At 69.5% G+C, this 56,020-nt stretch carries 53 protein-coding genes and 4 pseudogenes (2 of these 57 only partly in view); 26 read left to right on the top strand and 31 right to left on the bottom strand.

Translation table 11 applies throughout. From position 1 onward, the window contains the following. Window positions 1-339, top strand: partial view of an alpha/beta fold hydrolase gene (locus B4K29_RS03445; RefSeq protein WP_286966383.1) — the 3' end only. 2,781 nt of this gene lie to the left of the window's left edge; only the last 339 of its 3,120 coding nucleotides appear in the window; its start codon lies beyond the left edge, outside the window; it ends in the stop codon at window positions 337-339. Next, a complete protein-coding gene (locus B4K29_RS03450; protein WP_286966384.1) occupies window positions 336-1,253 on the top strand; it encodes an ABC transporter permease in 918 nt (305 codons plus the stop codon). The genes B4K29_RS03445 and B4K29_RS03450 overlap by 4 nt, the downstream gene beginning before the upstream one ends. Window positions 1,254-1,275: 22 nt before the next feature. Here the strand turns inward: B4K29_RS03450 and B4K29_RS03455 are convergent, their stop codons facing one another. The 5 genes and pseudogenes from B4K29_RS03455 to B4K29_RS03475 all read right to left on the bottom strand — a co-directional run bounded on the left by B4K29_RS03455 (window position 1,276) and on the right by B4K29_RS03475 (window position 4,653). Then, complete coding sequence (locus B4K29_RS03455) at window positions 1,276-1,821, bottom strand: hypothetical protein (RefSeq protein WP_286966385.1); 546 nt, start codon at window positions 1,819-1,821, stop codon at window positions 1,276-1,278. A 77-nt stretch (window positions 1,822-1,898) separates the two neighbouring features. Beyond that, a complete protein-coding gene (locus B4K29_RS03460) occupies window positions 1,899-2,324 on the bottom strand; it encodes a hypothetical protein (RefSeq protein ID WP_286966386.1) in 426 nt (141 codons plus the stop codon). Beyond that, window positions 2,321-3,745, bottom strand: a pseudogene (locus B4K29_RS03465) (MFS transporter). The gene B4K29_RS03460 and the pseudogene B4K29_RS03465 overlap by 4 nt, the downstream one beginning before the upstream one ends. A gap of 120 nt (window positions 3,746-3,865) precedes the next feature. Next, entirely contained in the window at window positions 3,866-4,204 is a 339-nt protein-coding gene (locus B4K29_RS03470) for an ArsR/SmtB family transcription factor (protein WP_019286243.1), read from the bottom strand. Further along, window positions 4,201-4,653 carry an SRPBCC domain-containing protein gene (locus tag B4K29_RS03475; RefSeq protein WP_239265415.1) on the bottom strand — a complete coding sequence of 151 codons (453 nt, stop codon included), beginning with the start codon at window positions 4,651-4,653 and terminating at the stop codon, window positions 4,201-4,203. The genes B4K29_RS03470 and B4K29_RS03475 overlap by 4 nt, the downstream gene beginning before the upstream one ends. Window positions 4,654-4,793: 140 nt before the next feature. On the opposite strand from B4K29_RS03475, the gene B4K29_RS03480 reads away from it, so the two are divergent. Then, window positions 4,794-5,465, top strand: coding sequence for an endonuclease (locus B4K29_RS03480; RefSeq protein WP_286966388.1), 672 nt, complete (start codon window positions 4,794-4,796; stop codon window positions 5,463-5,465). Between the two features lie 235 nt (window positions 5,466-5,700). On the opposite strand, the pseudogene B4K29_RS03485 reads toward B4K29_RS03480, so the two are convergent. Then, window positions 5,701-7,399, bottom strand: a pseudogene (locus B4K29_RS03485) (amidohydrolase). A 24-nt stretch (window positions 7,400-7,423) separates the two neighbouring features. Further along, the gene (locus B4K29_RS03490; protein ID WP_286966390.1) at window positions 7,424-7,996 is read right to left on the bottom strand and encodes a TetR/AcrR family transcriptional regulator; all 573 of its coding nucleotides are present in this window, start codon (window positions 7,994-7,996) and stop codon (window positions 7,424-7,426) included. A 203-nt stretch (window positions 7,997-8,199) separates the two neighbouring features. Between B4K29_RS03490 and B4K29_RS18400 the strand changes: the two are divergent. The 8 genes and pseudogenes from B4K29_RS18400 to B4K29_RS03530 form a co-directional block, all read left to right on the top strand. Further along, a pseudogene (locus B4K29_RS18400) lies at window positions 8,200-8,400 on the top strand (peptidase dimerization domain-containing protein); the annotation flags it as partial. A gap of 115 nt (window positions 8,401-8,515) precedes the next feature. Next, on the top strand, window positions 8,516-8,851 hold the full coding sequence (locus tag B4K29_RS03495) for a M20/M25/M40 family metallo-hydrolase (protein ID WP_286961137.1): 336 nt from the start codon (window positions 8,516-8,518) through the stop codon (window positions 8,849-8,851). A gap of 30 nt (window positions 8,852-8,881) precedes the next feature. Next, complete coding sequence (locus B4K29_RS03500) at window positions 8,882-10,210, top strand: MFS transporter (RefSeq protein ID WP_286966391.1); 1,329 nt, start codon at window positions 8,882-8,884, stop codon at window positions 10,208-10,210. A gap of 68 nt (window positions 10,211-10,278) precedes the next feature. Beyond that, window positions 10,279-11,481 (top strand): ornithine--oxo-acid transaminase, encoded by a 1,203-nt coding sequence (rocD, locus tag B4K29_RS03505; protein ID WP_239265407.1) that lies wholly within the window; start codon window positions 10,279-10,281, stop codon window positions 11,479-11,481. Between the two features lie 861 nt (window positions 11,482-12,342). Continuing rightward, complete coding sequence (locus B4K29_RS03510; RefSeq protein WP_286957751.1) at window positions 12,343-12,573, top strand: hypothetical protein; 231 nt, start codon at window positions 12,343-12,345, stop codon at window positions 12,571-12,573. Between the two features lie 26 nt (window positions 12,574-12,599). Beyond that, complete coding sequence (locus tag B4K29_RS03515) at window positions 12,600-12,782, top strand: hypothetical protein (RefSeq protein ID WP_286966392.1); 183 nt, start codon at window positions 12,600-12,602, stop codon at window positions 12,780-12,782. A gap of 140 nt (window positions 12,783-12,922) precedes the next feature. Then, window positions 12,923-13,543: pseudogene (locus B4K29_RS03525) on the top strand (MBL fold metallo-hydrolase). Window positions 13,544-13,570: 27 nt separating this feature from the next. After that, complete coding sequence (locus B4K29_RS03530) at window positions 13,571-14,062, top strand: beta-class carbonic anhydrase (RefSeq protein ID WP_286966396.1); 492 nt, start codon at window positions 13,571-13,573, stop codon at window positions 14,060-14,062. A 96-nt stretch (window positions 14,063-14,158) separates the two neighbouring features. On the opposite strand, the gene B4K29_RS03535 is transcribed toward B4K29_RS03530, so the two are convergent. Beyond that, complete coding sequence (locus tag B4K29_RS03535) at window positions 14,159-14,410, bottom strand: hypothetical protein (protein WP_029210290.1); 252 nt, start codon at window positions 14,408-14,410, stop codon at window positions 14,159-14,161. A gap of 89 nt (window positions 14,411-14,499) precedes the next feature. Beyond that, window positions 14,500-14,652 (bottom strand): hypothetical protein, encoded by a 153-nt coding sequence (locus B4K29_RS03540; RefSeq protein WP_019286257.1) that lies wholly within the window; start codon window positions 14,650-14,652, stop codon window positions 14,500-14,502. 141 nt (window positions 14,653-14,793) lie between these two features. On the opposite strand from B4K29_RS03540, the gene B4K29_RS03545 reads away from it, so the two are divergent. The 3 genes from B4K29_RS03545 to B4K29_RS03555 all read left to right on the top strand — a co-directional run bounded on the left by B4K29_RS03545 (window position 14,794) and on the right by B4K29_RS03555 (window position 19,661). Further along, the gene (locus B4K29_RS03545) at window positions 14,794-15,732 is read left to right on the top strand and encodes an NAD-dependent epimerase/dehydratase family protein (RefSeq protein WP_286966397.1); all 939 of its coding nucleotides are present in this window, start codon (window positions 14,794-14,796) and stop codon (window positions 15,730-15,732) included. Between the two features lie 1,199 nt (window positions 15,733-16,931). Continuing rightward, complete coding sequence (locus B4K29_RS03550; RefSeq protein WP_286966399.1) at window positions 16,932-18,143, top strand: LCP family protein; 1,212 nt, start codon at window positions 16,932-16,934, stop codon at window positions 18,141-18,143. Window positions 18,144-18,239: 96 nt separating this feature from the next. Then, window positions 18,240-19,661 (top strand): polysaccharide biosynthesis tyrosine autokinase, encoded by a 1,422-nt coding sequence (locus B4K29_RS03555; protein WP_286966400.1) that lies wholly within the window; start codon window positions 18,240-18,242, stop codon window positions 19,659-19,661. Here the strand turns inward: B4K29_RS03555 and B4K29_RS03560 are convergent. Continuing rightward, window positions 19,658-20,263: a hypothetical protein gene (locus tag B4K29_RS03560; RefSeq protein ID WP_239264004.1), complete on the bottom strand. Its 606-nt coding sequence runs from the start codon at window positions 20,261-20,263 to the stop codon at window positions 19,658-19,660. The two genes, B4K29_RS03555 and B4K29_RS03560, sit on opposite strands and share 4 nt — an antisense overlap. Window positions 20,264-20,443: 180 nt before the next feature. Here B4K29_RS03560 and B4K29_RS03565 point away from each other — a divergent pair, with 180 nt between their 5' ends. Beyond that, window positions 20,444-22,285 carry a polysaccharide biosynthesis protein gene (locus B4K29_RS03565; RefSeq protein WP_286966401.1) on the top strand — a complete coding sequence of 614 codons (1,842 nt, stop codon included), beginning with the start codon at window positions 20,444-20,446 and terminating at the stop codon, window positions 22,283-22,285. On the opposite strand, the gene B4K29_RS03570 is transcribed toward B4K29_RS03565, so the two are convergent. Both B4K29_RS03570 and B4K29_RS03575 read right to left on the bottom strand, forming a co-directional pair. Continuing rightward, complete coding sequence (locus tag B4K29_RS03570) at window positions 22,282-22,890, bottom strand: sugar transferase (protein WP_286966402.1); 609 nt, start codon at window positions 22,888-22,890, stop codon at window positions 22,282-22,284. The two genes, B4K29_RS03565 and B4K29_RS03570, sit on opposite strands and share 4 nt — an antisense overlap. Beyond that, a complete protein-coding gene (locus B4K29_RS03575; protein ID WP_286966403.1) occupies window positions 22,881-24,032 on the bottom strand; it encodes a DegT/DnrJ/EryC1/StrS family aminotransferase in 1,152 nt (383 codons plus the stop codon). The genes B4K29_RS03570 and B4K29_RS03575 overlap by 10 nt, the downstream gene beginning before the upstream one ends. Window positions 24,033-24,125: 93 nt before the next feature. Here B4K29_RS03575 and B4K29_RS03580 point away from each other — a divergent pair, with 93 nt between their 5' ends. From B4K29_RS03580 to B4K29_RS03605, 6 genes are read left to right on the top strand one after another with little or no spacing between them, the layout of a single operon-like run. Continuing rightward, window positions 24,126-25,358, top strand: a complete 1,233-nt coding sequence (locus B4K29_RS03580) for a glycosyltransferase family 4 protein (RefSeq protein WP_286966404.1) — start codon at window positions 24,126-24,128, stop codon at window positions 25,356-25,358. Then, window positions 25,358-26,389: a polysaccharide biosynthesis protein gene (locus tag B4K29_RS03585; protein WP_286966405.1), complete on the top strand. Its 1,032-nt coding sequence runs from the start codon at window positions 25,358-25,360 to the stop codon at window positions 26,387-26,389. Before B4K29_RS03580 ends, B4K29_RS03585 begins: the two co-directional genes overlap by 1 nt. Beyond that, window positions 26,386-27,483 carry an NAD-dependent epimerase/dehydratase family protein gene (locus B4K29_RS03590; protein WP_286966406.1) on the top strand — a complete coding sequence of 366 codons (1,098 nt, stop codon included), beginning with the start codon at window positions 26,386-26,388 and terminating at the stop codon, window positions 27,481-27,483. Before B4K29_RS03585 ends, B4K29_RS03590 begins: the two co-directional genes overlap by 4 nt. Further along, window positions 27,480-28,085 (top strand): GNAT family N-acetyltransferase, encoded by a 606-nt coding sequence (locus B4K29_RS03595; protein WP_286966407.1) that lies wholly within the window; start codon window positions 27,480-27,482, stop codon window positions 28,083-28,085. The genes B4K29_RS03590 and B4K29_RS03595 overlap by 4 nt, the downstream gene beginning before the upstream one ends. Then, window positions 28,082-29,221 (top strand): non-hydrolyzing UDP-N-acetylglucosamine 2-epimerase, encoded by a 1,140-nt coding sequence (wecB, locus tag B4K29_RS03600; protein ID WP_286966408.1) that lies wholly within the window; start codon window positions 28,082-28,084, stop codon window positions 29,219-29,221. Before B4K29_RS03595 ends, wecB begins: the two co-directional genes overlap by 4 nt. After that, complete coding sequence (locus tag B4K29_RS03605; RefSeq protein WP_286966409.1) at window positions 29,218-30,441, top strand: glycosyltransferase; 1,224 nt, start codon at window positions 29,218-29,220, stop codon at window positions 30,439-30,441. The genes wecB and B4K29_RS03605 overlap by 4 nt, the downstream gene beginning before the upstream one ends. 67 nt (window positions 30,442-30,508) lie before the next feature. Here B4K29_RS03605 and B4K29_RS03610 read toward each other — a convergent pair whose 3' ends face one another. From B4K29_RS03610 to B4K29_RS03630, 5 genes are all read right to left on the bottom strand, one after another. Further along, on the bottom strand, window positions 30,509-31,891 hold the full coding sequence (locus tag B4K29_RS03610; RefSeq protein WP_286966410.1) for a hypothetical protein: 1,383 nt from the start codon (window positions 31,889-31,891) through the stop codon (window positions 30,509-30,511). 52 nt (window positions 31,892-31,943) lie between these two features. Then, a complete protein-coding gene (locus tag B4K29_RS03615; RefSeq protein WP_286966411.1) occupies window positions 31,944-33,275 on the bottom strand; it encodes a hypothetical protein in 1,332 nt (443 codons plus the stop codon). Between the two features lie 82 nt (window positions 33,276-33,357). After that, window positions 33,358-34,527 (bottom strand): glycosyltransferase family 4 protein, encoded by a 1,170-nt coding sequence (locus B4K29_RS03620; RefSeq protein ID WP_286966412.1) that lies wholly within the window; start codon window positions 34,525-34,527, stop codon window positions 33,358-33,360. Beyond that, the gene (locus B4K29_RS03625; RefSeq protein ID WP_286966413.1) at window positions 34,524-34,985 is read right to left on the bottom strand and encodes a CatB-related O-acetyltransferase; all 462 of its coding nucleotides are present in this window, start codon (window positions 34,983-34,985) and stop codon (window positions 34,524-34,526) included. Before B4K29_RS03625 ends, B4K29_RS03620 begins: the two co-directional genes overlap by 4 nt. A gap of 220 nt (window positions 34,986-35,205) precedes the next feature. Beyond that, the gene (locus B4K29_RS03630) at window positions 35,206-36,465 is read right to left on the bottom strand and encodes a nucleotide sugar dehydrogenase (protein ID WP_286966414.1); all 1,260 of its coding nucleotides are present in this window, start codon (window positions 36,463-36,465) and stop codon (window positions 35,206-35,208) included. Window positions 36,466-36,670: 205 nt separating this feature from the next. Here B4K29_RS03630 and B4K29_RS03635 point away from each other — a divergent pair, with 205 nt between their 5' ends. Beyond that, the gene (locus B4K29_RS03635; protein WP_286966416.1) at window positions 36,671-37,570 is read left to right on the top strand and encodes an SGNH/GDSL hydrolase family protein; all 900 of its coding nucleotides are present in this window, start codon (window positions 36,671-36,673) and stop codon (window positions 37,568-37,570) included. Here the strand turns inward: B4K29_RS03635 and alr are convergent. The 10 genes from alr to B4K29_RS03685 all read right to left on the bottom strand — a co-directional run bounded on the left by alr (window position 37,555) and on the right by B4K29_RS03685 (window position 48,791). Continuing rightward, the gene (gene alr / locus B4K29_RS03640) at window positions 37,555-38,691 is read right to left on the bottom strand and encodes an alanine racemase (protein WP_286966417.1); all 1,137 of its coding nucleotides are present in this window, start codon (window positions 38,689-38,691) and stop codon (window positions 37,555-37,557) included. The genes B4K29_RS03635 and alr overlap by 16 nt on opposite strands. A gap of 7 nt (window positions 38,692-38,698) precedes the next feature. Then, window positions 38,699-39,820, bottom strand: a complete 1,122-nt coding sequence (locus B4K29_RS03645) for an alanine racemase (RefSeq protein ID WP_029210267.1) — start codon at window positions 39,818-39,820, stop codon at window positions 38,699-38,701. Continuing rightward, complete coding sequence (locus B4K29_RS03650) at window positions 39,817-41,223, bottom strand: glutamate mutase L (RefSeq protein ID WP_286966418.1); 1,407 nt, start codon at window positions 41,221-41,223, stop codon at window positions 39,817-39,819. Before B4K29_RS03650 ends, B4K29_RS03645 begins: the two co-directional genes overlap by 4 nt. A gap of 84 nt (window positions 41,224-41,307) precedes the next feature. Further along, window positions 41,308-43,554 carry a D-ornithine 4,5-aminomutase subunit OraE gene (oraE, locus tag B4K29_RS03655; RefSeq protein ID WP_286966419.1) on the bottom strand — a complete coding sequence of 749 codons (2,247 nt, stop codon included), beginning with the start codon at window positions 43,552-43,554 and terminating at the stop codon, window positions 41,308-41,310. Next, complete coding sequence (gene oraS / locus B4K29_RS03660; protein ID WP_029210264.1) at window positions 43,551-44,060, bottom strand: D-ornithine 4,5-aminomutase subunit OraS; 510 nt, start codon at window positions 44,058-44,060, stop codon at window positions 43,551-43,553. Before oraS ends, oraE begins: the two co-directional genes overlap by 4 nt. A gap of 2 nt (window positions 44,061-44,062) precedes the next feature. After that, window positions 44,063-45,508, bottom strand: a complete 1,446-nt coding sequence (gene ortB / locus B4K29_RS03665; protein WP_286966421.1) for a 2-amino-4-oxopentanoate thiolase subunit OrtB — start codon at window positions 45,506-45,508, stop codon at window positions 44,063-44,065. Continuing rightward, window positions 45,505-45,795, bottom strand: coding sequence for a 2-amino-4-oxopentanoate thiolase subunit OrtA (gene ortA, locus B4K29_RS03670; RefSeq protein WP_239263952.1), 291 nt, complete (start codon window positions 45,793-45,795; stop codon window positions 45,505-45,507). Before ortA ends, ortB begins: the two co-directional genes overlap by 4 nt. 27 nt (window positions 45,796-45,822) lie before the next feature. Continuing rightward, window positions 45,823-46,860, bottom strand: a complete 1,038-nt coding sequence (gene ord / locus B4K29_RS03675; protein ID WP_286966423.1) for a 2,4-diaminopentanoate dehydrogenase — start codon at window positions 46,858-46,860, stop codon at window positions 45,823-45,825. A gap of 589 nt (window positions 46,861-47,449) precedes the next feature. Continuing rightward, entirely contained in the window at window positions 47,450-47,719 is a 270-nt protein-coding gene (locus B4K29_RS03680; RefSeq protein WP_286966425.1) for a hypothetical protein, read from the bottom strand. A 64-nt stretch (window positions 47,720-47,783) separates the two neighbouring features. Further along, the gene (locus tag B4K29_RS03685; protein WP_239263946.1) at window positions 47,784-48,791 is read right to left on the bottom strand and encodes a 4-hydroxy-3-methylbut-2-enyl diphosphate reductase; all 1,008 of its coding nucleotides are present in this window, start codon (window positions 48,789-48,791) and stop codon (window positions 47,784-47,786) included. Window positions 48,792-48,886: 95 nt separating this feature from the next. Between B4K29_RS03685 and B4K29_RS03690 the strand changes: the two genes are divergently transcribed. From B4K29_RS03690 to xseA, 3 genes are all read left to right on the top strand, one after another. Next, on the top strand, window positions 48,887-49,351 hold the full coding sequence (locus B4K29_RS03690) for a type II toxin-antitoxin system Phd/YefM family antitoxin (protein WP_029210258.1): 465 nt from the start codon (window positions 48,887-48,889) through the stop codon (window positions 49,349-49,351). Further along, window positions 49,351-49,689 (top strand): hypothetical protein, encoded by a 339-nt coding sequence (locus B4K29_RS03695; RefSeq protein WP_037214641.1) that lies wholly within the window; start codon window positions 49,351-49,353, stop codon window positions 49,687-49,689. Before B4K29_RS03690 ends, B4K29_RS03695 begins: the two co-directional genes overlap by 1 nt. A gap of 82 nt (window positions 49,690-49,771) precedes the next feature. Continuing rightward, window positions 49,772-51,004, top strand: coding sequence for an exodeoxyribonuclease VII large subunit (gene xseA, locus B4K29_RS03700; protein WP_286957987.1), 1,233 nt, complete (start codon window positions 49,772-49,774; stop codon window positions 51,002-51,004). Window positions 51,005-51,104: 100 nt separating this feature from the next. On the opposite strand, the gene B4K29_RS03705 is transcribed toward xseA, so the two are convergent. Both B4K29_RS03705 and B4K29_RS03710 read right to left on the bottom strand, forming a co-directional pair. Continuing rightward, the gene (locus B4K29_RS03705) at window positions 51,105-51,374 is read right to left on the bottom strand and encodes an exodeoxyribonuclease VII small subunit (RefSeq protein ID WP_286966426.1); all 270 of its coding nucleotides are present in this window, start codon (window positions 51,372-51,374) and stop codon (window positions 51,105-51,107) included. A 97-nt stretch (window positions 51,375-51,471) separates the two neighbouring features. Continuing rightward, complete coding sequence (locus B4K29_RS03710; protein ID WP_286966427.1) at window positions 51,472-52,053, bottom strand: DUF4245 family protein; 582 nt, start codon at window positions 52,051-52,053, stop codon at window positions 51,472-51,474. Between the two features lie 112 nt (window positions 52,054-52,165). Between B4K29_RS03710 and B4K29_RS03715 the strand changes: the two genes are divergently transcribed. Then, window positions 52,166-53,086 carry a carbohydrate kinase family protein gene (locus tag B4K29_RS03715; protein ID WP_286966428.1) on the top strand — a complete coding sequence of 307 codons (921 nt, stop codon included), beginning with the start codon at window positions 52,166-52,168 and terminating at the stop codon, window positions 53,084-53,086. Between the two features lie 677 nt (window positions 53,087-53,763). On the opposite strand, the gene B4K29_RS03720 is transcribed toward B4K29_RS03715, so the two are convergent. Further along, window positions 53,764-55,068 (bottom strand): ABC transporter substrate-binding protein, encoded by a 1,305-nt coding sequence (locus tag B4K29_RS03720; RefSeq protein WP_286966429.1) that lies wholly within the window; start codon window positions 55,066-55,068, stop codon window positions 53,764-53,766. Window positions 55,069-55,297: 229 nt separating this feature from the next. Continuing rightward, on the bottom strand, window positions 55,298-56,020 hold the 3' portion of the coding sequence (locus tag B4K29_RS03725) for a carbohydrate ABC transporter permease (protein ID WP_029211861.1). It continues 126 nt past the right edge of the window; only the last 723 of its 849 coding nucleotides appear in the window; the start codon falls outside the window, past its right edge; its stop codon occupies window positions 55,298-55,300.

Raw genomic sequence — 56,020 nt, forward strand, 5'->3', positions numbered from 1 at the left:
CTCGGCCCGGACTGCGACCCCGCCGCGGTGGAGCACGCCCTGCGCACCGGGCCGCTCGGCCCGTCGCTGCACGAGCTGAGCCTCGACCGCCACGCGCGCACGCTCACCCTCGTCAGCGACGCGAGCCGGGGGGCCATCGTCTCTGCCGTCGTCCAGGCGGGCGGCGACGTCGACTCCGTCGTGCCGCGGCGCCGGCTCGAGGAGGTCTTCCTCGGCGTGATCGGTGGCGACGGTCCCGCCACCGGCGGCGGCGACGACGGTCCCGACCGCGCCGACGATCTCGATGATCCTGACGGAAGGACTCGGATGGACAGCCTGCGCCAGGTGCGTGCCCGATGACCCCCAGCACCGCGCGCACGCCGCGCACCGATCGCACCGACGGCACCGACGGCACCGACGGCACCGAGCGCGGGGGCGAGCAGCGGAGGTCCGACGGCGCCCGTCGCGCCAAGCCGCTGCGGTGGCGCGTCGAGCTGGGCCGGCAGATCGGGCGGCGCCGCACGGCGTGGGGGTTCGGCCTGCTGCTGGCGCTCCCGCTCATCCTGGTCGGCGCCTTCTCCCTCGGCGACGACGGCTCGGGCGGCGGCCGATTCGTCGACCTGGCGCGTGATGGCGGCGCAAACTTCGCGGTCTTCTGCCTGTTCGCGTCCAGCGACTTCCTGCTCGTCATCCTCGCGGCGCTGTTCGCCGGGGACGCCGTGCCGTCCGAGGCGTCCTGGTCCTCCCTGCGCTACCTGCTCGTCGCGCCGGTCAGTCGTGCGCGGCTGCTGACCAGCAAGCTCGTCGTCGCCCTGGGGTCGACCGTCCTGGCAGCGTTCCTGCTGCCCGCGTGGGCGCTGCTGGTCGGCGGGGTCGCCTACGGGTGGACGTCCTACTCGAGCCCCGTCGGCACGAGCCTGGAGTGGGCGCAGTTCCTGCCACGCCTCGCGCTGGCCGCCGCCGTCGTGGCGATCAACCTGGTCCAGGTCATCGGCATCGCCCTGCTCATCGGCACCCTCAACGACGCACCGCTCGGCGCCGTCGGCGGCGCGGTGCTCGTGACGATCGTCGCGTCGATCCTCGACACCATCGAGCAGCTCGGCGACCTGCGCCACGCCCTGCCGATGCACTACTCCCGCGCCTGGGTCCGCGCCCTGTCCCCCGACATCGGCTGGACCGACATCCAGCTCAGCGCGTTGTGGTCGCTGATCTACGGCGTGGTCACGATCGCGCTGGCCTACTGGTGGTTCCGGCGCAAGGACATCCTCAGCTGAGCGCCGTACGCCGCAGCCGGCGTCATGGCAGCACGCGGCGCCATACCTGGTGATCCCCGTCCTCGTCCTCCCAGGTGACCACGAGGGTGGGCGTCCCGGCCCGCCAGTCCCCGACCGCGACGAAGGTCGCGCTCTCGCCCTGGCCGAGCACGTCCAGCGCCTCCGGCGCCTCGAAGGTCGACGTCTCCTCGCCACGCAGGCGCACGTGGCGGGCGGTGTCACCGAGGTTGGTGAGCGTCGCTCGGCCTCCGGGGTCGCGGTCCAGCGTCCAGCGGGCACCACGCGGGCGAGGGGCGCCCCCGAGGACCGCTCGGCGCCTGGGCCCTGGCTGCGCGCCCCCGACCCCGAGGCGCTCCTGATGGTGCAGGTAGGTCTCGAAGAGGCGCGCCAGGCGTTCCTGCGCGAGGGCGGAGCGTTCGGCGGAGTCGGCCGACCGTTCGGCGCGCTCCTCCGCTCGAGCGGCGGCGAGGGACGCCGCCTTGGCCGAGCGGCGGCTCAGCAGCCACCCGAGCAGCGACCCGAGGAGGGCCAGGCTGCCGAAGAGGTCACCCCACGTGAACTCGCCCATCCCTCAACTGTAGTCACGACCCCCTCGCCCGCCACCGGGCCTGAGGACCTGGCGGCGGTGCACGCGTCGGCGACGCCTCACAGCGCCCAGGTCCCGAACCGTCCGTAGGCCACGAAGGCCGCCGCGGCGATCGCGACCACGACGGCGACGCCCCGGCGGTGGTCGCTGCCGAGGTCGCGGACGTCGGTGGCCCACAGGAGCAGCGCGATGACGCCGCAGGCGGACAGCGGCACGAGCAGGGTGGCGGTGCGCAGCAGGCCGGGGACCATCAGGCCGACGGCGGCGACCAGCTGGAGGGCACCGACGTTGCGGTAGGCACCGTGGGAGAGATACCGAGCGCCCAGGCTGCCCGAGGCAGCACCCGCGGCACCGCCCGACCTACCGCCCGACGCACGGGCGAGCGCTGCATAGGCGACGGGCGAGCTGCCGAGCCTTCGGTGACCGTCGACGACCAGACCGGTCGAGAGGAACGAGGTGATGATCCACAGGCTGATGTTGTTCATGACAGTCCTTCGGTCGAGACGTGCACGTAGGGGTCGGCGGGCTGGGCCGGGGCAGACGGGCCGTTCGTGGTGAGCGTGCGGGGTCGCAGCCCGTGCCAGACCAGGCCGGCGCCGAGCACGACGACGGCGGCGTCGATGACGAGCGCCAGCCGCAGGCCCGACTGCGAGGTCGCCTGGGTGGCGGCGAGGGAGCCGAGGATCGGGATGCCCACCGTGATCGCCACCTGCTGGGTCATGGAGGTGAGGCCGGTGGCCAGGCCCTGCTGGTCGTCGGGAAGCCCGGAGGTGCCGGCGACGGTGTAGGCGACGATCGCCGTCACGTGCCCGAAGAAGCCCACGAGGAGCGCGGGGACGATGACGAGGAGGGCCGTGCGGTCCGTTCCGACGAAGGCCAGGGGCAGGGTGGCGACCCCCTGCACGACTATCCCGGTGACGAGGACGCGACGGGTGCCGAACGCGCCGAGGAAGCGGCCGGCGAGGATGCCGGCGCTCACCGCGGCCAGTCCCGGTATGCCGAAGACCAGGCCCGTGATGACCGGGGACAGCCCGATCGACTGCTGGACGTAGATCGTCATGAGGAAGATCGCGGCCGTCTCCATGGAGAAGATGACCAGCCCGGCGCCGTTGCCCCACCGCACGGTGGGCCGGCGCAGGATCCGCAGCGGCACGAGCGGGGCGGTGGCGCGCAGCTCGACGACGACGAACGCCGCGAGCAGCAGGATGCCGGCCAGGCCCCAGCGCCAGTCCTGCTCGATGATCGCGTAGACGCCGGCGAGCAGCCCGCCGGTGACGGTCAGCGCGCCGGGCACGTCCAGCACCGGGCGGTGCGGCACCCGAGACGCGGCCACGAGACCGGGCGTGAGGACGAGGATGGCGAGCGCCACGGGCAGGTTGATGAGGAACGCCGCGCGCCAGCTGATCAGGCTCACCAGCGCACCCCCGACCAGGGCGCCGACGGTGAAGCCGCCGGAGAGGATGGCGCCGTTGAAGCCGAGCACGCGGTCGCGGGCCGAGCCCTCGTCGAACTCGGTGGTGAGCAGCGACAACGCTGCGGGGGTGGACATGGCGGCGGCGAGCCCCTAGAGCACGCGGGCCGTGAGCAGGACCTCCGGGGTGGTCGCGAGGCCACCGAGGGCGGAGGCGCAGATCAGCAGGACCATGCCGCCGAGGAACACCCGGCGTCGGCCGAGCAGGTCTGCGAGCCGGCCGAAGAGCAGGGTGAAGCCGGCGGCCGGGAGGGCGTAGGCGGCGGCGATCCAGGGCAGGTCGGCGTTGCTCAGACCGACGCCGGCGCCGATCTCGGGCAGGGCCACGTTGAGGATGGAGAAGTCGAGCGCGAGCAGGAATCCCGCGCCCAGCAGGACGAGCAGGACGAGCGACTGGCGGCGGGTGAAGGCGTGCGGGCGTGCTGGGGCAGACATGGGGCGTCCTAGGGCAGGAGTGGGTGGCCCACGCGAGTTGGGGGCGGGTCCGGCCCGAGGGTCGGCGAAGGCGCCGGACGACCCATGAGGGATCGCCGGGTGCGGAAGGGTGCAGAGGGCCTAGCGGGCCTCGGCCTGCTCCTTGAGCCTGGCCAGGCGCGTGTCCCAGTCGGAGGCGAGGGCCGCGAGCCGGCTGGCGGTGGCGTCGAGCGTCTCGGGGCGTACGGAGTAGCGCACCTCTCGGCCGACGCGCCGACCGGTCACCAGGCCGGCCTGGTCGAGGACGGTGAGGTGCTTGACCACGGCCTGGCGGGTCACGGAGACCTGCGCGGCGAGGGTGGTCGCGGTGGCCTCGCCGAGCGAGCCCACCAGGTCGAGCAGTCGGCGGCGGGTGGGGTCGGCCAGCGCGACGAGCACGCTGTCCGCCCCACCGTCGTCGAGCGGTGCCTGCTCGGTCACGCGGCGGCCTTCTCGACGCGCGAGCGGAAGCCGTCCAGGACCTCGATCCAGCCGTCGGCATTCTGCTGCTGGGCCTGGTCGATCTGCTCGGTGGCGCCGGCGAGCGAGCCGAAGCCGCTCTCGACGACGCGCAGCCGGGTCCCGTCCCCCTCGGGGGTCAGCGTGAACTCCACGAGGGTGCTGTTGTCGTCGCGGAGCTCCACGCCCGGGAAGGCGCTGGCCCAGCGATAGGCGAGGTAGGACGTGGGGTCGACCTTCTCGACGCGCACGGGGAACTCGCCGTACGCGCTGTTCTTGGCGAGGACGGAACGTCCCTCCTCGGCAACCTCGTCGGTCAGCGAGCCCTCGTCGGCGACCCACCAGCCGGGCTGGGCGACCATGGCCCAGACACGGTCCTGCGGTGCGGCGATGAGGGTCTCGCGCTCGATGCGGTCAGTGGTGATGGTCATCACTCTTTCGTGTCGGTGAATGATGTGCAACTCCAGCATTGCACTTGCCTCATCGATGCGCAACCCCCAAGTTGCGTATGGCGCAACCGCCCGCACCTCGGCCCTGCATGGACGAACCCCGCCCGGGGTAGGCGACCCGCATGACCAAGGGCAGAAGCACGCAGGCGAAGACCGCATGTCGGCTGCTCGAGCGGCACGGGACCACCTTTGCCTCGGACGCGGGAATCTCCTTGCAGGACAAGCCCGCTCCCCTGTGGCAGCTGCTTGTTCTGAGCCTCCTGCTGTCGACGCGCATCCGCTCCGACATCGCGGTCGCCACGGCGCGCGAGCTGTTCGCCGAGGGGTGGCGGACCGCGGAGCACCTGCGCGAGAGCACCTGGCAGCACCGCGTGAACGTCCTCGGACGCGGGGGCTATCGCCGGTATGACGAGAGCACCGCCACCCGGCTCGACGACGCCGCCGCGCTGCTGCTCGACCGGTGGGGTGGTGACCTGCGCCGGCTGCGCGACGAGGCCGACGGCGACCCGCGCCGCATCGCGAAGTCCCTGCAGACCTTCGACGGGATCGGCCCGGCGGGCGCATCCATCTTCCTGCGCGAGGTGCAGGCGGTGTGGCCCCAGGTGCGCCCCTACCTCGACAGGCTGGCCCTCGAGGGCGCCCGCGCGGCGGGGCTGCCCGACGACCCCGAGCAGCTCTCGAGCCTGGTCGACGGCGACGACCTCGCCCACCTCGCCGCCGCCCTGGTCCGCGTCGCCCGCGACCCCGCCCTCCTCGACCACCACAACGACGACGGCAACGACAACGACGCCTGACCCCCACGCCGACCGGTCAGTTCCCGACACCCCACCCCCGCCGACCGGTCAGTTCCCGACGCACGAGGCCGTCGGGAACTGACCAGTCGGTGGAGCCTGGATGACAGCCGGGTCGTCACACTTGCCCCATAGGACACGAACGGGGCCATGGGACACCAGGCGTCGTATGTGGCAAGCCAAGCCATTGGTCATGCCCCCATGCCGGCTGCCCACGCCGACTGCTCATGCGGCGGCGTCAGCGGGCGTCGTGGACCACGCGGCCCGCGACCACGGTGGCCGCGACGCGCATGTCCCGCAGCCGTGCGGCCGCCTGGACGCCACCACCACCGGACACCAGCGGGTCGGCGTCGAGCAGCACGACGTCCCCGCGCGACCCGACGCCGATCGTGCCCTGCCCGTCGGTGCTCGCGCCCAGCGCTTCGGCCGGGGTGATGGCCTGCTCGGGGTGCCAGGCGGAGCGTTCGTCGGCGCTGCGGTGGACCGCCGCCGCCATCGCCAGCCAGGGGTCCAGCGGCGAGACCGGCGCGTCCGACCCCATCCGCAGCACCACCCCCGCGTCGATGAACGACCGCAGCACGAAGCACCGCTCGGACCGGTCGCCCCAGCACACGTCGGTGACGTCGCGGTCGTCGAGCAGGTGGGCCGGCTGCACGCTGGCGCGCACCCCGAGGCTCCACGGCCGCGTCGCCGATGGCGTGCAGCGCGATCTCGAGCCCGGCGCCGTGGGCGGTCGACAGCAGCGAGGTGAGCCGGTCGAGCGGGAAGTTGACCTTGCCGCGCGGGAACTCGAGCGACCCGGCGTCGACGTACGGCTCGCAGCAGTAGGCCGTGCGCGTGTTGAGCGAGCCGTCCGAGATGATCTTGAGCGGGCCCATCGTGACCAGCCCCGCGGCGAGGTCCTGACCGGTCCGCAGCCCCGCCTCGAGGACCGCGTCCAGCAGCTCGGGATAGACGGCGGGCCGCACCCGCAGCGTGTCCAGCCCGGCCGCGACCCGCTCGGGCCAGCGCGCGTAGCCCGCCCCGAACTCGAAGTCCACGATCCCCACGACGCCGCGGGCGTTCGCGTCGGCGACGAGGTCGGCGACCGCCCCCTCGACATCGTCGTCCCCGGTCAGCTCCGACAACCTCCCGAACACCGGGAACCAGTCGTCCTCGTCCAGCGCGTGCTGGGTCGCGGGGGCGCCGAGTCGTTGCAGCGCAAGGGAGTTCAGCCAGCCGTTGTGCCCGTCGCCGCTGACGATGACCACGGGGTGCTCGCCGCTGACCGCGTCGAGCTCGGCGACGGTGGCGGGCCGGGACCAGGTCGCGCTGCGGTGCCCCCACGCCGACACCACCGAGGTGCGGTCGGCGTCGGACCGCTCGTCCAGCGACCGCACGTGCTCGGCCACGCGGGCCGTGACCTCCTCGGGCCCGGCCGTCCCCGACACGTCGAGCCGGCGGGCCATCAGCCCGGCCTGCGCCGAGTGGACGTGCTGGTCCCACAGGCCGGGGATCGCCCAGCGGCCCTCACCCTCGAGCACCGGGGACCCGTCGTCCGCGAGCCCCGGCCCGACCTGCGTGACGACGCCGTCGACGACACGCACGTCGACGGGTTCGGACCCCGCGTGCGCGGCAACGGTCTGGCCTGAGTCGAGCTCGCCTGCGGCAGAGGCCGTATGACGCCCGCCCAGCTCGGGCGGGGTCACCGGGACGAGGCGTACGTTGCGGACGAGCAGGGACGACACGAGGTCCACCTCCAGGGCGCGGCGTTGCGGCGGGACGGTCCGCCTCAGCCATCTAACCGGTCCGTGCAGCGGGCGGGCCAGTCGCGGGAGCGGTCCTGACCGATCCAGAGTGGTCACAGATACGACATCAAGGACACCCTGGCGTCGGATGTGTGACCACTCTGCGCCGGCCGTCAGACGGGGAGTCGTTCGCCCGGGCCGCGGGTGCACGACCGGCGGAGGGCGCGACCTGCGTCACCTCAGGTGGCCGCGGCCCCCCTGGTCGAGGATGAGGTCGGCCGCGTGGTTGATGACCTCCAGGCGCGTGCGCCGGGGGTGGTCCGCGGCGAGGAAGTGGCTGCCGATGGCGACGCAGTAGGCCAGCAGCGCGCGCGCCTCGACCTCGTCGGGGTCGTCGCAGAACGTCGAGATGGCGTCGCGCGACAGCTGGATGCGCCGGTTGTCGACCCGGCGCAGGCGCTCGGCGACCTCCGGGTCCCGGCGCGCCCAGGTGCGGATGGCCAGGTCGACGGGCAGCAGCCGGTCGTTGGAGAAGGTCAGCCGGCCCGCGGTCCGCACCTGGTCGAGCAGGTCGCCACCCTCGGCCTGCACGCGATCGATCACCTCGTCGACCGCCTCGCGCTCCCACGTGTCCAGCATCTCGGTCAGCAGCGCCTGCCGGTCCTGGAAGTAGCCGTAGAAGCCGCCCTTGGTGACCCCGAGCCGCTTGGCCAGGACCTCCACGCGCACCGCGTCCACGCCTCCGTCGGCCAGGACGCGCAGCCCTTCGTCGATCCACTTCTCTCGCGGGGTTCGCAGGGCACCCATCTCGTATGACGCTCCTCGGTCAGCTGTGCGTGCGGGGCACGACGGGCCCGGCGGGACATGTGCGGCATCGTATAACCCCGGCGGGGCCGATGGCCGCGTGCCGCGCCCTGGACGCCGCGGGTCGTCGCGCCGACGCGGCCTACGCGATCCACGCCTTCGCGGCGACCGTGCCCGGCGGCCACGTCGTGAGCCGGCGCGGCGCCATGCTGGCCGCCGCCGACGGCTTCGAGGTCGTCGTGGAGGGGCGAGGCGGTCACGGCTCCGCGCCGCAGCACGCGCTCGACCCCGTGCCCGTGGCCTGCGAGATCGTCATGGCCCTGCAGACGATGACCACGCGCCGCTTCGACGTCTTCGACCCCGTCGTCGTGACCGTCGGCAGCCTCCGGGCCGGCGACGCCCCAACGTCATCCCCGAGGACGCCCGCCTGGTCGCCAGCGTCCGCTCCTGGTCCACCGAGCCCGCGCCCGCTTCCGCGAGCTCGCCGGGCAGCTCGCCCGGGGCATCGCGCAGGCCCACGGCATGACCGCCCACGTGTCCTACCTCGACGGCTACCCGGTCACCCACACGTCCGCCGACGAGACCGACTTCGCCGGCACCGTCGTCGCGGACGTGCTCGGCGAGGACACGTTCTCCCTTCTCCCACAACCGTTCTCGGCCTCCGAGGACTTCTCCCGGGCCCTGCAGTCCGTCCCGGGCACCTTCCTGGGACTCGGCGCCACCCCTGCCGGCCTGAACCCCGCGAGCGCGCCGTTCAACCACAGCGCCCACGCCGCGTACGACGACGACGTCCTGCCGCTGGGCGCCGCCATACACACCGAGCTGGCCATCCGCCGGCTGGCCACGCTCCCCTCCTGAGCCTCTTCACCTCACCCATCGAGGAATCCCATGTCCGCCACCTCCCTGCCCCTCGGCGCCTCCCCCTCGCGCCGCCCCGCGAGCGCCCGCCCCACGTCCACCCGTCGCACCCTCGTCGGCACGGGCATCGGCAAGGCGATCGAGTGGTTCGACTGGAGCATTCACTCCAGCTTCGCGCCGTTCTTCGCCGCCAGCTTCTTCGTGTCGACCGACCCGGTCTCGGCGTTCCTGTCGACCCTCGCGGTGTTCGCCGTCGGCTTCGTCGCGCGCCCCCTCGGCGGGCTCCTGTTCGGCCGGGTCTCGGACCGGCTGGGCCGCAAGCGCGCCCTGGCGATGACGATGGCCCTCGGCGCGTTCGCCAGCCTGATCATCGCGATCGCCCCGTCCTACGCGATGGTCGGCGTCTTCGCCTCGGTGCTGCTGTTCGTCGCCCGCGTCCTGCAGGGCCTGGCGCACGGCGGCGAGCAGCCGGCCGCGCAGGCCTACCTCGCGGAGGCCGCCCCGCCGGAGCGTCGCGGCCTGTGGTCGACCCTGATCTACTTCTCCGGCACCATCGGCGCGAACGTCGGGCTGGTCCTGGCCGCCGTCCTGTCCGCCACGCTCGGCCGCGCCGACATGACCGCGTGGGGCTGGCGCATCGCCTTCGTCATCGGCGCCCTCGGCGGGCTGTTCGCGCTCTACATGCGCTCGCGGATGAGCGAGACCGAGGAGTTCACGCGCACCGAGCCCACCATCGCGCAGGACCGCCCCAGCCTGGCCCACGAGATGTGGGTGCACCGCCGCTCGGCGTTCCAGGTGATCGGTATGACGGTCGGCCCGACCGTCTCGTACTACCTCTGGGTCGTGGCCGCTGCGGGCTACTCGATCGCGGTCCTCAAGGCCGACCCCACGCAGACGCTGATCGCGAGCGTGGCCGCCAACACGCTGTTCCTCCTGTGGCTGCCGCTGTGGGGCATCCTGTCCGACCGGATCGGCCGCAAGCCCGTCATGATCATCGGCATCGTCGGCCTGATCGCCCTGTGCGTCCCCCTGTCGGCGATGATCGACGGCACCCCGATCAAGCTGTTCCTCGCGATGACGATCGCCCAGGTCTTCGTCGCCGCGCCGTGCGCGAACTCGCCGGCGATCATGTGCGAGATCTTCCCCACCCGCATCCGCACGATCGGCGTCGCGCTCCCGCTGTCGGTGGCCATTGCTATCTTCGGTGGGACGAGCCTCTACCTGCAGACCTACCTCACCCGGGCCTACGGTCCCCAGGCCTTCTCCTACTACGTCATCGCGCTGCTGCTCGTGAGCGCAGCCACCGTCCTCACGCTCCCCGAGACCCGCGGACGCGTGCTCACCGACGAGACGGCCTGATCCGGCCGTCCCCGCCCCAGGTCGGGCCGGCGCGCCAGCGCCTCCGGCATACAGCAAGGAGCCCCAGCATGAGCACCACCAACCAGCAGATCCGTCTCGTCGAGACCTATGCCGCGCACAACTATCACCCGCTCGAGATCGTCCTCACCGAGGGCGAGGGCGCGTGGGTGACCGACGTGGACGGCCGGCGCTACCTGGACGCGCTGGCGGGCTACTCCGCGCTCAACTTCGGCCACCGCCACCCGCGGCTCGTGGCCCGGGCGCACCAGCAGCTGGACCAGCTCACCCTGACCAGCCGGGCGTTCCACAGCGACCAGCTCGGGCCGTTCGCCCGCGACCTCGCCACGCTCACCGGCAAGGACATGATCCTGCCGATGAACACCGGAGCCGAGGCCGTCGAGACCGCCGTCAAGGTGGCCCGGCGCTGGGGCTACGACGTCAAGGGCATCCCGGCCGACCAGGCCAACATCGTCACCATGGAGGGCAACTTCCACGGCCGCACGACCACGGTGGTGTCCTTCTCCACCGACGACATCGCGCGGCGGAGCTATGGCCCCTACACCCCCGGCTTCCGGGTGGTGCCGTATGGCGACCTCGAGGCCCTGGACCAGGCGATCGACGAGCACACGGCCGCGGTCCTGCTCGAGCCGATCCAGGGCGAGGGCGGGGTGCTGATCCCGCCGGCGGGGTTCCTGCCGGGCGTGCGTGACCTGTGCACCCGCCACGAGGTGCTGATGATGGCGGACGAGGTGCAGTCCGGCCTCGCGCGCACCGGGCGGACGTTCGCGTGCGACCACGAGGACGTCGTGCCCGACATCTACGTCATGGGCAAGGCGCTCGGCGGCGGCCTGCTGCCCGTGTCGGCGATCGCGGCGGACCACTACGTGATGGACGTGATCACGCCCGGCTCGCACGGCTCGACCTTCGGCGGCAACCCGCTCGCCGCGGCCGTGGGCCACGAGGTCGTGCAGATGCTCCTCACCGACGAGTGGAACGACCGCGCCCGCGTCCTCGGCGACTACATGACGCCCCGGCTCGAGGCGCTGCGCGAGCACGGCGTCCTGGAGGTGCGGGTGCGCGGCGCGTGGGCCGGCCTCGACATCGACCCGCACCTGATGACGGGCTACGAGCTGTGCCACCGCATGGCTGGCCACGGCGTCCTCGCCAAGGACGCGCACGACTCGACCATCCGCCTCGCTCCCCCGCTGGTCGCGACCACGGACGACATCGACGTGATGGTCGACGCGATCGAGAAGTCCCTCCGCGCCTGACCCACGCCGCGCGGCCGGCGCCGCCGGTCGCCGGTCGCTGGTCGCTGGTCGCTCACGCGGACGCCGGTCGAGAGGGCACAGATCGCTCTCCTGACCGGCGTTTCGCTGCCACTCTTGCCCTCTCACCCCGCGCACCTGCTCCCCGGCGTGTCCGCGCGCACCTCGAGGGGACGCAGCTGTCGCGTAGCACGGCGTGTCGCGGACGTTTGCGTCCCCTCGCCGCCCACCTCGGCGGCCGCGCGTGCGCTTCGTGCTGGCCCGACGCACCTTTGACGCGGCCCAGCGCTGCCAACCCTCGCCCCGGAGGCCACGCTCACGTGGCGTTGCGGGAACTCACCGTCCGGAGCCGCAGGGAAACCTGTCGCGCTCGCTGATCGTCAGGAGCCAGGACGCCGCCCGTCAACCCTCCTGACGCCGTCACGGCCGCACGCTCCAGGCGATGACCTCATTGCTCGGCCGCACTTGCCCCATAGGACAACTGGCCTGTCATGAGACAGCACGTGTCGTATGTGGCAAGTCCCGCCCTCTAGACCTGCCGCACCCCGGCCGCCCCCCGGCCGCAACTCCAGCACCCGCTCACGCACCCTTGCCACCCGTCAGCGGGCGCCTCCCCTGCCCGTCACGCCGACTGCTTCATCGAGAATCCTTGGCGCGCAAGGCATCCCACGCTTGGACGGCCCCCGCGACGACCACCAACACCCTCACGCGTCGCTCATGGGCCCACCCCTGCCACGCCCCTGCAGGACCGGCTCATGACGGACGACCGCGAGCGTCGGGCCCGGGCCAGACGTCAACCAGGATTGACGACATACGGACGTCAACGTAGATTGACGCCAGGTCGCCGCGAGGAACGGACACGAGATGGGTGAGCAGCCGATGAGTGCACTGGTGAGCCAGGCCGGCGACGACGACCCGCTGCGTGCGCTGGCCGCCGTCGCCGAGCTGCACCGCGAGATCAACCGCACCGAGGCGGTGGTCGTGCGCCGGGCGAGGACCAAGGGTGCGTCCTGGGCGCAGATCGCCGGCGTGCTGGGCGTGAGCAGGCAGGCGGTGCACAAGAAGTACGGCGGGACGCGGTTCGGCAAGGGCTGACGCGCCCGTCGACGCATACTGCGGAGATGGGGAACGTCCTGCACAAGCTGATGACCTATCTCGGCTTCACGATGCCGCCGTCGGGACCCGGCTACCGCTGGTCCGGCAGCTGGGCGGTTCGCTACCAGGTGTGCGATCGCTGCGGTGCTCGAGTCGGCGCCGCCGAGGAGTCCCAGCACGACGCCTGGCACGCCCAGCTCGGCCGCTGACGGGCGCTGACGGGCGCTGACCGGGCGCGCAAGCGCTCCCCACTGCCGATCGGCCGGATGGCGCCTAGGCTCGATGGATGGCTACCTCCCTGCAGCCCGTGGCGGACGGGGTGCACCTCGGCTCCCTCGCCCCGCTCAGCATGTTCAACTCCGTGGTCCTCGACGGACCCGACGGTGACATCGTCATCGACTCCGGCCCCGCGTGGTCGGGCAAGCGCCTGGCGCGGCTGCTGCGGGGTCGCGACGTCGGCCGTCACGTCGTCACGCACGCCCACGGCGACCACGTCGGCTCGAGCGCCTAGCTGTGCAACCACACCGGCGCGCCGCTCGCGATGAGCGCGATCGAGGCCGACGACTTCGAGCGCGGGAGCATCGCCTATCACGCCGGGCTGTCCGGGCGACTGATCGTGCCCCGTATGACGCGCCAACGGCACCACGTCGACCAGCGCCTCACGGAGGGCGACCAGGTGGGCAGCTTCACCGTCCTGCCGCAGCCCGGCCACAGCCCCGGCCTGCTGGCCTTCTGGCGCGAGTCCGACCGGGTCCTCATCGTCGGGGACGGGCCGACCAACATCTCCAACGACCCCACCTCCCCCCGCTGGATGAAGCTGCCGGTCAGCTGGCACCACGACCCCGCCGGAGCCGTCGAGTCCCGCCGCCACCTCGCCGAGCTCGAGCCCGAGCTGATCGTCTCCACGCACGGCCGCCCGGTGCGGGGCGTGGACCGCTGGCTCGAGGGCGTCCGCAACCACGCTCACTGACCCACCGCCTCGAGGAACGGAACCCCCATGACCGTCACCGACCAGCTGCTCACCAACAACGAGACCTACGCGCAGGGCTTCGAGGGCCCGCTCCCCCTGCCGCCGTCCAAGCACCTGGCGGTGGTGGCATGCATGGACGCCCGCCTCGACGTGTCCCGCGTCCTCGGCATCGGTGAGGGCGAGGCGCACGTCATACGCAACGCCGGAGGCGTCGTCACCGAGGACGTCCTGCGATCCCTGGCGATCAGCCAGCGCCTGCTGGGCACGCGCGAGATCGTCCTGGTGCACCACACGGACTGCGGGATGCTGACGTTCACCGACCAGGCCTTCCGCGACGACCTGGAGCAGGAGACGGGGACGCGGCCGGGCTGGGAGTCCGCGGCGTTCACCGACCTCGACGCCGACGTCCGCTCCTCGATCGCCCGGATCGTCGCCGATCCCTATGTGCCGCACACGGACTCGATCCGCGGCTTCGTCTTCGACGTGGCGACCGGTCGCCTGCGCGAGGTCGGCGCCTGATCGAGAGGCAGAGCCCGTATGCCGCCCGCCCCCCCCTCGCCGCGAGAGGACGAGAAGTGCTCCTCCGAGCGGCGTGTCGCAGCTGTCTGCGTCCCCTCAGGAGTCCTTGGGGCGGTTGTGCCGCTCGCGGAACCGACGCTCGCTCTCCCCGTTGAAGTCGGGGTCGTCACGCAGGATCTGACGGAACAGCTGGACGAAGAGGTAGAGGGACCACAGCCCCAGGGCGACCTTCAGCACCAGCCCGAGCGTCTCGAGGTCACCGCCTCGTGGGAACGCCAAGGTCACGACGACGAAGAGCGTGCCGACACCTATGGGGCCTGCCACCGGGGGCCAGGAGGGCTTGTCCATGGGGCCAGGCTAAGCCGCCCCGCCCAGGGCCGGTGTCGCGCGAGAACCCCCGGCCCGCGGCGGGTCGGGGGTTCTCGCAGGCAGCGGGGTCAGATGGACGGGTCGTCCGTCGCCTCGCGGTCGGAGTGAGGGACGTTGCTCTCGTCCACGTAGGCCTCGTGCTCGCCGCCCTCCTGGGGCCGCGCGCCCTCGTTGTCCCCCTCCTTGGGGATCTCGAACGCTGCATCGGTGGGAACGCTCATGGTCAGTCCTTTCGCCTGCGGGATCGGAGACTTCAGTCTGCTACGGAATGACGGCGCGCAGGGGCTGCGTTGTCGCCCACGTCTCCGAGACCGCCGCAGCAGCGGTGCGTCCCGACCCGCACGACAGACATCACGACAGACATGGGGTTCCTGATGCAGACCGTCCTCGGCGCGAACGGCCAGATCGCCGTGGAGCTGACCCGCGAGCTCTACCGCAGCCACACGCACGACATACGGCTGGTCAGTCGTCATCCGCAAAAGGTGCACGACTCCGACGAGCTGGTGGCCGCCGACCTGACCGACGCCGAGGCCACGTCGCGTGCCGTCGCGGGGAGCGAGATCGCTTATCTGACCGTGGGTTTGCCGCTGGACTCGCAGCTGTGGGAGGAGCAGTTCCCCACGATGATGCGCAACGTCATCGACGCGTGCGTCGAGCACGTCACCACGCTCGTCTACTTCGACAACACCTACATGTATCCGGGCAGCACGGCCCCGCAGACCGAGTCGACCCCGTTCGCGCCGAACGGCCGCAAGGGACGGGTGCGCGCCGAGATGACCTCGCTGCTGCTGCGGGAGATGGGGGCGGGCCGGATCGACGCCGTCATCTGCCGGGCGCCGGAGTTCTACGGCCCGGGCCGGACCAGCAGCTACACCAACACGCTGGTGCTCGACCGGATCAAGGCGGGCAAGCGGCCGCTCGTGCCCGTCAACGCGGACGCCGTGCGGTCGCTGATCTGGACGCCTGACGCCAGCCGCGCGATGGCGCTCATCGGCAACACCCCCGATGCCTACGGGCGGACCTGGCACCTGCCCGTCGACCCGCACCGCCTGACCTACCGCCAGCTCATCGCGGTCGCGTCGGAGGTGACCGGCCGGCGCATCCCGTTCACCGTCCTGCCCGTCGCGGCGTTCCGGCTCGGCAGCCTCGTCTCCCAGCCCCTCAAGGAGATGAGCGAGCTGCTGCCCCGCTACCGGGGGGACAACGTCTTCGACTCCTCGGAGTTCACCCGCCGCTTCCCCGACTTCGCCGTCACGAGCTACCGCGACGGCATCGCCCAGGTCCTCGGCGAGAGCCGCTAGAGCCGGCCGGTCAACAGCCCGGCCGTCCGTCACCAGCTGGTTGCCGGGCATCGGATTGCCATTGCCACTCACCGGACTTCGGCCGTATGCCGACGCCGCCGCAGCCGTTCCCATGCAGACCAGGCGCCGTCAGGGGCGCTGCCAGCGCAGTCTCCCGTCCTTGGCCACCCGGCACACCAAGGTCCGGCCCTTCTCGCTGATGCCGATCGAGCCTGCACCGGAGCAGAACGACCCGCCGTGCACCGTGACTGCCCCGGGGGGTGGACCCGCCGGCTCAACGGGGGCTACCGGCGCCTGGGTAGCGGGGGCCTGGGGTGAACGGGTAGGAGTTGCGAGCCGAACTGGCGCTGGGGTTGTGGTTCGGGCTGGGGCGGGTGTGGGCGGGCGCGTCTTCGCCGGTTTCGGCGCCGGGGTTGTGGTGCGGTCTGCCACGGGCGTGGGCGGGCGCGTGGTCGTCGGCTTCGGTGCGAGCGTGCTGGTCGGTCGAGTCGTGGCCGTGTCGGTCTGAGGCGTCATGGAAGGCGTGGCCCGTGCCGAGGACTGGGTCGGGGTCGCCGCCAGCGCGAGAGGAGAGGTCGAGCTGCTCGGGTCCGTCGGCGCAGTCCCAGCCGTGGTGGAGATGGCGCCGAGGCACGATCCAGCCACGAACAGGGTGATCAAGGACAAGCACCCGCAGCCTGCGAAGCGCTTGCCTTTGCTTTTTGCACCATAAGCGCCCGGCGGGCCAAGAGTGGGCCTCCCAGACGTTGCGTCGAGCCAGAACCGATGTCCTTTGGGGGCAGCCGGCCACGAAGGATCTGGGGCCCAGCCAGCGGGTGGCACCCACCCCTGAGGGGCAGCGGGCCACCCTGCAGGAGGGTTGAACCTGCTGGGTCCACGACTGATCCCTGACACGGTTAGTCCCCTCACGTCGGCGCAGCGTCTAAACATCCAGAGGGATGCCGCCGCGATTACTGCAGGCGGGTGACGGGCGCACTGTTGATGACGACCCGCTTACACCTGGCGCTCCTCAGACGGTACTGGGGTTTCTCCGTGACCGACGCGAATCGCCAGAACACCTTCGAGATGCACGGCGCGGCCGCAGCCTGCGCAGACCGAGCCCGCTGGCACGCCCCACCGCAACAGAAGCCCGACGCTACGGACTGTGCTTGCGAGTTGCTTTGTGTTACATCACTCCCCCAGGCAACTACTCTGTTCGTATGCCGGTCCCTCCCTCTCCCACCGAGCGCGACATCGAGGCGCCCGACGCGGGCCCTGACGGTCACGCCGAGTCCCGACGTCGACGCCGGTGGCTCAAGCCCCTAGCGTGGGCGCTCGCCGCCGTCCTCGTGCTGTGCGCCGCCGCGGTCGGCGGCTATGCCTGGCACCTGCGCCGGACCGTGTCCGACAACGTGCAGCGCGCGCCCCTGCTGCCCGACGCGCCGGCCGAGCACCGGATCGTCCCGCAGGACGACAAGGGCAACCTGGTCGACAGCAGCGGCAAGGTCGTGACGGACCAGCAGGGCAAGCCGGTCGACGCCGGGGCCGCGCACGTCGATGCGAAGGGCCAGATCGTCGACCAGCAGGGCAAGCCCATCCTGTCCGGCGGCAAGCCCATCCTCGGCACCGCCTCGGAGGAGGTCGCGCAGCCAAAGAAGGTGGGAACGTCGAAGAACTCGCTCAACTACCTGGTGCTGGGCAGCGACTCGCGCGGCTCCGACCAGGGTCGCTCCGACGTCATCGTCGTCGCCCACGTGTCCGACGACCGCAAGCGCGTCGACCTCGTCCACTTCCCCCGCGACCTCTACGTCACCATCCCGGGGCGCGGCAAGAACAAGATCAATGCGGCCTACCAGTACGGCGGCGCGCCGCTGCTGGTGCAGACGATCCAGCCCCTGATCGGGGTGCCGATCGACCACGTCGCCACCATCGACTTCAACGGCTTCACGTCGATGACCGACGCGATCGGCGGCGTCGACGTGCCGACCGACGCGGGCGTCCGCCACGTCAACGGGACGCAGGGTCTGGCCTGGGTGCGCGAGCGCTACGGCCTCGACCAGGGCGACATCAGCCGGGGCAAGCGGCAGATGGCGTTCATCCGCGCCGTCCTGACCAAGGGACTGTCCCGCGACGTCCTGCTCAACCCGCGCGAGTTCTCGAGCTATCTCGACGCCGGCACGCGCAACATGACCGTGGACAGCGGCTTCACGGTGGACGAGATGCAAAAGGTCGCGCTCAGCATGCGCAACGTGCGCGGCGGCGACATCCACACGACGACGGCGCCGTGGGTCGCGGCCGAGCCGGGCCCCAACAACATGTCGATCGTCGTCATGAGCCGCAGCCAGATGGCCACGCTGGCCGAGCACCTGCGCACCGACTCGATGGCGACGTATGTCGACAACGTGTCTCCCAAGCAGGGTTTTGGCGGGTAGGTCCTACCTCGCCCCCGTTTCACCCGATAGCATCACGCTCAGTATTCAGACATGCGCCGACCGTAAGGTCCGCGCCCGGGAGAAGAGAGACTCCTCGTGGACCTGCAGGACTACCTCCGCGTCGTGCGGAAGCGTTGGCGCATCATCGTCGCGGTCACCTGCCTCGCAGTGCTGGCCGCTGCCGCCCTGACGATCCTCACGCCCCGGACCTACCAGTCCACGGCCCAGCTCTTCATCTCCACGGCCAACAGCGAGACGACCGCCGAGTTGGCCCAAGGCAGCACCTTCACGCAGAAGCAGATGAAGACCTATGCCGACGTGATCACGTCACCCAAGGTGCTGGACCCCGTCCACGACGCGTTGGGCGTCGACCGCTCGGCCAGCCTGGCACGCTCCGTCACGGCCACCACGCCCCCCGACACCGTGCTCCTCAACGTCTCCGTCGTCGACCGCGACAAGGCCAAGGCCGCTCAAGTCGCCAACGCCGTGGCCGAGGAGTTCACCTCGACCATCCAGGAGCTGCAGTCGGTCAAGGCCGGCCAGGAGAGCCCCGTCAAGGCCACCGTCGTGCGGCCGGCGGCCGAGGGCTCCGCTCCGGTGGCGCCCCGCCCCGCCCGCAACCTCGCCATGGGTCTGCTGCTGGGCCTGCTGCTGGGCCTCGGCCTCGCCCTGCTCCGGGACCTGCTGGACACGTCCATCAAGGGCGAGCGCGACGTCAAGGAGGTCACCGACGAGACGATCATCGGCGGCATCCACTTCGACCCCGACGCCAAGACACACCCTCTGATCGTGCAGGGCGACCCGCAGAGCACCCGCGCCGAGGCCTTCCGCACGCTGCGCACGAACCTCCAGTTCGTCGACGCAGCCAACCACCCCAAGGTCATGGTCTTCACCTCGTCCCTGCCGGGCGAGGGTAAGTCGACGACCACCGCCAACCTCGCCCTCACCCTGGGTGCGAGCGGCGCCAGCGTCTGCGTCATCGAGGGCGACCTGCGGCGACCGCGGTTGCTGCAGTACATGGGCCTGGAGGGGGGCGTCGGCCTGACCACAGTGCTCATCGGCGACGCTGAGCTGGACGACGTGCTTCAGCCCTTCGGCCACAACGTCCAGGTCCTCGGGGCCGGCCCCATCCCGCCCAACCCGAGCGAGCTGCTCGGCTCGGACCCGATGCGCGCGGTGCTGGACGAGCTCCGTCAGCGCTTCGACTACGTGATCATCGACGCCCCGCCCGTGCTTCCCGTCACGGACGCCGCCGTGGTGTCCCGACTGGCTGACGGCGCCGTGATGGTCGTCGGTGCCGGGGTCATCAAGAAGGAAGACCTCCACCGGGCCCTCGAGAGCCTGGAGACCGTGGGCGCACGCGTCCTCGGTCTGGTGATGAACCGCGTGCCCACCAAGGGCGCGGACGGCTACTCCTACTACGGCGAGCGCTACGCCTATCGCTCGTCCGAGCCGGCCATGCCCGTCGAGCGCACACCGTCGGGGTCCGGCGCCCACCGGGAGTCGACGACGGTCTAGCGGCTCCCCGCGCCGGCACCGGCTCCCGCACCGAGGACGCGCAGCACCTGTGGCAGCGCGTCCTCGACCTGTGTGGACATGGTGTCGAAGACGTCTCGACCCTGACGGAAGGGGTCGACGACGTCGGCCTCCCTCGGCTCCAGCGGCGGACGCAGGCCTCGCTTCGAGGCGATCAGCGAGACCACCTCGTCCAGCCACGCACGGGCCGACGTGCGGCCCGGCAGCTCGTCGTCGGCCACACCCTCCGCGAGCTGAGCGAGGTCGCGCAGGGCGTGGATGCGCGACAGCGCCCGCGGATAGAGGCGGCTGACGGCTCCCCGGTGGTCGCGGGTGGCCACGATGACGAGCTGGGCGTCCGACACCAGCTCGCGGGTGATGGCTCGCGCGCGGAAGTCCTCGCCCGCGCCGCCTGCCACCCCGAGCCGGGACAGCGCGTCGGGCTCCATGGCGGCATCCACCAGGGCCCCCGTCCCGGCGCTGCTGACCTCCACGGCCCCCGGGCCCCAGGCCCGATCCAGCTCGTGCTGCAGCCGCCGCTCGATGTAGGGCGACCGGCAGACATTGCCGGTGCAGACGGTCAGGATCCGGGCAGGCTCGCTCATGAGGCAACCGTATGCCGGAGCGTCCGCACATCGCGCTCTATGACGACATCTGGTTGATACGGCAAAGACAATTCGTGACCAAATCCCCCACAAGGCCGTAGGGACGCCATTCGTCGGTTACTCTGAGCATACGTCAAGCTACCCTGCGTGACTCAGCAGGGACCCCCACAGGAGTGGCCCATGCTCGCCCCCCGGCGACGAGATCGGTTCGTCCGAGTGACCTGGTGCCTCATCGACGCCTCGGTCTGGGTCGTCGCGATCTACGCCGCCACCTGGCTTCGTCATGCCTACGAGCTGGAGCCGACCTTCGTCCGCAACACCGCGATCGTCGCGGGAGCCGCGGCACTGGGCCACGTCGTCGTGTCCTTCGCCACCGGCCCCTATCGCAAGGGGCACGTGCGGGGGTCCTTCGAGGAGGTCCTGGAGGTGGCGGCCACCGTCGCCATCGTGTGCTCCGGCCTCATGGCCTGGGCCATGACGGCCCGGCCCATCGTGGTCCCGCGCACCGTCCCGATCATGGCCGCGCTCATCGCCTCGCTCGCCATGATGGCGACCCGCTTCGTCATCCGGGCGGCACGCCAGCGGCACTGGGCGACCCTGGAGGGCAAGGAGCGGATCCTCGTCTTCGGCGCCGGCAACGGCGGTCGGCTGCTGATCCGCAACCTGCGTCACGACCCGACCTCCCCCTACATCCCGGTCGCCCTGCTCGACGACGACCGCGGCAAGCGACGGAGGTCCTTCGACGGCGTGCGGGTGAGCGGCGGGCGCAAGGACATCGCCAAGGTCGCCGAGAGGTACGACGCGGACAAGATGGTCATCGCCATCCCGAGCGCAGGCACCGACACCATCCGCGAGCTGCGGCAGGCCGCCATGGAGGCAGGGGTCAAGGCCTTGGTCGTCCCCACCATGAGCGCCATGGTGGGCCGCACCCCCACGTCGCACGACATCCGCGACATCAACCTGGAGGACCTCCTGGGTCGACGTCCGATCACGCTGGACCAGTCCAGCATCGCCACCACCCTCGAGAACCGCGTGGTCCTCGTGACCGGCGCCGGGGGCAGCATCGGCAGCGAGCTGTGCCGACAGATCGCCAAGTTCCACCCGGCCAAGCTGGTCATGCTCGACCGCGACGAGTCCGCCCTGCAGTCGGTGCAGCTCGACCTCGACGGCCACGGCCTGCTCCAGAACGACAGCATCGTCCTCGCGGACATCCGGGACCAGGAGGCCATGCAGCGGGTCTTCGGGCAGCAACGTCCCCAGGTCGTCTTCCACGCGGCCGCGCTCAAGCACCTCCCCCTCTTGGAGCGCTATCCCCTCGAGGCGTGGAAGTCCAATGTCCTCGGCACGCTGAACGTCCTTCGCGCAGCCCAGGCCTCCGGTGTCCAGACCTTCGTCAACATCTCGACGGACAAGGCGGCCGACCCCGTCTGCGTGCTCGGCTACAGCAAGCGCATCGCCGAGAGGCTGACGGCCGATGTCGCGGTGGAGTCCGAGGGCCGCTACATGAGCGTGCGATTCGGCAACGTGCTCGGCAGCCGTGGCTCGGTCATCCCTGCCTTCGCACGCCAAATCACGCGAGGCGGACCGGTCACCGTGACGCACCCCGACGTGCAGCGCTACTTCATGCTCATCCCCGAGGCCTGCCAGCTCGTCATGCAGGCCGCCACCATGGGTGACCACGGTGAGGTGATGGTGCTGGACATGGGGACCCCGGTGCGCATCAAGGAGATCGCCGAGACCCTCATCGGCATGTCCGGCCGCCACGACGTCGAGATCGTCTACACCGGCCTCCGCCCCGGGGAGAAGATGTCGGAGGACCTCTTCAATGCCTCGGACGAGTCCAGGGCCACGGCGCACTCCCTGGTCACCAGCGTCGACGTGCCACGCCTCGACGGCGCCACGGTCGACGGGATGCCGCTCACCCACGAGCGAGCCGCCGGGTGGATGCGGGGCTGCGCCAGGGAGGGTCAAGGGCCGCTACGCCACCTGCAGGGTGTCACCGAGGTGGTGACGAGCGCCTAGGCGCCGATGACGGCCCGGGCCGTCGCGACGATCAGTCGCATGTCTCCCGCCAGGGAGCGGTCCCGGACGTACTCCGCGTACATCTGCGCCTTGCGAGGGAGGATGACGTCCACGTAGTGCCGGTAAGGGTCTGGTGCAGCCGCCAGCTCGTCCGCCTCGTGGCGGTAGGCGATGCTTGCCGGGTCGGTGATGCCCGGGCGCACCGACAAGATGAGCGGTGCCAGCTCGGCCGGCCAGAGGGCTGCGAACTCCGGCACCTCGGGGCGCGGGCCCACCAGACTCATCTCGCCACGCAGCACGTCGTACAGCTGAGGGAGCTCGTCGAGCTTCGTGCGACGCAGGACGCGACCGACGCGGGTGACCCGGGCGTCACCGCTGCCGCTGACAGCCGGGCCGCCCCCGTCGGGTCGCATGGTGCGGAACTTGTGGATGCGGAAGGGGCGGCCACCGAGGCCGACCCGCTCCTGCGTGAAGAGCACCGGACCGCCGTCCTCGCGACGGACGGCCACGGCCACGGCGAGCACCACCGGCGAGGTGAGCAGGAGGCCAGCGCACGACACCGCGATGTCGAGCAGGCGCTTGCCGTCCGGGGCCGTCACAGGCACGAGCGCACCACCTCGATGACGCGCTCGACCTGCTCGTCCGACATCGACGAGAAGGCAGGGAGGCTCACCACGCGGCTGAACTGGTCCTCGGCCACCGGGAAGTCCTCGGGCCGGGCTGCGCACTGCTCGCGCCAGTAGGGATGCCGGTGCAGCGGGATGAAGTGGACGCTGCAGCCGACGCCCGCCTCCGCCATACGACCGATGAAGGCGTCACGGGGCGCCTCCCCGCCGGGCACGCGGACGATGTAGAGGTGCCAGGCGTGCCCCGACTCCTCCACCGGACCGGCGGGGAGCCCGATCCCCAGGTCGGCGAACGCCGCGTCGTAGCGGGCGGCGATCGAGGCTCGCGCGTCCCTCATCTGATTGGCCCGCGACAGCTGAACGCGCCCCATGGCCGCAGCCGGGTCAGGGAGGTTGTACTTGAACCCCGGCGCGACGACCTCGTAGTGCCAGGACGGCTTGGTGCTCCGGTAGCGGTCGAAGACATCCCGGCTGATGCCGTGCAGTCGCATCGTCCGGATCCGACGCGCCGTGTCGGGGTCCGCGGTGACGACCATCCCGCCCTCGCCCGTCGTGATGGTCTTGGTGGCATAGAAGCTGAACACGACGGCGTGACTCTCGCTGTGACCGACGAGATTGCCGCCCGACATGACCGGGAAGGCGTGGGCGGCGTCCTCGACCACCGTGAGCCCCCTCTCGTCCGCGAGCTCGCGCAAGCCTCGCCGATCTACGGGGAGTCCGGCCATGTGGACGGGCATGATCGCCTTCGTCCGAGAGGTGACGGCCGCGCGGGCCCGGTCGAGGTCGACGTTCAGGGTGAGCGGGTCGATGTCGACCAGCACGGGCTGTGCCCCGAGATACCGCACCACCTCCGCGGTCGACGTGAAGGTCCAGTCGGGGACGAGCACCTCGTCGCCCGGGCCGATGCCGAGCGCCTCCAGCGCCAAGTGCAGCCCGGCCGTGGCGGAGTTGACCGCGACGGCCTCGCGCCCACCGCCGATGAGGTCGGCGAACTCCCGCTCGAAGGCCGCCGCGTTGGGCCCGGTCGTCAACCAACCGGACCGCATGGCGTCGGCAGCGGCCTGCACCTCCTCCTCCCCGATGTCCGGGAGGGCAAAGGGGATGAACGGCACAGTCGACACAATCGCTCCTAAGCGGTCAAGTCACCACGGAAAGTCAACGGCAGATTACACTGCGTGTTGGTCCTGTCAGTCGATCGGTCGGAGGAGGCATCGGTGCGTCTTGGACTGCTCACGCAGTGGTACGAACCCGAGCCGGGACCAGCTGCCCTCCCTTCCGCGCTGGCGCGCGCTCTGGCGGCGCGCGGACACGACGTCCACGTAGTCACCGGGTATCCCAACTACCCCACCGGCCACGTCGCCGACGGCTACCGCATCCGACGTCGTGACGACCAAGTGGTGGAGGGCGTCCACGTCCGCCGGGTGGCTCTCTATCCCAGCCACGACTCGTCCACGGCCCGCCGAGCACTCAACTACGCATCGTTCGGCGCTTCCTCCCTCGTTAACGGCCTCTCGACCCTCCGAGGGATGGACGCCGTGTGGGTCAACTACTCCCCCGTGACCGTGGCCCCCTCCATGTGGGCTGCCCGATACCTGCTTGGGGTGCCTCTCGTCACGCACGTCCTGGACCTGTGGCCTGACACGGTTGCGGCCTCAGGGCGCAGCCGGGGTGTCGCGGGCGACGTCGCGATGCGCGGCCTCGACGGCTGGTGCCGCGCGATGTACGCAGCCTCGTCCTCGGTTGCCTACATCTCGCCCGGCGTCGGCGACATCCTTCTCCGGCGTGGGGTCCCCAAGCACAAGCTCAGCTATGCGCCGATGTGGGCCGACGAGGCGACCTTCCACCCCGGGGGGCGGTCGATGCGGACCCGGCTGGGCCTGTCCGACCACCAGGTGGTCCTGCTCTATGCCGGCGCCATGGGCGAGGCGCAGGGGCTGGACACGCTGATCGAGGCCTGTGCGCTGGTGCGTGACCCGCGATTCGTGTGCGTCATGGCCGGGTCCGGCACCCACGAGACCCGGCTGCGCGACCTCGCCCGGCGGCTAGGAGCCGACAACGTGCGGTTCATCGGACGCGTCCCGCAATCGTCCATGACCGACCTGATGGCGACGGCCGACGCCTCCTACCTCAGTCTCCGCGACCACCCCCTGTCCGACGTCACCATGCCCAGCAAGTGCCAGGCATCCCTGGCCGCCGGGCTGCCCGTCGTCGCAGCGGCCGGCGGGGACGTGGGCCGAGTGGTCGCAGAAGCCGGGGGGTGGGCCATTGTCAGCGACGGTCCGCGGGCTATCGCGGACGTGCTCCAGGGGCTAGGACACCTCTCCCCGGGCGAGAGGCACGATCGGGCACGGAGTGCCCGCCAGTACTACGTGGATGAGTTCTCCCTCGCACGGGGGGTGGACCGCGTCGAGCGGCTTCTTATCGAGGCCACAGGAGGAACCAACTGATGTCTGGGCTGTCTTTGTCCTCGGCCACCGTCACCATCACGGGAGGCACGGGATCGTTCGGCAAGACCATGGCGCGTCACCTGCTCGACCGTGACGCCGCCGAGGTGCACATCCTCAGTCGCGACGAGGCCAAGCAGGACCAGATGCGCAAGGACTTCGGCGACGATCGCCTCAAGTTCTTCCTCGGCGACGTCCGTGACATCGACAGCGTCGCCGCCGCCGTGCGCGGTTCCGACTTCGTCTTCCACGCGGCGGCGCTCAAGCAGGTCCCGTCGTGCGAGTTCTTCCCCCAGCAGGCGGTCAAGACCAACGTCCAGGGCAGCCACAACGTGATCGAGGCGTCGGCGGCCGCCGGGGTCCGCACGGTCGTGTGCCTCAGCACGGACAAGGCGGTCTATCCCGTCAACGCCATGGGGATGTCCAAGGCGCTGATGGAGAAGACAGCCCAGGCCTACGCCCGCAACAACCCCCGCAGCAAGACGACCGTCGCGATCACGCGCTACGGCAACGTCATGTACTCCCGCGGCTCGGTCATCCCCCTCTTCGTCGACCAGCTGCGCACGGGCAAGCCCCTGACGATCACGGACCCGGACATGACGCGCTTCCTCATGTCGCTCGCGGACTCCGTCGACCTCGTGCTCCACGCCTTCGAGCACGCCGAGCCCGGAGACCTGTTCGTGCGCAAGGCGGCGGCCAGCACCGTTGACGTGCTGGCCCGCGCGGTCGCCTCTCTCCTCGGTGACGACTCCCCCACCATCGACGTCATCGGCACCCGGCACGGGGAGAAGCTGCACGAGACCCTCCTGTCCTGGGAGGAGGTCCTGCGGTCCTCCGACGAAGGTGACTACTTCCGGGTGCCGCTGGACGCCAGGTCCCTGCAGTACGAGAAGTACGTCGAGGAGGGCGAGGACAAGCCCCGCATGCTCGAGGCCTACAACTCGGCCAACACGACCCGTCTGGACGTCGAGCAGACCAAGGAGCTCCTGCAAACGCTCCCCGAGGTTCGTCTGTTGCTGGAGCGTGGCCTGTGAAGGTTCTCCTCACCGGGGCAGGCGGCTTCCTCGGCTGGCACACGCGGGTCCGTCTGGCGGCGATCACCGACCACGAGGTCGTGACCGTCGACCGCGAGTCCTTCGGTCGTCTGACGGAGCTGGCACAGGGCTGTGACGCCGTGCTGCACGTGGCCGGGGTCAACCGGGCGTCCGACGAGGAGGTCGAGCGCGGCAACGTCGAGCTCGCGGAGGCCGTCGCCGAGGCCGTCCGCAGCTCGGGCTCGATCGGCACCGTCGTCTACGCGAACACGGTTCACGCGGGCGCCGACTCGGCATACGGCCGAGGCAAGTCCCAGGCGACCGAGGCCCTCCGGGCGAGCGGAGCCAAGGTCGTCGACGTCCGGTTGCCCAACCTGTTCGGCGAGCACGGCCGGCCGGGCTACAACTCCTTCGTCGCGACCTTCGCCCACGCCGTCGCCCGCGACCAGGCCCCGAAGTCTGTGCAGGACAAGGAGATCGGACTCCTTCACGTGCAGGACGCCGCGCAGGTCCTCATCGACGCCCTCGCCACGGACCAGGCCGAGCTGGCGCCTGAGCCCCACCCGACGTCGGTGCAGGAGGTCCTGGACAAGCTGGTGTGCTTCCGTGAGACCTACCGCACCGGCGACATCCCTGCCCTGCCAACCGACTTCGACGTCAACCTCTTCAACACCCTTCGCGCGGCGCTCTTCCCCCAGGCCTACCCCATCCAGCTCACACCCCACAGCGATGACCGGGGCCGGCTGGTCGAGACCGTGCGCAGCCACGGCGGGCAGGGGCAGACCTTCGTGTCGACGACGCGGTGCGGCATCACCCGGGGCGAGCACTACCACCTCGGCAAGATCGAGCGCTTCGTCGTGCTCGGTGGGCGCGCTCGCATCTCCCTCCGCCGTGTGTTCCACGACGACGTCATCGACTTCGAGGTCGACGGGTCCAACCCGGTGGCCATCGACATGCCGACCATGTGGGTCCACAACATCACCAACGTCGGAGAAACCGAGCTCCTCACGCAGTTCTGGACGCACACCCTCTTCGATCCGCAGGCACCAGACACCTTCTGGGAGCCGGTCCGGCAGAAGGCCCGGCCGTCATGACCGCAACCATCGCTCCGCTGCATCCTGCGGACGTCGAGCAGCTCGTCGCAGTTCACCGGCGGGCGTTCCCATCGTTCTTCCTCAGCCAGCTCGGACCCGCTTTCCTCGCCCAGTTCTACCGCGGCTTCCTGACGGATCCGACCAGCGTGACTGCCGTGGCGCGGGACGATCACGGGCGGGTGGTGGGCGGGGTGGTGGGCACCACCGCCCCCGGGGGCTTCTTCCGCCGGCTCCTCGTCCGCCGCCTCCCAGGGTTCGCACTCGCGAGTGCACAAGCCGCAGTCGCGGATCCCCGCCGGGTTCCCCGACTCCTCCGCGGCGCCGCCTACCGCGGAGAGGCGGGCTCCACGACGGACGGCGCCCTGCTCTCCTCCATCTGCGTCGACCCCGTCGCCCAGGGAAGCGGGGTCGGACACCAAATCATCGACCGCTGGTGCGCGGAAGCCCGCTCCCGCGGGGCCCACCGGGCGTTCCTCACCACGGATGCCGATGGCAACGACGCGGTCAACGACTTCTACAACCGCGCGGGTTGGCAGCACACCCACACGTTCACCACCCCGGAGGGGCGCAGGATGAACCGCTATGAGAAGGAGCTCGGATGAGCGCACGGCTGAAGGTCATGACGGTGGTCGGCACCCGGCCCGAGCTGATCCGGCTGTCCCGGGTCCTCGCCCGTCTCGACGAGACCGTCGAGCACGTCCTGGTGCACACCGGCCAGAACTACGACTACACGCTCAACCAGGTGTTCTTCGACGACCTGGGGATCCGTCAGCCCGACCACATGCTCGGGGTGGACACTTCGTCGTTAGGGCACGTGCTAGGTGAGACCCTCATCAAGACTGAGGAGGTCCTGAGGGCCGAGCGTCCCGATGCGATGCTCGTCCTGGGCGACACCAACTCGTGCATCGCCGCAGTGATGGCCAAACGGATGCGGATTCCCGTCTACCACATGGAGGCCGGCAACCGCTGCTTCGACGAGAACGTTCCGGAGGAGACCAACCGCCGGCTCGTCGATCACGTCGCCGACTTCAACCTCGTCTACACCGAGCACGCCCGACGCAATCTTCTCTCGGAGGGGCTTCACCCGCGTCGAATCCTGCTCACCGGCTCCCCGATGGGAGAGGTGCTAGAGCACTACCGCCCGCAGATCGAGGCGTCCGACGTACTGTCCCGACTGGGGCTGACGGGCCGAGGCTACTTCCTCGTCTCGGCCCATCGTGAAGAGAACGTGGACTCGCCCGAGCGGCTGCGTCAACTCGTGGACTGCCTCGTCCGAGTACACGAAGCGTTCGAGCTCCCCGTCTTCGTGTCCACCCACCCGAGGACGCGCAAGCGACTCGAGGCGCTGGAGGACTGGTCAGCGCCCGAAGGCATCACCTTCCACGACCCCCTCGGCTTTCACGACTACAACCACCTGCAGCTGCACAGCGCAAGCGTGCTGTCCGACTCCGGCACCATCGCGGAGGAGTCGACCATCTTGGGCTTTCCGGCCGTAACAATGCGCGACTCCATCGAGCGGCCAGAGGCCCTCGACACGGGCGGGATCATCATGACCGGACTGGATCCCGACGACGTCGAAGCCGCCGTGTGTGACGTCATGGCGCACCCCAACACATCGGCCGACACGAAACCGGCAACCCTCCCAGCGGACTATGCAATCACCACGACCTCTGACCGGGTGGTCCGCTTCATCTTGTCGACCGCACGCCGCCACAAGGGCTGGAGCGGACTGCGATGAACACTCTCAGCAAGGTTCATGTCACCTATGTGTCGTCGTTGATCACAGAAGCCGATTTCTCGCGCAACTTCGACCGGGGGCGTGGAATCCCGTCTATGGCTGCCCAGAAGTTCCATCGCCTCCTGACAGAGGGACTTGCCCAGGACCGCCGGGTGGCCAGCGTCCACGCGGTCAGTACCCCACCCATCACACGCAAGGCAACCTCGAGGATCCTGCACCCAATACGCCGCGCCGAACAACGCGGCGTACGCTACACAACCGTGCCTTTTGTCAACATGCCAATCATGCGGCAGGCAAGTTCAGCCCTGGCTACGGCGTTCATGACCGCACGCGCACAGCGAGGCAGCAATCACTTTGTCATATGCGATGCCCTCTGCGGCGCGCCGTCCATCGGTGCTCTCCTGGCCGGGAAGTTGTCGGGCACCCCAGTCGTCGGCGTCTTGACCGACGTTCCGCAGCACCGCCCGGCCGTCGGCAACCTGGCAACCCGCATGCGGAGCGCAGCGGCGAGCCTCGCAGCACGGTCCTGGCTTCCGCTTTTCGATGCCTATCTCCTGCTGACGGAGCCCATGAATGACCTCGTCAACCCTCGAGGGCTCCCCCACCTGGTCATGGAGGGCTTGGTCGACGCAAACCCGTCCCTAGAGATCGTTGCGCCCGATCATGCGTACGATGACAATGGCACTCGCGTTCTCTTGTACACCGGTTCAACACACAAGGTCTACGGCCTCCCTCAACTCATCCAGGCGTTCATGGATCTCAATCCGCCCCGATGGGAACTCCACATTTGTGGCCAAGGCGACATGGACGGAGAGCTACGCGGTCTCGCCGAAAGGCACAGAAACCTGGTATTTCACGGCGTGGTTCCCAACCGGGAATCCGTCGAAAGACAGGAACACGCGACCCTACTGGTGAACCCCCGCCCTACCGAGGCGGAATACACCAAATTCTCCTTCCCCTCTAAAAACATGGAATACATGGCTTCGGGTACACCAGTGCTTACCACCGCACTGCCCGGGATGCCACCGGACTACCACCAACACGTATTCATCATCCAGGACGAGACCGTTCAGGGCTACCGACGAGCCCTAGAAACCGTGACGGGGATGCCTCTCCAGGTGCTGGCTCAGCGCGGTGCGTCCGCCAGGCAGTTCGTCCTCAGCAAAAAGAACAAGCAGGCTCAGGCAAGCCGGCTGGTGGATCTACTGCTTTCAGCCTGATTGGCATCTCCACCAAGGCACGACCGACAGTCGGCGCCAACCACCAGCCAGCAGCGTCGTCAGGCTCTCATCCTGCCCCCAGACGGCGCGTCAGCATGCCGATCGCCGCCCCCGTGTGGCTCCGGGTGCAAAGCCCCAACGCAAGCAAAACGCACAAGTAGCTGACCACCGACACGGGTAGCGCACCAGACCGCAGGTGCAGCCATCCAGGCGCGGTAGTGCAGACCACAAACGCAACGACTACCACCAGCTCAACCAGGTCCCATCGATGAACAACGAGCGCGCGACCACCCAGTTCAACCCGCCACCAAATTGACTGCCAAATACCGTAGCCAACGAGCACCAACACCGACAGCCCGACGACCGAGTACGTCATCGACACCGCGGCAGCGGCAACGACCCAATTGATCAGCATGCCACTCGCGGCCATGATGACCAGGCGCCAGAGCCGCTCCCGCGCCCGCATCACATTGCACAGGAGCAGCAAGTGCTTGCTCTGGAAGATCAGCAGGGGGAATAGGAATACCAGAAAGTCTAGACTGTCAATGAAGGAGGGGTAGAACTTGGTTATGAGAAAGTCTGCAAGGAAGTAGAACAGAAGCAAGACGCTCCCAGCAACGACCAGCGTGGAGTGGGCTCTTTGAACCACGCCCACCTGGTCCCTCTCAGCGACCCGGGCCAACATAGGGAACGCAGCCTGCGAGACCGATGTAAGGACGGCGCCAGCGACGAAGACCACCGTCAGTGCGAAGGAGTAGAGCGCGAAGGACTCCGGACCGTAGTACCGCTCGACGACCAGCCTGCTTGGGATTACAATCGAACCACTAAGCAAGATGGACAACATTATGGGAAAACCCTGACTCGTCACCTCGCGGAACTCTGCAACCCTACTGCTTTCAACAGAAGGTGGCCTCAAGAAGATTCGTCTAGTCCGGCACCAAAGATAGACAAGCCGGGCAGCAGACGCCAGAACGCAAGCCGCTACATAGCCTCGATAGTCGTCGTACCCCGACACGACCAAACACAGCGTGCAACCCAGCAACACTAGCCGCTCAAGGATCGTCGAGTAGGCAACTACCTCCAGACTGCCAGCCAATTGCTGCACATATGTCATAAACCCCATGACACCGAAAAAGGTGAGACTGGCGGCTACGCCCAGTACTGCGAAGCGCTTCTGCGAGGGGAGATAGAGCGAAGTCAAAGCCACCGTCGATGCCGACAAGAAGCAAAGCACCACCACCGTGCGGAAGTGACCACCCAACTCACGCCTCTCGACATCCCCAAACGGGCGGCGAGCAAAGCGCTGGTAGATTCCATCGTTGAATCCCAACATGAAGAAGCCCGCAAATGACAGGTAGAGGCTAAAGAGCTGCCAGTAGGCGTAGCCCGAAAGACTCAGGGCCAAAGGCATGACCGCCGAGATGACGGACGTGATGACGAGCGACGCCATGGACGCCACCGAGATCGCCGCGAGCCCCCTCGCTGCGGACGCACCTCCAGACCTAGCCACGGCCAGCAACACGTCGACGGGCGGATCTTCCTGCTGAACGGGACGCAGACCTCGGCGGCCAGGCAACTCGGTGCCGAGTACCTAGCCACGCGAAGATGAGCGCGAATGTTCCGAAAAGTGCGTGCGGCTGACCAGCGATTTGATTGCTTGAGGATATCAACGCCACGAAGGCCGTCATCGGCGCCATCATGAGAGCGCCAAACAGATTTCCCCTCTCAACGTAATCCCGCCAGGCGCGCCCAAAGAGCATGAACATGCCATACAAAATGATTGGCACACCCAGGAGCGAAACGTCGTTGGCGATCCAAAGGTAGGCAGTGTGCCAGAGCGCGTGACTGTCATACCCCTGGCTGGCTTCCAGCTTTGCCTGGAAAGTTCGCGCCTGCAGCCCTGGGTCCAGCTCGCTCGCGTTATCCAGCAGGAAATAGGAGCCCCCGATCCCGTAAGTGGTCGAAAACGACTCATCTACCGCCAAGCGCAATGCGGCGTATCCATGGCTGACGTACATGGATATGCTCGCAAATACCGGCTGGAGTGGAGGCGGAGTGAGATTCCATAATGCACTGGACTCGTCAATGGGAACAGACCCGCCCTGAATAACCAGAAGTGATCGGAACTGGTCACCAATGCGACTCTTCATTGTATTGGCAAAAAAGGACAGGAAGAAAAAGACAAACAGTGCTGGCGCCAAAATCTTCCAGGCGCGTCCACCGAACATTTTTTGTCGCGCGCCGTTCTTGGCTGCAAAGCCCGCTCGCCTTATTAATATGAAGGCAACGAGCTGCGCCACAACATCGAATGCTCCGAAATTCTGCCCTCGAGCCACGGAGGCGAGAATCGAGCCTATCACCACAACCACGCCCAAAGCCCTCTTAGCCATGCTCGCACGCTCCCAGACCAATATGAGAAGCGGGACGTAGAGCCAGGCGATGAAGCCAAGGAGAACGTTGACATGATTCAAGACCCCCCAGATACCGGGCGGCGTTACCACGAAACGCTGTGAATAGTTCTCTTGAGCAGAACTCAAGCCAGTAACGACTTTGGAGACAAAAAGGCTCCAATCCAGCGAATAGTTCTGCGTGGCAATCACCAAGCGAATCGGGAAGAGCACGAGTGTGGCGAAGAACGCAAAGTTGAGGAGCCGGTCGATGTTGAATGACTTGACGCCCGTGTCGCCGTAGTGCCGCCGTGGTGGCCGAGTAGCGCCCCGGCGGAAGCCAGCGTAGATGGACAGGTTATAGAGCGCTACTAGGGCAAAGAGCACGACACTGTAGCGCATGGGGTAGGCCCATGGACCGAACACGAAAAGCACATAGGTCGCCATCGACCATGCGACCGCGATGCGGACGGGAGTAAGTCGGTTAACTCCGCCTCCCCTAGCCTTTCGCCTCGCCGGCCGGAGCACCTCACCTGAGGGATGCTTCAGCGATGTCCCCATAGAGGAACGCCCTTCTCTCAGGCCCCATCGCCCCACGCACCAACATGGGCAGGAGGTCGGGCTCTTCACCGAGCCGTCGAATGGTTGCGGCGATGGACTTAACGGATCCGGAGGGGAGAAGGAGGATGTTCGCACCGAAGTTGAGGTGTTCCGTCCCATCGATCCGTCGCACCATCAACGGCTTCCCCATCGCGACCGCCTGCTCCCACATGACTGAATGCAGGCCGGCAAACGCGACGACGTCGGCACTGGCGAGCGCTTCCATCGACCGCTCCGCCGATAGCCAGCCAAGCCAATGGATACGGGGAGAGTTCAGCAACTGTTCGAACTCTGAGCGATATTCATCAATGACAGTCCCAAAGACAGCCAGGTCCCACTCCTCTGGACTCTGACGGAAAGCTCTCAAAAAGTCCAGCATCTCCCGCTTGTTCTCGTCGACTTTCCCCCCAGTTACCATCAGCTTTCGCCCCCGCGGGAGGGAGAATGACTCTCGCAGCTCGCTGACGCTGCGAGCAGTGATCTTGTCCACAACCTCGTCATCCGCGCCCAATGGAAGCAACTGAATCCTGGTCGAGGGCAACCCGTAGACTTTCTCCAGGAATGCAACGCGGCTCGGCAGAACACCGTAGAACCGGACAGTGACCCCATCAAGAATCTTCGCGATCCATCGCCAAACGAGGCCGTGCAGAAAGCGCCGACTTGCCCAACCCATTGCGCTATTGTTGCTATCGGCGTGGTTATCGACGAACACCCGAACGTTCGGGTGTGCACGGGCGTAGCGCACCACGCGGAGTGCATCCAAGAACTGGGGGCCATGCACGAAGATGATGTCCGGCCTAGATTGATGCAGCTGCTTGCTTAGCCCTCGGTAGAGTCGAAGCCTACGTGAGAGCGGCAAGCGCGCATAGGCGATACGGCGTACAGGAATACCATCTTCATTGATGTACTGTCGCTCGTCTTCTTCTTCGAACAATCTGCCGCGATCGTTGAAGTTCAGGAGCGAGGCAAGTATTTCGACTTCCCACCCGTCGCGACGATGGGCGCGCGGAAGGAGATTCTCCTGGTAGGCGTATCCATCAATATAGAAACAGGCCAAGCAGACATGTAGGACTTTTCCTCTTCCCATGGCCTTCGTCACGTCAAGCCACCACGTTCAGACATGGCTCGTAGAGCAGCCAAAAAGGCCTCTGGATCATCGGCATCCGGCGCGATCTTCTGCAACACGCAGTCGGGAAGCTCCCACCACCGTGACGCGAGCAACGCGTCGATGATCTGTTCAGTAAAGCGGTAGCGAATGATCCGTGCCGGGTTACCCGCTGCGATAGCGTAGTCCGGGACATCTCGCGTCACCACGGCCCCAGCGCCAATGATGGCTCCCACGCCCACACTGCGACCGCCAAGTAGGATAGCCCCATTTCCGATCCACACGTCATGTGCAATCTTCGTTCGCGGCATTGGTGGAAATCCCCTCTCCACAAATGCGGTCCCGAGGACGCTGGCCGCACCTTGGAACATCGGCGACGTGGACACCCAGCTCGTCTCGTGAGTCGCTGATCCCAGGATATTGTTGTCGCCGATCGAGCAGAAGCTCCCCATGTCAACGCTCTGAATGAGGCATCCGCGTCCCACGTATGAGTACCGCTGGACGGTGCAGTCATACATTCGCGTCAGCCCCTTGACGGCCGCCGTGGAGTCGAGGTCGCTACCCCGTACCAGACTGAGCGGTGATATGCGATGGGCACCTCGCCGCCCCGTTGGGACCAGCGGCATTCTCGTCTTCCACACGCTCATGATCTCTTCACCTCGCAAGTGGCGCTCACAACCGCACCGCCCTGTCTGAACGGGTCGCGCCACGAGTGTCGAAGTAGCGTCGAGAGTTGCCTGCGATCTGCTGCAGGTCGAACCCCTGATGCGGCTGAAGCAGGATGACCAGGTCGTACGAACCCGCGCGTTCCGTCGGATTGTCTTCCCTAGGGAAGCCATCGCTGGCGGCTCGCCATTCGGTGACATAGGGGTCGGCATAGGACACAGCGGCCCCGAGACGAGCCAGTGCCCTGGCAACAGGCACCGCCGGACTCTCGCGATCGTCGGCAATGTTGGCTTTATACGTGACACCCAGGAGTAGGATTTGTGCCCCCCGCACCGCTAAGCCGTCGTCGTTGAGAATCTCTTGCGCCCTAAGAGCCACATAGCTCGGCATGCCGGCATTGATCTCCTGAGCCAGCTCAACGAATCGAAACGAATATCCAAGGCGCACACGGACCGTGTGCGCAAGGTAGTTTGGATCAATCGGTATGCAGTGCCCGCCAACGCCGGGCCCAGGGTAGAATGCCTGAAATCCAAAAGGCTTGGTCGCCGCAGCCCGGATCACCTCCCAGATGTCAATGTCCATGTCGTGGCAGAATCGGGCCATCTCATTCATCAGAGCGATGTTGATGTGCCGATAGGTGTTCTCCAACAACTTGGCCATCTCGGCCTCACGTGCAGAACGCACGGGTACAACCTCGTCGACGAAGCGGCCGTACATCTCCACGGCGGCCTCAGTGCTGGCCGCGTCACAGCCACCGACCACCTTGGGTGTGTTCTTCATCCCGTACTGGTCGTTGCCGGGGTCGATGCGTTCCGGGGAGAAGGCGAGGTGGAAGTCGTCCCCGCACCTAAGGCCCCCAGCCTCGAGCACGGACAGCACTTCACCGTCGGTCGTCCCGGGATAGGTCGTCGACTCGAGAACGATGAGCTGCCCCTTGCGCAGCTGCTTCGCCACCATCGACGTCGCGGCCCTGACTGCCGTCAGGTCAGGCCCTCCATCGGGCGACAGGGGCGTCGGCACACAGATGACGACCGCCCGCGAGCGCGACAGCACCGTCGCGTCCTGTGTTGCCTCGAACCCTGACGACAGCATCTCAGCGATGTCCGAATCCGACAGATCGTCAACGTGCGACCGTCCGGAGGTGAGACCCGTGATCACCTTGTCACTGAGGTCCAGCCCGGCCACGGCCATGCCCGCGCGGCAGGCCTCCAGTGCCAACGGCAAACCCACGTAGCCGAGTCCGATGACAACCAGGTCAAGATCCACGAATCCACCTTCAACGAGGGACGTCTATCGCTACGCAGCGTAGCGGGTTGATTACCCTGAGCGCACCTTTTCGGCACAATTGGCACATGTTGTGACTCCTGCGCAGGGGCCCGCCCGACTCTGCGGACTCGCGCCCATCAACGAAACCCGGCCCGCAGTCACGAAGCGTAGTTGCTCCTCGCTGAACGTAGTGCATCCTGGGGGCATGAGCCGTATCCCCGGGGCTGACATGGCCCTGACCGCCGCCCTCGTGGGCACGCTCGCCATCGGGGGCGCCGCCCTCGCCGGCTGGTCCCCGCTGTCCTCCGGCGCGGTGCCGAGCGCCGCGCCGACGGTTGCTGCACGAACGGCGGCGCCGGCTTCGCCGACCGCCAGCGCCTCCCCAGCGCCTACCGCCAGGGCGGTTGCGCCGATGCCCCGGCTCCAGGCGGACCGGCCGGCGACGTTGGCGATCCTGGGCGACGAGTCGAGCAACGGCACCAACGAGTGGGTCAACCTGGTCGGAGAGCGGTTCGGCGAGGAGCGGCGCACCCGCGTGCAGCGGATCAGGCAGACCGACGAGACCGGCTACAACGCCCCCATCCGCTACGGCGACGACGACCCGGACCTGACCGTGTGGAACGCCTCGCTCACCGGCGCCACCCCCGACATCACCGGGGACCGACTGCGGCGCTTCCTGCCCGAAGCCCCCGAGGTCGTGCTGCTGAGCCACGGTCGCCGGACCGACAGTGGCGCGGTCGCGGCGCAGCTTACCCGCACCCGCGAGGCGCTGGCGGCGGCATACCCCCGGGCCAAGGTCGTCGTCGTCCTCCAGCCTCCGCTGGCTGCCGAGGAGTATTCTCGGGCCCCGCTCAAGGCCGTGCGCGACTGGGCCGTCCAGCAGGGGCTCCCCACGATCGACGTGGCGGCTGCCTTCGCCGCGGCGCCGGCCTCACCGCGGCTCCAGGAGCCCGGCACCGACTCGCCCCTCACCGCGGAGGGGCAGGCGCTGTGGGCGGCCACGGTCCACCGGGCCCTGACCGCGCCCGCGCCGGGCCCCTCCCCCACGGCGACCCCGACCCCGACGGCCGCGACGAGGTCCGCCACCGCTCAGCCGTCGCGATAGGTCCGCTCGACCCGCTTGGCGATGTCGCAGGTCACCTCGTAGGTGATGGTGCCGAGCAGCTCGGCCATCTCGTCGGTCGTGATCTCCTGCGCCCCGGAGGTGCCCAGCAGCACGGCCTCGTCGCCGACGGACACCGGGCAGGGCTCGGACGCGGGCCCGGCGTCGATCATCGTCTGGTCCATGCACACCCGCCCCGCGATGGGGTGGCTCTGCCCGCCGACGAGCACGCGCCCCCGGTTGGACAGCAGCCGGTTGTAGCCGTCCGCGTAGCCGACGGGCATCGTCGCGATCCAACGCTCCTCGTCGGCGGACCAGGTGCGGCCGTAGCCGACGGACGTCCCGGCCGGCACCCGCTTGACGAAGCTGACGCGGGTGACCCAGCGGATCGCCTGGCGCAGCGCGATGGTTCGCGGCGTCGACGCGTCCGGGTAGTAGCCGTAGACCATGATCCCCGGCCGCACCATCGTCAGCCACGACGACGAGTGCCCCAGCACACCACCGGAGTTCGCGGCGTGCACGTGCTCGAGGCAGCGTCCGAGAGTGGCCTGCACCTCCTCGACGGTCCGGGCGAAGAGGGCGACCTGGTCCTCGGTGAACGCGTCCTGCGAGGCGGTGTCCGCCACCGGCATGTGGGTGAAGATGCCCTCCAGGCTGACGGATCCGAGGCCTTCGACGTATGCCGCGAGCGCCGCCGCCTCGCCCGCCGGCACCCCGATGCGCGCCATACCGGTGTCGACCTTGAGGTGCACCCTGGCGGGCCGCCCGACCTGCTCGGCCGCCGCCTGGAGCGCGTCCGCGCACTCGCGGGACGGGCAGGCCGTGACGACGTCGGCCGCGATCGCCGCCTCCATCTCGGCGCCGGGGAAGCAGTGCGACAGCTTGAGGATCGGCATCGTGATGCCGGCCGCCCGCAGCTCGAGCGCCTCCGGGACGGTCGCGATCCCCAGCCAGTCCGCGACGCCGGTGGCCTGGATCATCCGCGAGACCGCCACGGCCCCATGGCCGTACGCATCGGCCTTGACCGCCACGAGGATCGTCCGGTCGCCCACCTGCTCCCGGATCGCCTCGATGTTGGCGCGGATCGCGGACAGGTCCACCTCGGCGTGCGTCGCGTACAGCATGGGTCCGTTATCCCACACGCCAGGCAGACGGGTAGGCCCTGGGTCCACCGATGACCACCTTGTCGACGTACGGGCTGGTGGAGAGGGCGAGCAGCGCGGCGTAGTCGGGGTAGAACGCGATCTCGTCGCCCACCCGCAGGGAGCCGGCGTCGACCGCGTCCTCGACGTCGAGGATCATGTGGTCGCTGCTCGCCCCGAGGATCGAGATGTTGGGGTCGAGCGGGTCGAGCCCGTCGATGACGACGTCCTGGCGGCCGAGGTTGACGATGGCGCGCAGCCGGGTCCCGCGGTCCTCGAAGGCCGGCTCCTCGCCGAACGCGTTCTGCCCCCGCTTGCCGATCGGCACCGACGGCTTGCGCTCCAGCTCCACGACCTCCACCACGAGGCGCACCGTGTCCTGCCGCGTCCCCGGCCACGGGGAACGGTCAAAGACGTTGCGCCCCAGCACGATCGACTCCCCCATCCGGAAGTTGTCGATCTCGGCCGGCATGTGCCCCGACGCCAGGAACGGCAGCGAGGCGCTGTTGCCGCCCGACAGCATCGGCAGCTCCAGGCCGGTCGCGGCGCGGCAGGCCTCGCGGACGTCGACGAGCAGCGACATGTTCTCCTCGCTCGGCACCACGCCCCCGAAGCACGCGAGGTTGCAGCCCAGCCCCACGACCTCGATCCCCGGCAGCTGCGCCGCGCCGAACGCCACCTCCACCGCCCGGTCCGGCCACACGCCCTCGCGCAGGTCCCCCACGTCGACCATGAGGATCACCTGGTGCCGCTTGCCCGCCGCCACGGCCGCCTGCGACAGCACGTCCATCGTCTGCAGCGAGGAGTTGAGCGAGATGTCGGCGAACTCCACGATCTCGGCCGCCCGCGAGCGCTCCGAGATGCGCAGCAGCATGAGCGGCAGCTCGATCCCCCGCTCCCGCGTCTGGCGCAGGTTGTCGATGCGGGAGTCGGCGATCAGGTCGACGCCGCCCGCGACCATCGCGTCCACGACGGCGGGGTGCGCGCAGGTGACCTTGGCGACCCCCGCGACGGTGGCGCCGTGGTCGTGCGCCAGCTCGACGACCGACAGCGCGTTGTAGGTGATGCGGTCGGGATAGAGCTCGACGCGCGGCGTCGGGTGGCCGCTCACGGCCGCTCACCCTCGTCCGGCCCGGTCGCCCCGTCCACGCCAGCCACCCCGTCCAGCCCGGCCACCCCATCCATGCCGGTCACCCAGGCGCGGAAGGTCGCCCGCACCTCGTCCGGCAGCTCCGTCGCGATCGTCCCCAACGCCGAGAACAGGTAGTCCCGGTCCACCAGCACCCGCGCCGACGGCTCCGGCAGCAGGTGCGTCCCCACGCCCGTGCACACGGCCCGCAGCGCCTCGGACGACCCCTCGACCCGCGTCAGCGCGCCACCCGTGGCGACGACCCAGCGCACGGCGGTGAGGTCCTTGCCGCGGACGATCTGCTTCTTGCCCGTGGGGGTGTAGAGGTCGGTGAGCGTCCCCGCGTGCCGCCGCACCCCCACCTCGACGGCGCGCGCGCACAGCCAGCGGGTCAGCTCCCGCCCCCGCTCGTCGGCGGGCATCGCCTCGAGGTCGTCCAGCCGCGTCGCCCAGGACTCGTCGCCATAGGCCTCGACGACGTTGCGGGCGTTGACATAGACGCCGAGGTCGCCCTCGACGGTCCGCTTGGCGTGCGGCTCCGGGTCGATGACCTTGGCGGCATGCTCCATCGATCCCTCGGTGACCGAGTGGATGTCGGTGGTGGCCCCGCCCACGTCGACGACCAGGACGTCGCCCAGCTCCTCTGCGAACAGCTCGGCGCCCTTGAGCACCGCGCCCGGCGTCGGCAGGATCCCGTGGTCGGTCAGCTCGGCGAACCGCGCCATCCCCGGCGCCCGCGTGATGTGCCGGTTGAACACCTCGTGGATGAGCACCCGCAGCGGCTCCACGTCGAGCACGTCGACGTCGGGAAAGACGTTGTCGGCCACCATCAGCTCGACCCCGTGCTCCGCGAACGCCCGCGCCACCGCCCGCCGCGCCGCCACGTTGCCGGCATAGATCACCGGCACGCCGAGCTCGGCCGCGACGGGGGCCAGGGCCCGGGCGTTGGCGACCACGACCTGCTTCTCACCGTGGTCGACCCCACCCGCGAGCAGCACGATGCTGGGCGCGATCTCGCGCACCTCGTCGATGTCGTCCTCGTCCAGCGGCCCCGCGGTCACGAGCTTGACGATGGCGCCGGCGCCGAGGGAGGCCTCGCGCGCGGCCCGGGAGGTCATCGAGACGGTGAGCCCGTGCACCGTCATACGCAATCCGCCTGCGGCGGAGGAGGAGACGTATGTCGGCAGCCCGGCCACCGACACCCCGGCGTCCGCCTCGAGGGCGGCGATCGCGGCGTCGACGCCGAGGCCCACGTCACCGTCGGCGACCGACGTCGGCGCGAAGCCCTGCGCCACGTGCTCCAGCCGCGCGTCGGTGCGCCGGAAGCCGTTGACCTTGGTGATCGTGCTGCCGACCTCGATGGTCAGGATGTCGACGCTGCCCATCCACTTCTCCTTCCACCTACCGCGGGTAAAGGCATCGACCGGCCTTCGTTCGCCAGGCTGATGCCTTTACCCCCGGCGGGTCTCTCAGACCTGGCCGCGCGCCCTCAGCGTCTTGACCATGGCGTTGACGACGTGGATGCCCTTGGTGCCGCGGCCGAAGGTCGCGTCGAGCCCGGTCTCGGCCGCCATCTCGCGGTTGACCTGCGTGCCGCCGGCGATCAGCACCACGCGGTCGCGGATCCCCTTCTCCTGGCAGAGCTCGTGCAGCTTGCGCATCATCGTCCGGTGCACGTCGTTGTGGCTGATGATCGTGCTGATGAGGATCGCGTGGGCGCCGGTCTCGATGGCCGCGTCGACGATCTTGCCGAGCGGCACCGACGTGCCGAGGTAGTCGTACTTCACGCCGTACTTCTCGATGCCGCCGTGCTTGATGTCGAGGATCTCGCGCAGCCCGACGCTGTGCTCGTCCTCGCCGACCGTCCCGGCCACGACCCGCAGCCCGGCGTCGCCGACCGCCGCCCGCAGCTCGTCCTCGGGCAGCACGACCTCCTTCTCGGGGATCTTGAGCGTGGACCGGTCGATCGCAAAGGCCACCTTGCCCTTGACCTCGACGAAGGTCCCCTCGGAGGGGTGCATCGGCTGCAGGTTGACGACCTCGGGGTCGACCAGGCCCATCTGCTTGGCCATCTCGACGGCGTAGACGTCGGCGATGTCGGCGTTCTCCGGCACGAAGAGCTGGATCAGCACGGTGCCGTCGCCCGCCCACTCGGCCTCGGGCTTGATCATCCCGCCGCTGCGATAGGGCTTGGTCGCCTCGAGGCGGGCGTCGGCCGAGTCCTCCGGGTCGAGCTCGTCGATGTAGACGATCTTGTCGGGGTCGGACAGCGTGTCGCCGCCGATGGCCTCCTCGGGCCGCTCGATGCGGCGCCCGACCAGCTCGTGCACGAACTCCGGGATGTGGTTGTCACCGAAGTGGCAGGACACCGGCGCGAAGTAGTCGGGGTCGCGCTCGACGATCGAGCCGGCGCCGACGCCGCCCTGGCCGGCGCGGGCGATGCCGTCACCGTTGCGCTCGGGGTACTTCGCCGAGTCGACGAAGAAGCCCTTCTCCACCGCGGCGAAGTAGCCGCCCTGGTCGATGGCCTCCTCGAGGAACGCGACCGCGCGCACCTTGATGTCGCGGACCATCTCGCCGAGCGGGCCGTCGTGCTTGAGCCCCAGCAGCTCGTTGATCCCGTCCAGGCCGCTCCAGGTCTGCTTGACCGTCTGCAGGCCGCGGATGTTGTTGTAGTGCCAGGGCACGTTGCGGCCCTCGTCGGGCGTGATCGTCGACTGTATGTCGGCCCGGGTGAGCATCGAGATGAGCGTGTCGATGGTGTGGGTGCGGACGGCCTCCTCGATGTCCGCCTCGATGTAGCGCGTGTTCTGCTGCGCCCGCATCTTGAAGTCGGAGAACACGTCTCGCAGCGCCACGGCGTAGGGCAGGTCGTACCAGAGCTTGGGGGCGGGCGGGCTGTTGGGCGGCACCGTCGAGAGCCCGATGAGCTCCTTGGGCATGCCCACCATCACCGAGAACGCGCTGTTGATGCCGTGCTGCACCATGAGCTCCGGCATGACCAGCCACCCGGCCTTGGCGGTGGCGTTGGCGTTGTGCGCGCCGTCGATCTGGAAGATGCCGGCCCCGCTCATGACCCGCTTGGCCTCGGCCGCGTCCACGAAGGAGCGATACATGTTCACGTTGCGGTAGAGCACGTTGTACTGCGGGTCCTGGTGGGCGCCGTTGATGCCCTCCTCCGCGAACAGCACGGCCACCTCGGGCCCGGCGACGCCGGACACGTAGGAGTGGAAGTTGATCGGCCGCCCGACCTCGTCCTCGATCAGGTCGCACGCCTTGCGCGAGGCGCGGATCTGCTTGCGGGTGATGGGAACTCCGCCGATCCCCTCGGGCGTGCCCTCGAGCAGCCCGTCGATGTGCGACTGGCCCGTCGTGCGGATCACCATGAGGTGGTCGGCGCCGTGCCACGCGGCCATCCGCATCCGGCGGATGTCGTCCTCGAACCGGCCGCTCGCGATCTCCGTCGTCACCACGCACTTCGGCTGCGGGTCGATCCCGCCGAAGTACTTGCTCGCCGGCAGCCCCAGGCTCTTGGCCAGCGGCGTCGCCATGTCGCGGAAGTGGAACGGCCCCATGTCCACGCCCTCGGCCGGCGCCTCGCGCCACACCCAGCCCTTGCGGCGGGGACGGTAGGACTCCAGGTCGGACAGGATGTTCTCGATGTCGAGCTTGACGTTCTCGTCGAGCGGCCCGATCGGCTGCGCCTGCTGCGTCATCGCCGGGCTCCCTCGGTCGTGGTGGCGGGGGTCGACGCGGCTGAGGTCGGCGCGGCTGAGGTCGGCGTGAACAGGCCGTCCAGCACGGTGTCGTCGGCGGCGATCGCGGCGGCCGCGGCCCGCACGTCGACCCCGAGCTGGTGCGCGACCTTGAGCACGACGTGCCCGGCGCCCTTGCCGAGCAGGCCGCGGTCGTGGATCCGGTCGACCACGCCGTGGCTGCTGACCGAGTCGATCCCCATGCGCAGCAGGATGCTTCGCTCGATGGAGGGGCTCGTGTGCGTGCGGGCGAGCTCGACGACGGGCTCCATCATCTGGTGGCTCAGCTCCCAGAAGCGCGCCTTGAGCTGCTCGTCGCTGAGCGCGTCCAGCGCGACCCGGCGCTCCTCGAACTGCCGTGTGCGCCGGTCGATCTCGCCGCCGGCGACGTCACTGCCGGTGCCACTGGGGGTGCCGCTGGCGGTGTCGCCGCTGCTGCCATCGGGCTGGTGGGGCTGGGTGTCCATCGTCAGCTGCCTTCCGTGGTGGGGACGTTCGCGAGGACCCACTCGCGCGTGCTGTTGGTCTCAGCCGCGACATAGTCGACGTCCGTGTCGGTCCACGCCGCGGGGTCGAGGACCTTGGCGGCGTTCTTGAGATAGGAGCGGCGCAGCCGGTCCAGGTCCTGCGCCCTGCCCTGCACCTGAGTCAGGTTGTCCGGTATGACGATCCGCTGCCCCGGCACGTTGCCCGCAGGGTCTCCGGCGCTGATCTCGATGCCGCGCTCGCGGGCGAAGGACAGCTGCCGGTTGTGGTGCTTCCCGGCGCCCGTGTACTCCGTCTCCTGCACGACCACGGTCTCGTCCTCGCCGAGCTGCGCAGCCAGGGCGACCGCCGCGGTCAGGCTGGTGTTGCCCGCCGGGCCGCGCTCCAGACCCTCGAGCTTGGTGAGCAGCTCCGTGACGTAGAAGACCTCGCCCTGCGTCACCAGCTGGTAGTCGTCCATGTAGCGCAGGCTGCGAGCGGCGTTGCGCGGCACGTCGGTCCGGTCCGGCCAGGTCGCGAACGGCACCCCGAAGCCCGTGTGCCCGGTCGTGAACGACTTGCGGTTGAAGTCGACGTCCGAGGCCATGTGCAGCCCACCGAGATCCACCGAGCAGGCCACGACCGTGCTTGTCTCGCAACCGACCTCGCGCAGCCCGCGGGCCGTGCCCGTGAGGTTGCCGCCGCCGGCCTGGGTGACCACGACGGCGGTGGGCGGGGCGCCATACCGCTCCTGCACCTCGCGACCGATCTCGGCGCCCAGGGTCTCGACCCCGCGGATCCCGAAGGGGGTGTAGAGCGAGGCGTTGAAGAAGCCGGTCGTCTCGAGCGTCACGAGCATCTGGTAGAAGAGCTCGGGTCCGACCGAGAGTCGTTGCACCTCAGCGCCGTACGCCTCGCAGGCGCGGGACTTCTCGACGATCTCGGGCTGCCCGACGCCGTGGGAGTCGAAGACCTCCTGCAGCACGATGCAGCGCAGCCGCCGCATCGCCGCCTGGGACGCCACGGCCGCGCCGTAGTTGCCGCTGGTGGCGGTCGCGACGCCCGCGTAGCCGCGAGTCCTGGCCTCGTAGCAGGAGATCGACGCGCGCCGCGCCTTGAAGGACCCGGACGCGTTGGCCGCTTCGTCCTTGAGCAGGATGCGAGCGCCCTTGCCCGGCTTCGAGATTCGGCGCACGGCATCGGTGAGGTTGCACAGCTCGTGCAGCGGGGTGCGACCCACCTTGGTCTCGGCCTGGATCTCGGCGATCCGCTCGATCGTGTAGCCCGTGTCGGCCATCATCCGGTCGTAGTCGAAGGCCAGCGGCGTGAGCTCGTAGGTGTCGTAGTCGATCCCGAGCGCGCCGCGCATGATCTCGACCTTGCGGCCCATGACGGCGGCATAGCTCATGTCGCGGGCGGCGCCGCTGCCGCTGCGGGTCACGGCGGTCATCGCCACTCCTCGCCGAGGCCGATGTGGAGCAGCTCCGGCACGGTGGTGCCGAAGCTGTGCTCGTAGGACGGGTTGACCAGCCGCAGCGTCCCCGCGTGCTGGTGCCCGATGAGGCTCGTGATCGTCACCTCGTCGCCCAGGCGCGCCTCGGCGTCCAGGAAGCCCGACATCCGCAGGACGTAAGGGGTGCTGCGGGTCTCCTCCGGCAGCTGCGGCGACCGCTGCTCCGGCTCCAGCAGGACGCGCTCGATCTCGACCCACGCGCCCGCGGCGACGACGTCACTCATCACGAACCTCCCTGGCGCTCAACCACGTCAGACGCGGCGCGCGTAGGCGGAGTCGCCCATGAGGGCGGCCGGGACGGGGATGTCGAGCATGCTCTTGAGGCCCGGCGAGGCCTCCACGATCCGCGGGACGCAGTTGACCGCGATGCCCTTGGTGGCCGTGCCCCCGGCATACTCCGGGGTGATCTGCATCTGGATCGGCGGGGTGCCCTCGATGGTGATGTAGTCGCCGGTCCCCTGCCCCTCGAGCTCCGGCAGCACCTGCTGCGGGTGGACCAGCGTGAGGACGACCTCGTCGCCGCGGTAGCCGAGGAGCGTCTGCTTGCAGCCCGCCACCATGCCCGGCTCGACCACCACGTGCGGCGTCTCGCGGCGGACGGTGGAGATGATCGGCTCGCGGCGCTGCTCGATGCGGTCGACGCCGAGGCCGAGCGCGTCCGAGATCATCCGCGCGGACTCGGGGAAGCCGATGTGCCCGTCGACGCTGCCGTCCTCGACGCCCCGGCGGAACTCCTCCTCGGACAGGCCGACGCCCTGGGTGCGCATGACCGTCGGGCCGTATGGCGACAGGTCGTTGACGCGGGACGCCTCGATGCTGGTGACCTCGTGGCAGCCGGCCGTCAGCGCCACGACCAGCAGGTCCATGGACAGGCCCGGGTTGACGCCGGTGCCGATGATCGAGACGCCTCCCGCCTTGGCGAGCTCGTCCAGCTCACGCGCGAGCTCGGGGCTCTGCGCCTCGGGGGACGCCATCTCCTCGGCGATGGAGACGCAGTTGATGCCCGCGCGCAGGATCGTGCGCAGGTCGTCGATCTGCTCCTTGACCCAGGAGGTCGTCGCGATGACGACGCAGTCGACCTGGTCCTTGTCCAGCACGCTGCTCGGGTCGTCGGTGACGGTCACGCCGAGCGGCTCGATGCCGAGCACCGTGCCGAGGTCCTGGCCGACGTAGTCGGGGCGGCTGTCGATCCCGCCCACCAGCTGCAGGCCGCTCTTGCCGGCCACGAGCCTGGCCATGCCGCTGCCCATGGCTCCGAGACCCCACTGGACGACCCTGATCTGCCGCATCGCTGCTCCTCGTCGCGCGCGCCGGCGGGCCGGGCCAGATGGCGTGGCCCACGTCACCGCTGACGTCTCGCTCGCGAGGATACACACGAGAAATCGTCCCGCCGAGACGGGGTATGGCCGGACGTTGTCCCTGGTTGAGGGGTTATGCAGACCCTTTTGCGTGGTTGCGCTCATCCGCCCCCGGCGCCATGCATCCCCCCGCATGTCTACCTCAGGTAGTCACATCGGCCGGGGTTAGCACGCCAGGCGGATGTGACCACCTGAGGTAGTCACATCCGCCCGACTTCGCACCTCAGGCCGATGTGTCGAACCCGGGCGGATCCTGCCCGCTCGCCATCGCGGAAACCTGGGCACCGTCAGGCGTGCCCAGGTTTGCGCAATCCCAGGCATCGCAGCGCCTCACCCCGCGCCCGCCGTATGCCGGAGCGCGCCGCCTCGACCGCCGTCCCCGCCTCGACCGCCGTCGCCGTGTCGGCCGTCATCCCCGCCTCGGCCGTCATCCGCCGTCTCGGCGTCCATCTCCCGTCTGGTGCTGCAGCCCCAGACGGGGGCTGCAGCACCAGACGGGGAGCGGAGCTCGAGACGGAGGTCAGGTGGCGAGCGCCGCCAGCAGGACGTAGCCCGCCGCGAGGAGGGCGAGGACGAGTGCCAGCCCGTTGTTGAGCATGGCGATGCCGTCGTGCAGCCGGACGCTGCGCCATACGAAGGCCACGGCGATGGCGACGCTGATCAGCATCAGCCAGTCCCGCAGGAACACCGCGCCCAGCGCATCGCACACCAGGCCGACGCCCACGACGACCGTCGTCAGGATCCAGCCGTTGCGCACGGTCGCGGGGTCGCTCCACAGGTCACGCGCCACGACGCCTCCCCGGCGGCACCTGAGTCAGGCGTCCCAACCTCACCGTCCACAGCAGACGCACGGGTCAGTGCAGCGATCCGGCGTCGTGGCGCATCTTGTCGGACTGGCCGCGTGCCTTGAGCTCCTTGCGGATCTCCATCGGCAGGGCGAAGAGCAGCGACTCCTCGGCCGCCACCACCGGCGCGACGTCCGCGTAGCCACGCGCCGCCAGCCAGTCCAGCACGTCGCGCACCAGCACCTCGGGCACGCTCGCGCCGCTGGTCACGCCCACCGTCGTCACGCCCTCGAGCCAGGCCTCGTCGATCTCGTCGGCGTAGTCCACGAGGTAGCCCGCGTGCGCGCCGTGCTCCACGGCCACCTCGACGAGGCGCACCGAGTTGGAGGAGTTGCGCGAGCCGACGACCAGCATCAGGTCGGTGTCGGGGGCCATCTGCTTGACGGCGAGCTGGCGGTTCTGCGTGGCGTAGCAGATGTCGTCGCTCGGCGGGTCCTGCAGGTTGGGGAACTTCTCGCGCAGGCGGCGCACCGTCTCCATCGTTTCGTCGACGGAGAGTGTGGTCTGCGAGAGCCACACGACCTTGTCGGGGTCGCGCACGGTCACGTGCTCCACGGCGTCGGGGTTGTCGACGATCGTGATGTGCTCGGGCGCCTCGCCGCTCGTGCCCACGACCTCCTCGTGCCCCTCGTGGCCGATCAGGAGGATGTCGAAGTCGTCGCCCGCGAACCGCACGGCCTCGCGGTGGACCTTGGTCACCAGGGGGCAGGTCGCGTCGATGGTCTTGAGCTGCAGCCGGGACGCCTCCTCGTGCACGACCGGCGCGACGCCGTGGGCGCTGAACACCACGGTGGCGCCCTCGGGCACCTCGTCGGTCTCGTCGACGAAGATCGCGCCGCGCTTCTCGAGCGTGGAGACGACGTGCTTGTTGTGGACGATCTGCTTGCGCACGTAGACGGGCGGGCCGTAGAGCTCCAGGGCCTTCTCCACCGTCACGACGGCGCGGTCGACGCCGGCGCAGTAGCCGCGCGGGGCGGCCAGCAGGACGCGCTTGTGGTCAGTCTGCGAGTCAGTCACCCACCAAGTCTAGGCGAGCAGACTGGGCCGGCCCTGCACCGCGCTGGAGCAATCCGGGGTTCGCTTCTGAACACATTCAGAATAGAATGGTGCGCATGCCTCCTACCACCTCCCGCGTCGTGCCGTCCTCGGACCTGTCCCGTCACAGCGCTGACGTGTTCCGGGCCGCTGAGGAGGGGCCAGTCGAGATCACGCGCCGCGACGGGGAGAGCCTCGTCCTCACGCGCAAGAGCGACCACGAGCGTCAGTTCACGGTCCTCAACCTCGCGGCGGACCTCATCGCCGCTTCGCTCGGCCCGGACGACGTGCCCTTCGTCGAGCGGCTCCAGTCCCGTCTCCCCTGGATGGCGTTCCTGTCGGATGGCGGGCGCACCGAGTTCGCCCGGTCTATCGTGGCCACGGCCCGCGCATGCGCCGCGGTCCGCGACTTCGGACCCTTCTTGGTGGAGCTGCACGAGTGGCATGCCACGGCCGAGGCCATGGCGGCCGGGTACACCCGAGTCGAGGACATCGGGTGGTATGACGACCCCGTGCCCGTCCCCGACCCGCGCCTCGCATGATGGCCAAGCGAGGAGGTGTCGCCCACAGGCCCATCAAGAGCGGCGAGTTCACCATCGTCTTTGGAAGCAGCGAGACCGAGAAGGGGTGGGCGGACCTGCGGGCCACCCAGGGCAATGCCCTCGCCGACGCCTGGGACTTCCTCACCCGGACGCCCCTTGAGCGGCAGGCTGGGAATCACCCGCTACGAGATGTCCTCGCCACCGTTACGCGCGGCGGGCGGGTCCACGAGCAGTGGCAGCACAAGCTGTCCGGCGGGGCCCGTCTCTGGTTCTACGTCGACGGCCGCACGGTGGTTCTCGTCCGCTGCCACACGCGTCACCCGAACGAGACCAAGTAGCGCGCCGCCGCTGACCCCGACACGCCCACCATCCCTCGAGGCGTCACCCCGGGTGACGGCGGGGCGTCATACGCTCAGGGGCATGCCCGGCCCCGACCTGCCCGAACGCGCCAACCAGACCACCGCGGAGCAGCCGTGGCCGGTGCGGGTCCTGTCGATGAAGATCGCGGACTACGTCGACAAGATGTCCGGGCTGTGGGTCGAGGGGCAGGTCGTCCAGCTCAACCGGCGACCCGGGGCCGGCCTCGCCTTCCTGACGCTGCGCGACCCGGACGTGGACATGTCCCTCACCGTCACCCTGCCGGGACAGGCGATCGACCGTATGCCGACGCCGCTGTCCAGCGGGGCCCGGGTCGTCGTCCAGGCGCGTCCGACGTTCTGGACCAAGCGCGGGACGCTGCAGCTCGAGGGGCGCCAGGTCCGCGCCGTCGGCGTCGGCGAGCTGCTGGCCCGCCTCGAGCACCTCAAGTCGGTCATGCGCGCCGAGGGGCTGTTCGACCCGGCCCGCAAGCGACCGCTGCCGTTCCTGCCACGCCGGGTCGGACTGATCTGCGGGCGCGCCTCGCAGGCCGAGCACGACGTCGTGCAGAACGCCCTGCGGCGTTGGCCCGCAACGCAGTTCGAGGTCCGCCAGGTGGCGGTGCAGGGCGTCAACGCCGTCGCCGAGGTCAGCGCGGCCGTGCGCGAGCTCGACGCCCACCGCGAGGTCGACGTCATCGTCATCGCCCGCGGCGGCGGCTCGGTCGAGGACCTGCTGCCGTTCAGCAACGAGGCGCTCGTGCGGTGCGTCTCCGACTGCTTCACCCCGGTCGTCAGCGCCATCGGCCACCACGAGGACGCGCCCCTGCTCGACCACGTCGCCGACTGGCGTGCCTCCACCCCGACCGACGCCGGCAAGCGCGTCGTGCCCGACCTGGCCGAGCAGCAGGAGGTCGTGGCGGTCGCCCGCGGGCGGATCGAGCGCGCGCTGCAGCTGTATGTCGATCGTGAGCGGCGCGGCCTGTCCGCCATACGGTCTCGGCCGGTGATGGCGCAGCCCGTGACGCTGGTCGACCAACGGCGCACCGAGATCGGGGCGCTGCTCGACCGGGTCACGCGGCGCATCGAGGCGGGGATCCACCGCGACCAGGCGCGCCTCGACGGGCTGGCCGGACGGCTGCGGGCGCTGTCACCGCTGGGGACGCTCGAGCGCGGCTATGCCGTGGTGCAGCACCGCGACGGGTCGGTCGTCACCGACCGCGACGACGTCGAGCCCGAGGAGCTGCTGCGGGTGCGGGTGGCGACGGGCGACTTCGGCGTCCGCGTCCTCGGCTGACCCTGACCCCCACCCGCCTCACGAAGATCGTGAGTGTTTCGTCCACCTTCCTTGGACCAAACACTCACGATCGTGGGAGGGGGCGGCGGGTGGGACGGCGTCAGGACTCGTCGCTCTCCCCGTCGGCGTTGGCCTTGGCGCCGGAAGCCGAGGCAGGGGCGTCACCGGTCAGACGGGCCTCCGCCTGGTCGAGCCACGTGGAGCAGTGCGCGGCCAGCGCCTCGCCCCGCTCCCACAGACGCAGGCTGTCCTCGAGCGGCAGCTGCCCCGCCTCGAGCTGAGACACGATGGTCACCAGCTCGTCGCGGGCCTGCTCGTAGGTCAGGTCCTCGATCGGACGCTCGGTGCTCGGGGGCTTCAGGTCGGCCATGGACCCACCCTAGGCGCGCGGGCCGATCGGTCAGAAGAGGTCGGCGCCGACACGTGTGCCACCCCGGTGGCCGGGTCGGGGCCAGGCCGACGCGGGGTCAGCGCAAGGCGGGCGACAGCTTCTGCGCCTGGGCGGCGGCCTCGGCGCAGGTGCCGGTCGTCTCGATCACGCTGGTCAGAGCGTCGCCGCCGCGTCGCACCAGCGTGCAGTCACCGTTGCGCGGGTCCGTGTAGCTGTCGAGCGGAACCCCGCCCACCGTCATGACCCCGGCCGGTGCGCGTCCCTTGGTCTGCGCCGTGACCCAGCCGTCGGTGGCCTTGGCGGTCTGGTCGAGGGCGACGTACTCCTGGTCCTTGACGTACCCCACGTGCCACGTCCGCAGGCCGTCCGCCTCGGGCTCGAGCCGCGCAGAGTTGGCGACCCAGCCCTCCCCCAGGCCGTCGACCTGCGAGAGCTGCCAGCCGGTGCTGCGGCGCGCCTCGGTCACGACGGCAGGCACGTCGACGCTGGGCCGGGCCACGGTGTCGGGACGCGCCACGAGCGCGAAGAATGCCAGTACCACCGCCGTCACCACCACCGTCGACAGCACCATCGAGGTGAAGGTGCCCATCGCGTGCGGGTTGCGCCGGGGCGGACGCTGCTGATCGCTCGTGGGGTCCGCGGAGGCGCTGGTGCTCATGGGGCCATCGTCCCCGATGAGACGGGTCAAGAGCCAACCACGCCAGGCGGGTCCACGACGACCGGGGGATACTGAGGGGCCCGAGCCACCGCCGCCCCGAGGAGTCACCCGCATGACCGACCGCCTGCTCGTCGTCGGAGAGTCCCTCGTCGACATCGTCCACCGCCAGGGCGGAGCCGTCGACGAGCACCCGGGCGGCAGCCCGGCCAACGTCGCCATCGGCCTCGCGCGGCTGGGACATCCCGTCCAGTTCGCCACGCAGTTCGGGCGGGACACGTATGGCGAGATGGTGCGTGCCCACCTGGTGCAGGAGCGGCTGCTGACGCTGACGGACGGGTCCGACCAGGCGGAGTCGACCTCGACGGCCAAGGCGACGCTAGACCCGGCCGGTGGCGCGACCTACGACTTCGAGCTGCTGTGGGACGTCGCGGGGGCGCTCGACGAGGAGCCCGTCGGACACCTGCACACCGGCTCGATCGCGGCGACCCTCGAGCCGGGCGGCTCCGCGGTGGTCGACGCGGCGCTGCGCGCGCGGGCGACGGGCACCGTGTCCTACGATCCCAACGCCCGGCCCACGATCATGGGCACCCCCGAGGAGGTCCGGCAGCGCATCGAGCAGCTGGCCGGCCTCTCGGACGTGGTCAAGGCCAGCGACGAGGACGTCGAGTGGCTCTACCCCGAGGCGACGCCCGACCAGATCATGGAGCTGTGGGGCCGCCTCGGGCCCGAGCTCGTCATCGTCACGCGCGGCGGCCAGGGCGCGCTGGTCCTGCTCCCCCGCACCGGCGAGCGGCTCGTCGCCGAGGCCACCCGCACCACCGTCATCGACACGGTGGGGGCCGGAGACTCGTTCATGTCAGGCCTGATCTCGGGGCTGCTCGACGCCGGTCTGGTCGGCTCGGTCGAGGCACGCGACCGCCTCCGCACGGCCTCGCTGCAGGACGTGCGCCCCGCGATCGAGCGGGCGGTGGCGTGCGGCGCCATCACGGTCTCGCGCGCCGGCGCCAACCCGCCCACCCGCGCAGAGCTCTGACCCAGCCCGCCGCGCCCACCTCCCGCACGACCATTCGTGAGCCGGGAGCTCACTTCGGGTCGCCCGGAAGGGGGTCCCAGACCCCACGGACGACCATTCGTGAGCCGGGAGCTCACTTCGCGTCATCCGGAGAGGCTTCCAGGCCCCACAGACGACCATTCGTGAGCCGGGAGCTCACTTCGGGTCGCCCGGAAGGGGGTCCCAGACCCCACGGACGACCATTCGTGAGCCGGGAGCTCACTTCGGGTCGCCCGGAAGGGGTTCCAAGCGCCACGGACGACCATTCGTGAGCCGGGAGCTCACTTCGGGTCGCCCGCAGGGGTTTCTAAGCGGCACAGGCGACCATTCGTGAGCCGGGAGCTCAGTTCCCGTCGTCCGGAGAGGCTTCCAGGCCCCACAGGCGACCATTCGTGAGCCCGGAGCTCAGTTCGCGCCGTCCGGACAGGGGCCCAGGCCCCACAGGCGACCATTCGTGAGCCGGGAGCTCAGTTCCGGTCGTCCGGAGGGGGTTCCAGGCGCACCGGACGACCATTCGTGAGCCGGGAGCTCAGTTCGGGTCGGCCCGCAGCGTCAAGACGTCCTCGTGGGCCAGTGGCTCCGAGGTCAGCGGCTCTGTGGAGGAGACCGGCACCCGGTCCGGCGCCGCGCTGGCGGCCGTTGCGTCGGCCTGCGGTCCGTCAGCCCTTCTTGGCCCTCGCGGCGTCCAGCTGCGCCACGAGCTGGTCCACCGTGACCGTGCCGGCGGTCAGCCCGACCATGCCGTGGGCGAAGGCCTCCGACCCCAGGGCCGGGGGCATCTGGTCGCTCGCGTCGAAGCGCACGGTCTGCGCCTGGTAGGCCGCCGACGCGATCTTGCGCGTCGTGGTGCTGGCGTAGCGCTCGAGGTCGAAGTCCTCACGAGGAGAGATGAATCCGCGGTCCTCCGAGCCCGCCCAGTCCGCCCCGAAGCGCGGGTCCGAGCCCACGTAGCGGACCAGGTCGCGCGCCGCCGGGTCGTGCCCGCGCAGGAGCACCGCGCTGTCGCCGCCGACCTCGATCGCGTCGTTGTCGCCCGAGGGGAAGGCCACGACCGAGGTGGTCTGGTCGATGGCCTTGCGCACCCGCTCGGGCAGGAAGCCCTGCTGGGTGGCATAGCTGCCCTGCTTGAGCAGGGCGCACCGCTGCGGCTCGGCGAACAGGCCGTCGGCCGCCTGGCGGACGTCCCGACGGGCCGCGGCCGGTCCACCACCCTCGACGCCGTCGTGCCGCAGGACCTCGACATACGTGGCGAAGGCCGCCTTGATCCGGTCGTCGGAGAACGGCACGCGCCCGGCGACCCACCCGTCGTAGACCTCGGGCCCGGCACCCTTCAGCACGAGCTCCTCGATCCAGTCGGTCCCGGCCCAGCCGCTGTTGGCGCCGTCCTCGATGCCGAGGCACCAGGGGGTGCTGCCGTGGTCGCGCAACCGGTCGCCGGCCACCGCGAGGTCGTCCATCGACTGCGGCGGATCGATGTCCACGGCGTGCAGCGCGTGCCGGTCGTACCACAGCAGGGACTTGACGTTCATGGCCACGGGGATGCCGTAGGTGCGGCCGCCCGTCTGCAGCGGCGCGACGATGCCGGGCACCATGCCGGAGGCCACGCGGCTGATCGGGAGCACGTCGTCGAGGGGCTCGACGACCCGCTCGCGCGCGAGCTCGACGGCCAGACCAGGCTGGGGCAGCACGGCAAGGTCGGGCGGGTTGCCGGCGGCGATCCGCGCGCGCAGGTCGGTCGTGAGGTCGTCGCTGCCGGAGTAGCTCACCTGGACGTCGTGCCGTCCCGCCCAGGCATCGACGGCCTCCTGGAAGCCCGTGGCCTGGCTGCCGGAGAACGCGTACATCACCTCGATCGTGGAGCCGTCCCGGGCGGTCTCGACCGAGGACCCCTCCGAGCACCCGGCGGCCCCCGCGACCAGCCCCGTCAGCAGCGCCAGGACCCCGACAACACCACGCGACCGCATCGGCAGCTCCCTTCTCGACCCGTCGCGACCGACCCTACTCGCGCGCGCCGACAAGGCCCCGCCTGACAGGCCAGCACCGGCCGAGTCGGCAGCCGACGAGCCGGCACCCGACGAGCCGGCACCGCACAGCAGACAAGGCGCAGGGCCCGCACCCCCGAGAGGATGCGAGCCCTGCACCGGCCGTATGCCGGAACCGCCGCGTGGCCGTGGCCCCGGCATACGCTCCGGCTCAGCCCTTGACCGCGCCCGACGTCATGCCGCGCACCAGGAAGCGCTGCAGCACGACGAACACGAGCATCGGCACGATCATCGAAATGAACGCGCCGGCGGTGAGCAGCTCCTGGCCCTGGCCCTGCGTGCCGAGCAGACCCTGGAGCTTGACGATCACCGTGGTGTTCTCGGACTTCAGGAACAGCTTGGCGATCAGCAGGTCGTTCCACACCCACAGGAACTGCAGGGTGGCGAACGCCGCGATGGCCGGCATCGACATGGGCGCCACGAGCTTCCAGAAGGTCTGGAAGTGACCGCAGCCGTCGATCTTGGCGGACTCCACGATGGAGCGCGGCAGGGTGCTCATGTAGTTGCGGAGCGTGTAGATCGCGAGCGGCATGCCGAACCCGGTGTGCAGCAACCAGACCGCGATGTACTGCCCCGAGATACCCAGGCCGCGGGGCCCGAGCAGGTCGAGCAGCGGCTGGAAGGCCACCTGGATCGGGACCACGAGGACCGCGACGATGATGATGAACAGGACGTCCTTGCCCGGGAAGTCCATGAACGTGAACGCGTAGGACGCGAACGCCGCGAACATGATCGGGATGATCGTCGCGGGGATCGCCACCACCAGGGAGTTGATGAAGGCGTTGCCCATGTCGGCCTGGGTGAACACGGTCGAGTAGTTCGACAGCGTCCAGCCCTGCCCGAACGGGTTGAGCAGCGCCGTCCACCAGCCGGA

Source organism: Arsenicicoccus sp. UBA6765 (assembly GCF_002453335.1).
GTDB classification, from domain to species: domain Bacteria; phylum Actinomycetota; class Actinomycetes; order Actinomycetales; family Dermatophilaceae; genus Arsenicicoccus; species Arsenicicoccus bolidensis.

Excerpts from the sequence above, each read along its gene's own strand:
- B4K29_RS03450 (WP_286966384.1), top strand. The coding sequence starts at position 336 with ATGACCCCCAGCACCGCGCGCACGCCGCGCACCGATCGCACCGACGGC.
- B4K29_RS03455 (WP_286966385.1), bottom strand. The coding sequence starts at position 1,821 with ATGGGCGAGTTCACGTGGGGTGACCTCTTCGGCAGCCTGGCCCTCCTC.
- B4K29_RS03460 (WP_286966386.1), bottom strand. The coding sequence starts at position 2,324 with ATGAACAACATCAGCCTGTGGATCATCACCTCGTTCCTCTCGACCGGT.
- B4K29_RS03475 (WP_239265415.1), bottom strand. The coding sequence starts at position 4,653 with ATGACCATCACCACTGACCGCATCGAGCGCGAGACCCTCATCGCCGCA.
- B4K29_RS03480 (WP_286966388.1), top strand. The coding sequence starts at position 4,794 with ATGACCAAGGGCAGAAGCACGCAGGCGAAGACCGCATGTCGGCTGCTC.
- B4K29_RS03490 (WP_286966390.1), bottom strand. The coding sequence starts at position 7,996 with ATGGGTGCCCTGCGAACCCCGCGAGAGAAGTGGATCGACGAAGGGCTG.
- B4K29_RS03495 (WP_286961137.1), top strand. The coding sequence starts at position 8,516 with ATGACCGCCCACGTGTCCTACCTCGACGGCTACCCGGTCACCCACACG.
- B4K29_RS03500 (WP_286966391.1), top strand. The coding sequence starts at position 8,882 with ATGTCCGCCACCTCCCTGCCCCTCGGCGCCTCCCCCTCGCGCCGCCCC.
- rocD (WP_239265407.1), top strand. The coding sequence starts at position 10,279 with ATGAGCACCACCAACCAGCAGATCCGTCTCGTCGAGACCTATGCCGCG.
- B4K29_RS03510 (WP_286957751.1), top strand. The coding sequence starts at position 12,343 with ATGGGTGAGCAGCCGATGAGTGCACTGGTGAGCCAGGCCGGCGACGAC.
- B4K29_RS03515 (WP_286966392.1), top strand. The coding sequence starts at position 12,600 with ATGGGGAACGTCCTGCACAAGCTGATGACCTATCTCGGCTTCACGATG.
- B4K29_RS03530 (WP_286966396.1), top strand. The coding sequence starts at position 13,571 with ATGACCGTCACCGACCAGCTGCTCACCAACAACGAGACCTACGCGCAG.
- B4K29_RS03535 (WP_029210290.1), bottom strand. The coding sequence starts at position 14,410 with ATGGACAAGCCCTCCTGGCCCCCGGTGGCAGGCCCCATAGGTGTCGGC.
- B4K29_RS03540 (WP_019286257.1), bottom strand. The coding sequence starts at position 14,652 with ATGAGCGTTCCCACCGATGCAGCGTTCGAGATCCCCAAGGAGGGGGAC.
- B4K29_RS03545 (WP_286966397.1), top strand. The coding sequence starts at position 14,794 with ATGGGGTTCCTGATGCAGACCGTCCTCGGCGCGAACGGCCAGATCGCC.
- B4K29_RS03550 (WP_286966399.1), top strand. The coding sequence starts at position 16,932 with ATGCCGGTCCCTCCCTCTCCCACCGAGCGCGACATCGAGGCGCCCGAC.
- B4K29_RS03560 (WP_239264004.1), bottom strand. The coding sequence starts at position 20,263 with ATGAGCGAGCCTGCCCGGATCCTGACCGTCTGCACCGGCAATGTCTGC.
- B4K29_RS03565 (WP_286966401.1), top strand. The coding sequence starts at position 20,444 with ATGCTCGCCCCCCGGCGACGAGATCGGTTCGTCCGAGTGACCTGGTGC.
- B4K29_RS03585 (WP_286966405.1), top strand. The coding sequence starts at position 25,358 with ATGTCTGGGCTGTCTTTGTCCTCGGCCACCGTCACCATCACGGGAGGC.
- B4K29_RS03595 (WP_286966407.1), top strand. The coding sequence starts at position 27,480 with ATGACCGCAACCATCGCTCCGCTGCATCCTGCGGACGTCGAGCAGCTC.
- wecB (WP_286966408.1), top strand. The coding sequence starts at position 28,082 with ATGAGCGCACGGCTGAAGGTCATGACGGTGGTCGGCACCCGGCCCGAG.
- B4K29_RS03605 (WP_286966409.1), top strand. The coding sequence starts at position 29,218 with ATGAACACTCTCAGCAAGGTTCATGTCACCTATGTGTCGTCGTTGATC.
- B4K29_RS03610 (WP_286966410.1), bottom strand. The coding sequence starts at position 31,891 with ATGGCGTCGCTCGTCATCACGTCCGTCATCTCGGCGGTCATGCCTTTG.
- B4K29_RS03615 (WP_286966411.1), bottom strand. The coding sequence starts at position 33,275 with ATGGCGACCTATGTGCTTTTCGTGTTCGGTCCATGGGCCTACCCCATG.
- B4K29_RS03625 (WP_286966413.1), bottom strand. The coding sequence starts at position 34,985 with ATGGGGAGCTTCTGCTCGATCGGCGACAACAATATCCTGGGATCAGCG.
- B4K29_RS03635 (WP_286966416.1), top strand. The coding sequence starts at position 36,671 with ATGAGCCGTATCCCCGGGGCTGACATGGCCCTGACCGCCGCCCTCGTG.
- alr (WP_286966417.1), bottom strand. The coding sequence starts at position 38,691 with ATGCTGTACGCGACGCACGCCGAGGTGGACCTGTCCGCGATCCGCGCC.
- B4K29_RS03650 (WP_286966418.1), bottom strand. The coding sequence starts at position 41,223 with ATGGGCAGCGTCGACATCCTGACCATCGAGGTCGGCAGCACGATCACC.
- oraE (WP_286966419.1), bottom strand. The coding sequence starts at position 43,554 with ATGACGCAGCAGGCGCAGCCGATCGGGCCGCTCGACGAGAACGTCAAG.
- oraS (WP_029210264.1), bottom strand. The coding sequence starts at position 44,060 with ATGGACACCCAGCCCCACCAGCCCGATGGCAGCAGCGGCGACACCGCC.
- ortB (WP_286966421.1), bottom strand. The coding sequence starts at position 45,508 with ATGACCGCCGTGACCCGCAGCGGCAGCGGCGCCGCCCGCGACATGAGC.
- ortA (WP_239263952.1), bottom strand. The coding sequence starts at position 45,795 with ATGAGTGACGTCGTCGCCGCGGGCGCGTGGGTCGAGATCGAGCGCGTC.
- ord (WP_286966423.1), bottom strand. The coding sequence starts at position 46,860 with ATGCGGCAGATCAGGGTCGTCCAGTGGGGTCTCGGAGCCATGGGCAGC.
- B4K29_RS03690 (WP_029210258.1), top strand. The coding sequence starts at position 48,887 with ATGCCTCCTACCACCTCCCGCGTCGTGCCGTCCTCGGACCTGTCCCGT.
- B4K29_RS03695 (WP_037214641.1), top strand. The coding sequence starts at position 49,351 with ATGGCCAAGCGAGGAGGTGTCGCCCACAGGCCCATCAAGAGCGGCGAG.
- xseA (WP_286957987.1), top strand. The coding sequence starts at position 49,772 with ATGCCCGGCCCCGACCTGCCCGAACGCGCCAACCAGACCACCGCGGAG.
- B4K29_RS03705 (WP_286966426.1), bottom strand. The coding sequence starts at position 51,374 with ATGGCCGACCTGAAGCCCCCGAGCACCGAGCGTCCGATCGAGGACCTG.
- B4K29_RS03710 (WP_286966427.1), bottom strand. The coding sequence starts at position 52,053 with ATGAGCACCAGCGCCTCCGCGGACCCCACGAGCGATCAGCAGCGTCCG.
- B4K29_RS03715 (WP_286966428.1), top strand. The coding sequence starts at position 52,166 with ATGACCGACCGCCTGCTCGTCGTCGGAGAGTCCCTCGTCGACATCGTC.
- B4K29_RS03720 (WP_286966429.1), bottom strand. The coding sequence starts at position 55,068 with ATGCGGTCGCGTGGTGTTGTCGGGGTCCTGGCGCTGCTGACGGGGCTG.